Genomic DNA, 57671 nt, shown 5'->3' with positions numbered 1-57671 from the left:
GCTTCTTCTGAACGGCTACAAAGGTACATTTATGATTTTTGAATGACCAAATTTTAAATCATAAATTTTTGATTATCAAATAGTTAATAAATATAAATTGTACAAAACCTTGAAATTTTCTGGCGTTATTTTTGATGTATGAATAATCTATAACGATTATAGATAATAATTAAATACGGAATAATATTTGGTTTTAGGCGAAGAGAGTAGGTAACTAATCGGCTCCTTTCGCACTTATCCATAGAAACAAAAAGCGTCCGGAAAATGGCTTCCGGACGCTTCAGTGGCAGAAATTTGTACTTTTTAAGGTTTATCCCAGAAAACCCGCGTTTCCAGATTATCCGGACCTTGTCGGCTTACCGCTGCATTGTAATTTTCCGCGTTGACGGATTGCTCCAAAATAGGATAGGTGAGACGACGAATAAAGTCTCCCGTAATCGTTCGGCCGGGATACTTATTGGGGGACAGCACCGGAAAACCGCTACGCCGCCAGTTGGCAAAGGCTTCCGGACCATTCAGAAAGGAAGCCACCCAATACTGGCTATTGATTTGTTCGAGTCCCTGAGCTGCGTTATACGGCTGAGCCGCCAGATACGCATCAATGGCCGTCTGAGCGATGGTAGCCGAAGCATCGTAGTCTTTCATCTGGTTCATGTGAGCCGTTACACCCGCCTTGTACAGGTCCGCTGCCGAGGCCTGAATCCAGCCGCGTTGGGCGGCCTCAGCCAGTAACAACTGTGTTTGAGCGTAAGTCACATAGTACGTAGGGCCATCTACCTTACCGACCGTCCGACGATTGATCTGGGAATAATTCCAGCCGCCCGAGGCTACTTTTCCGGGGAAGTTAGGAGCCGTACCAATGGAGCCATCATCGTAACCGAAGGGCATACCGATCTGATTGGCAAACGTGCGATCTACGGTTGTTTGTTCAGGGTTTTTGGAAGGTTCACCATACCGAACAGCAATGACGGTAAGGCGGGGATCATTTGTCGATTTTAAATACGATACGAATGGAGCACCTACGTACAAATTCGCTTTTTCCGTATTGTTCCAAAGATTCCCGAGCGGATTGGTGTAAATGCTGGAATACTGAATTCTGACATTGTCGTCGTTCGATTGCAGTACACCACCCTGATAGGCTTTCTGAGCCAGAGCCTGGGCTTTAGCTGGATCCGTTTTCGAGTACCGCATCCCGATTCGCAGTAAAAGTGAATAGCCCAGCCGTTTCCATTTCGCTACGTTTCCCTGATAGAAGAGATCGCCCGCTTCAATGCGTTTGGCAGCATTAAGTCCGGCAATGGCTCCTTCGAGTTCTTTCGCCAAGTCCGTATAAATTTCCGCCTGCGGGTCGTACTTCGGTAGCTTATTTCCGGAGATATAGGCTTTACCCGCATCGAAATACGGAACATCGCCGTAGGTGTCTACTAAAACCTGAAACACATACGCCCGCCAGATGCGAGACATGTGGTAAAGGTTCGTCCGCGAACTGTCTGCCTTGGTTTGATCCAGTACCGCCGTGAGCAGTTTGATGGGACCATTGTTTCCGTTGTTGGTACCACTGTAGAGGTACAGCCAGTTGACCCGTGAATTGTCGCGGTAATCCTGATTCAGGTTTGCTCCCGTATTGACCCCTCCGAAAGGTGTATTGACCTGTTGGACAATCGCGGCTTCGTAAAACATCGTTTGGGAAGCGAGTGTCGTATTGAGCTGGGCGTTGGAAAACAGATACACCGGATCAATATTCGTGGATTGAGTCGGATTCGTATTAATGCTTTCGAAATCTTTATCGCAACTGCTCAGGCCCGCGGCCATCGCCAGAAGTATCAGTATCTTTTTCATGTGAATCAAAATTTCAGGTTCAAATTCATACCGTAACTGCGACTCGTCGGAAGTGTATGCGTTTCAATCCCCTGAATGTTATCAGACGCTCCGTTCACCGCTTCCGGATCTAAATTGGGCAGGTGTTTTTTGATGAGCAGTACGTTGTTACAAAGGGCGGAAACCGTCAGGTTCTTCACGAATGATTTACGAACGAAACGCGACAGATCGTAACTCACCGAGAGCGAACGCCAGCGAATGAAACTGGCATTATACACAAAACGCTCGGCGTTGTTCGTACTCCGATAGCTGGAGTAAAAATCTTCGGCTTCCACGCGGGTCGTGTTGGGAGCACCTTCGGCCGTTACGCCTTCGAAGAGTACGCCGCCTTCACGACCGACCAGTGATTCTTTCGCCAGCCCATGCCGCAGGAAGTTCAGGTTAGAATTGGAGATGATTTTATGGCCTCCCTTGAAATCCACCTGCGTAAAAATCCGGAAACCCGCCACGGTAAAGGTATTGATCCAGCCGCCCGTATACTTGGGAATCGCACTGCCGAAGGTTGTGATCGGGCCCGCTACGGGCTTGCCGCCGGCGGTAATGATCCGGCCCTGGTCGTCGCGTTTGTAGGCAATGCCGCGAAGCGAAGCCATGGGCATACCGACCTCGTGCCAGACTTCACCGAAGAAGTCACCCTGACCTACTTTTAAACGGGCCTGTCCGTCGGCCAAGGCGAGTACTTCACTTTCGTTGTAGGTAAAGTTGAAGGCGGTTTCCCAGCTAAACTTTTCTTTCCGAACGGGAACCAGCGTCAGTAAGGCTTCGATACCCTTGTTACGAAGTTGGCCTACGTTTACTTTCGATTTGTTGTAACCCGAAGCCGTCGAAATATCCACGTTCAGAATTTCATCGACCGTTTTTTTATTATAATAAGCCACGTCCAGATTGATACGGCTGTCCAGGGTACGGAACTCCAGCCCTAATTCAGCTTCTTTCACCTTTAATGGTTTCAGGTCTGGATTCGGGCTGACATCGCTGGTGATATAACCCAGGGCTTGGCCCTGTAAGGGGTTCGCATTCAGGTTATAGAACAAGGCATTCTGGTAAGGATCGGTATCGCCGCCGACTTCCGCGTACGCCGCCCGAATTTTCGCAAAATTCATCCAGGTCGGCCGTTCCTTGATCGCATCACTCAGGACAAAACTACCGCTAACGGAAGGATACAGGTAGCTATTGGATTTCGGATTCAGCGTGGAAAACCAGTCATTCCGGGCCGTTACGTTCAGGAATAAAAAGTTCTTGTAGGAAAGCTCCGCCACGCCATACAGCGAATTTACCCGTTTTTTGGTATAACCGTACTGCGGTTCCTTATTCTGTCCGTTCATGATGGTGTACAGATCCCGGATGTAGAAGTTCGTAGCCGACGCATTGTTACTGGTGAAAACTTGCTGGAGCGAGTTTCCACCTAGGGTTACGTCAAGACCGAAATTACCCATCTTATGACTGCCGCCAATCAGGAAATCCAGGTTTCGTTCTCGGAAGGTATTCACTTCCTGGTAGTAATAGCCATTGAATCCTGTCGCCGCTGCAGCTACTGAACGGGTACCCGTAGGACGGTTAAAATCGTACGGACGCGTGAAATAATCCTGTCCAATTCGGCCCTGTACGTAGAGCCAGTCGGTCAATTGGTACCGAACCGAAGCGTTACCGAAAATGCGGTCCCGGCGAACGTGCTCGAAACGGTCATACGCTACCCAGTACGGGTTGTTCCGATTGGTAAAACGTGAGGTAGCCCGTTCGTACCCATTCTCGTCGTAGCGGTTGTCTTCGAGCGTCTTCATTGCTACGGAAGTCGCCGTGGTGTAAACCGTCGTATTGGCATTAAGGTCCTGTAAGCCAATCTGTGGGGGATTGTGGTTGTACTCGTTTGAATAGTTAGCGTTTAACTGTACCGACAGCTTCGGTGTGAAGTTGTAATTCAGCCCCAGGTTTAAAATCTGTTTGTGGAAATCCGAATTTGGCATGATCGACGTAGCGTCCATATTGGAGAAGGACAAACGGAAGCCCCCTTTCTCATTGCCACCCGAAAGGGCTACGGAATTATTCCAGCTCGTACCCGTGCGGTAAAAATCCCGGATGCGGTGGCGTTGAGGCAGGTAGGGCCGCTGTACCCCATCAAACTGATACGTAGGCTTTCCATCAAACCGTTCCCCGAAACTGAATACACCCGAGCTCTGGGCATCGCCTACGCTTTGCGGACGTTTGCCGTATTCACCCTGACCGTAGTCGTACTGGAAATCAGTATAATCCAAAGCCTGGTCGCGATGAAGTTCGAGTTGACCTCCACGCCAATCCCCTGTCCCACTTGTCCGGTTTTGGTTGTAATGACAATCGCTCCATCCTTCGCCCGAAACCCGTACAAAGCTGCCGCCGTTGAGCCTTTCAGTACCGTAATGCTCTGAATATCGTCCTGATTAATACTCTGTAGACCGTCACCACCGTCGGAAGCCGAGCCGCTTCGGTTCGTCGTACCGTCCCCATCGCCCTGACGGCTGGAAAAGTTGGTATTGTTGATGGGTACACCGTTGACGATGATCAGGGGAGAGTTGTCGCCTTTAAATGAAGACTGGCCCCGAATCCGAATTTTTGAAGTACCGCCCGGTCCGCCCGCCGGAGCCGTAACGTTCACACCCGCCACTTTTCCCTGTAAACTATTACCGAGGTTAACCGTACGGTTGGTGGTAATCTGTTCGGTGTTTACCGTTGAGGTGGAATAGCCCAGTTTCTTTGCTTCCCGCTTGATACCGAGGGCCGTTACAACTACTTCCGAAAGGGCGGTTGTACCGGCTTTGAGCGTAATGTTAATGACGCTCTGATTGGCCAGCGGTACCTCGCTGCCCATATAACCTACGGAGCTAAAGACCAGAACACCCGTCGTATTGTCGGGAATATTGAGTGAATACTGACCTTCCGCATTGGTAGTGGTACCAATGGAAGGATTATCCTTGAGTCGAACGTTAGCCCCCGGAATGGGTTGGCCATTTTCATCACTCACTTTACCTGTAACCGTTACTTGTGGTACGGGTACCAGACTGGCTTCGGGAAGGGAGGTTTCACTGATCGTTCTTCGTTTGAGAATAATCTGATTTCCAACCACCTCGTAGCTCAATCGCAAGGGTTGGAGCAGGCGGTCCAGAACAACGGTAAGTTTTTCATCGACCACGGAAAGGCTGACTTTTCGTTTCGTTCCAACGAGTTGCGGACTATACGAAAACTTGACATCCGCTGTTTTTTCTAATTGGTTCAATACGGTACTGAAATCATCGTGATCGACCCGTAAGGTAACGCGGCGATCGAGTATTTCCTGTCTAGGGTACGCCAAGGCTCGACCCGGTAAAACCCAGCTCAGCAGCAGAGGAATGATAAGCAAGCTCATCAAAGACCAGCCTACGCCGCGAAAAAATAATGGTTTGTTCATAAATGATAGAAGTTAGAAGTAAAAGGAAGGCAATCCTTTCCCGGCATCCGCTTTGCCGGGGATGGGCCATCGAAAAAAGGTACTTACGCGTACTTTAGGTTTTGTTGGTACTATATATTAAAAGGCTGGCTTTCAGGGAAGTAATTCAGAGCTGATGAGGAAGAGTGGCCCAACCCCCTTCCCCGTACAAGGGAAGGGGAGTAGACCGGTACTTGTTCAGGGTGCTTACCTAGCGTAAGCGATTTAGAGGTTAAGCTAATGGACTATAAATCAGAGTAATTTCAGAGCTAAGGGTTGGCTGGACAGCCGTGGCCCGTTATAACAATCTGGGCGTCGAGGACCTGGTACTGAGCCTCGATACTTTTACAGATGATTTCGAGCTTGCGAAACAGGGGTTCATCCGTCAGATCCGCCGTCAGTTGGCAGTTTCGGAGCGTTTCTTCATCAAATACTACCTGTACCCCATAGGCTTTTTCCACGGCTTCGAACACCGTTTTTACGGATGTATTACGAAACGTAAAGGGTGGAATACTGGGCTTGGCGTGGGATAGAACGACCGGTTCGGTCACCAGTGATTTCGTCATGCGTACGTCCTGCCGGGAGTACGTGATTTGTTGATTGGGACTCAGTACAAGCCCTTCGAGCTCGCGGGAGCTGGCTTTCTCTTTGACATGGGCGTCTGACTGGGCAAATACGGACACTCGTCCCGTGCGTACCGTCACGATCACCTGCTGATCTTTAGGAAAAGCCCGTACTTTAAAACTGGTGCCTAATACTTTCGCAATCAATTCGTTCGCGTATACAAAAAAGGGCTGTTTCGGATTTTTAGCTACCTCAAACAAGGCTTCTCCCGAAAGATAAACCTCTCGCTTATCCGCTGCGAATTGGACTGGGTAACTTAACCGACTGCCCGGGTTGAGAATGATGGAACTGCCATCCTGTAAGGTAAGCGTCTGGGCATGATCGGTCGTATTGACCCATTCCTTGAGGGGAACTTCAGAAGTTGAACGTAAGCTCTGGTAGGGCTGACTGGAGCTGCGGTAACTGTACCAAAAGCCCCAACTCAGCAGAAAAGCGAGGCAGGCCGCCGTGGCCCAGGCCCAGCGTTGTCGGTACAGCGGCAGTTTTCGCACATACGAAGGATGGGTACGTCGGGTAATTTCTAACCAAGCTTGTTCTTGTTCAGCGGTGTTCGGGTCTGGGACTTTTTCCTTGGATAGTTCGGCTAAATCCAATACCAGCTCAGCAGCTTGGCGAATGGTTTCGGTTTGTTCGGGATAATCAGTCAGGAATTCGTACCAGAATTGCCGGGTGGCGGCATCGGGATTTTGCACCCACTTTCGGAAGTAGGAATCCGCTACAAAATCCTCACGTTTAAAATCCTGGTAGTTCATCTTCAATTGATTTAACACCAAGAGGAAACAAGGGGTGATTTTAACTCACCTCGTATGAAAAAAAGTGTAAAAAATTTAATTTTTAAGGGTTTTGTAATTTTAAATAGCTGATTATTAGATTTTTATATTTTTTATCTTTTGGGTGAAAACGTAATCTTTATAGAAAAAAAGCCGCTCAATGAGGAGCGGCTTTTCAGGCAATAAAAAAACGATCACTTAAAAACGTTTGAGAGCCATTTCCGAAACCGTCAGGCCAATGGAAAGGGAAGAAGTAGCCGCTGGCGAAGGAGCATTAAGTACGTTGATGACTTTTTCATCTTCCAGAATGGCAAAATCATCCAGCAAGCCCCCGGTTCGATCACAGGCTTGGGCCCGTACGCCCGCTCCGCCCGGAATCAGATCATGCTCCTGAATATCGGGAATCAATTCCTGCAGGGCTTTGGTAAAGGCCGCTTTGGAAAAGCTCCGGTACATTTCGCCCAGACCCGTTTGCCAGTATTTAGCGGCTACTTTCTGAAAGCCCGGCCAGGCAAAGGTTTCCCAGAGTTCTTTAAAATTAATGTCCAGTTTCTTATACCCTTCGCGGCGGAAAGCCAGTACAGCATTCGGCCCTGCTTCCACGCCTCCGCCAATCATGCGGGTAAAGTGTACGCCCAGGAACGGAAAGTTAGGGTCGGGTACGGGATAAATCAGGTTGCGTACCAGGTGCTGGCGTTCGGGCCGAAGTTCGTAGTACTCGCCGCGGAAAGGCGTAATGCGTACATTGACGGGCTGATCCTGCGAAAGCTGAGCCACTTTGTCCGAATACAAGCCCGCACAATTGATAACCAGCTTGGTTTCGTAGGTCCCCCGCGTCGTTTTGACGATGCTTAGGGACTGCCCCTTAGTAATGCCGATGACCTGTTCGCCCAGGTGGAGCAGGCCATCGAGGGCCTGTAACTTTTCGGCGTATTTTTCAGCGACGGCAGTATAGTCGATGATACCCGTATAGGGTACAAACAGGGCATCAACACCCGCTACGTACGGCTCAATTTCCCGCATTTCGCCGAGGCTAATGCGACGGATTTGGTTGAGTCCGTTTTGCTGGCCGCGTTGGTACAGGTTTTCAAGCAGGGGAATTTGTTCGTTCTTGGTGGCTACTACAATCTTGCCGCACAAATCGTAAGGAATTCCTTCTTTTCTAGCAAAATCAAGTAACATGTCGTAACCCCGAATGCAATTGATCGCCTTTAAGCTGCCCGGTTTATAGTACAGGCCGGAGTGAATCACGCCGGAATTATGACCCGTCTGGTGCATGGCGACCCGCCGTTCTTTTTCCAGCAGTAACACCTTCAGTTGCGGACGCTGCCGTTTGATTTGCAAAGCCGTAGCCAGCCCTACAATGCCACCGCCAATAAGAGTAATATCGTATACCATGGGAAGAGCATCCGGTGTTTAGGATTTTGAGTTTGGCGTTCGCTAGAAAAACCTGCTCGAACGCTAACCCCAAAACGCTAAACCCCAAACGCATTAAGAATTACTCACTTCAGGTTCTTTCGCCAGACCGGCCAGGTGGCGGGTATCGTTACCGATTTCGAGCGTGAAGTGATTGGTGTCGTAGTCGTAACGGATTTTATAGAGACACAAATTCGAGTGTTCCCAATGATCCATTTCCGAAAGGGGTTCCTTGAACAGATACGTCAACAGAATCCGAATCGCCCGACCATGCATACAAATCAGTACAACTTCTTCCTCGGGTCGACTTAGCACGTGGTCAATGACGGGAACCTGCCGTTGCAGTACGCTCAGCGGGCTATCGCCACCAATGGCCGGAACGTCCACATTACCGATTCGCCAGTTATAAATCATACTGCGATAATACTCATCTTCGGTATAGTGCGGCGTTTTGCCTTCCATGGCACCCCAGCCAAACTCATTCAGGCCCGCATGTTGTTCATAAGGAATGCCTGCATCAATAAAACCCTGAACCGATTGCACGGTACGTTTCAGAGCTGAGGTATAAATCCGATCGAAGGGGATCTGTTTATACGCTTCATAAAAGGCCTGAGCCTGAGCTTGGCCCATTTCGTTCAGGTCCGAATCAACGCCCGATCCCTGTACGATTCCTAATCGATTGTATTCGGTTTCACCGTGCCGAACCAGATAAATGATTTTCAAAGTGTGTTGGGGGGTGGGCGTTGGCCCACTGGTTTAAATATGTGGAAATCAAACTTTCGCTAATACACTTGAGATCAGAGTCATGGCTCGCGTAAAATTTCCGCAAAAGTACGGATTCCTGAGCGAGTCTGTCACGCTTGTATCAATAAAATGGTAGTTATTTTGCCAAAGACCCCGTATTTTACCGGGTAAGGCTCCGACAAAATCAGTGGGAACCTTCAAACACGCATTTTTAAAATATACGAAAATGATCATGCATACGGATATTACGCCTGAACGTTTAAATGAACTTAACCAGGGTTCGGCGGCTGGTCATCTGGGTATCGAATTCACCCAGATCGGTGAGGATTACCTGGAAGCCCGTATGCCCGTGGATGCTCGCACGCGACAGCCCTTTGGGGTGTTGCACGGCGGAGCGTCCGTACTATTGGCCGAAACGCTGGGGAGCGTAGCGGCTTATGCCTGTATCGGTGAAGGAAAAATAGCCGTCGGACTGGACATCAATGCCAATCACGTCAGAGGGGTGAAGGAAGGGTATGTATACGGACGGGCTACGCCCATCCATCTGGGAAAATCAACCCACGTCTGGGAGATTCGTATTACTAACGAAAATCAACAGTTAGTTTGTATAAGTCGGCTTACCATGGCGATTCTGGATAAGCATTAGCGGTGGGTTAATGGTTTTTCGTGGATAGTTGGGGCATTTGTTTTGGGTTAAACGCCCTCCCACTGGTACAGGTTAGAAAATGTGCACCAGTAGCCTTGTTCATTCCTGTTGGGTAACCCCGAAGGGGTTCAACGTAAATAGCCCCGTATGCAATGCGGGGCAACGTTAAACGTCAAAAGGACATAGCCTCCTGCCTGACAAGAGCCTACGTCCTTTCGACGATTAACTACAACCCATCAATCCACCTACAGCTTCTTCATCCGCTCTTCCAGCTGTGCTGCCGACATCTTCACTTTTTCGGGGTGAGCCTTGAGCCAGTCGCGAAACGTTTGTACAATGGCAGGCGACCATTTCATATCGATTTCGCCGGGCGTGTACTTGCCTTCGCGAAGCATCTGGTGGCCAAAGTCATCCGTTAGAGCAATCCATTCGGAAGAGGTAATCACCTTTTCAGCCAGGTGAGCGGGAATGAAAATGACCCCTTCCGTTTTTCCCAGAACCAGATCCCCCGGTAACACCGTTGCCCGGCCAATACGAATGGGATAGTTAATACCCGTCATGAGCATGTCTTTGATAAACGAAGGATCAAAGCCCCGAACGAAGCCCGTAAAGCCTTCAATTTCTTCGAGGCCTTCCAGATCGCGAACGCTGCCATCAAAGACGACACCGGTTTTGGATTTGGCGTAAATGGAATTACCAAGATTGTCGCCAATCAACGTACCGTCCACGAGTTTGCCGAAGCCGTCGGCTACGTATACGTCATTTTCCGTCAGCTGATCAATGGGCCAGGAGTTAGGTGCTCCTTTGCGGTTTTCGGCTTTGCCTTTTTCCTTGACCGGGTTTTCCATATCGGGCCGTGAGGGCATGTACTGAGCCGTGAGTACCCGACCGGCGAGTACTTTTCCCGGACTAATTCGCATCCATCCCGCCTCAAACTGATTCGTATACCCTTCATTGCGAAGCACACCCCAGGCTTCTTCCAGCGAAATATCCTTGAGTCGCTTGACCAGATCATCCGGCACTTTGGGCCGCCCGTCCGGGAAGCGTTCGCCCTTATACTGCGAAGTGTAGGTTTGAATCAGCTCTTTGGGAGCATTGATGTGCTGAGCCGAGGCACGCAACTGGGCCGCTAGCAACAGAGAAGCCACTACTACGAATGAAAAACGCATACTTGGATAGAGTTTAGAGGTATAAAAGAGTACTAAAAATTCATTGGACTAAGAAGACACGGGCGAGGGCTCGGCGGGTACTTCTTCGGATTGCGGTGGTTTACTCCGCCACCAGTTGGCCAGCATGGAACCGGTCGTGTTCATCAGCGGACCGAACACGGCCGGAGCCAGGCCCGTAGTGGCCAACTGCCCCATTTGTAAAGCCAGACCCGAAGCATCCCCGCATTCTGCATGCCCACTTCAAAGGCTACCGAGCGGCTTGACTGTTCATTTAAACCTACCAGTCGGCAACACCAGTAACCCAGAAAATAACCCAGCGTATTGTGCAGAAAGCAAGCCAGTACCAGCACCAACCCTACCTGCAATAAACTCTGCTGACCCGCCGCCGTAATCACGACGATAATGGTAGTAATCCCCACCATGGAAAGCGTGGATAAAATCGAATCCATAATTTCCCGGCGACCTCCGGCCCAGCGTTGAAAGAGCCAGCCACCGAGCAGGGGCATGCCAATAAACCAGAACGCATTCCAGCCGACCGTTTCAGCGAAATCCGTCGAGCCTTCGACTAACGCAATGGCATTTTTGAGCAGAATGATGCCGAAATACACCGCAATCTGAATCGCGATGCTCCGGCGGGATTGACCCGGATAAGCCAGGGCGTTAAAGAGCAGACCCGCCACAATGGGTAGAATGGTAATGTTAAAAATCTCCATGACCATTTTCCAGAAATCAACGGGTAAAAAGGCCCCCGCCAAAAGCTGTAGCAACGCCGGTGTCAGTAAGGGCGATAACAGCGTAGAAAAAGCCGTAACGGTTACCGATAAGGGTACGTTAGCCCGGGCAATGTAAGCCATCACATTGGAAGCCAGACCACTCGGCGAGCAACCCACCAGAATAATACCCGTAGCAATTTCCGGCGGAAGGGGAAAGGTGACTGCCAGCAGAAATCCGATACTGGGCATAATCAGGTAATGGCTCGTAATGCCCACAAGTACTCCTTTCGGATTTTTGGCAATGCCGGCAAAATCTTCCAGACTCGACTGCGAACCCATCCCGAACATGATGATTTGTAGGAGCGGGATGATCAGCCGTTTGAGTTCAAAGTTTCCCCAGCGGATAAACCACTGCGGTTGGTACATCGCCACCGATACGGCCGTCAGAATTAGTACCGTATAGGTCAGACTGGTGGTTGCCGGGGAGCGTCGAACGCCGATGGCTAATAGAAACAGCCCCCCAATCACGGGCAGAGCCGTATGCGAGCCGGACCCCGTTAGAAATAAGCCTAAGGCAAGCAATAGGCTTAGTCCGCTCAGGATCAGAGCGAAGGTGAAAACTTTTTTCATAGATATGTTTAGAGGTAGAAAAGTTACGCCTAATGACGCTTTTGCCAGACATTCATTAAGTCGTAGTGCAAAAAAAAGACAATTTATTCTTGGATACTCCGTATTGTGCGTAACTTTTCGCCGAAAAATTACCTCTAAACTCTATATAATACAATGAAAAAGTTTATCGACCGCTTCAAGCTGCCGACACAGGCGGCTGTACCTCCGCCCGAAAGTCAGCCCGGTTCGGATCGCCGAAATTTTATGCGGAAAGCCGCTTTAGGCGGCCTTGCGTTAGGCATGCGTTTTGATGGAAAGACCGAGCAGGAACTCGAATATGTTACGCAACGGGTAGGCCGGGCTTCCAAACCATCCGAACTGAAAATTACGGATCTCCGCATCGCCCATTTACAGGGTGTCCCCTTTACCAGCCCGGTGATTCGCATTGAAACGAATCAGGGAATTGTGGGCTGGGGTGAAGTACGCGATGGAGCCAGTCCGAAGTACGCGTTAATGCTCAAGAGCCGTCTACTCGGTAAAAATCCCTGTAACGTCGAGCAGCTTTTCAAGATGATTCGGCCCTTTGGCAATCACGGTCGGGCTGCCGGGGGCGTATGCGGCGTAGAGATGGCCTTGTGGGATCTGGCCGGTAAAGCATACAATGTACCCGTCTACCAACTGTTGGGGGGGAAGTACCGCGATGAAATCCGCCTGTACGCTGATACACCCGAAGTCGATGATCCGAAAGCGTTCGGAAAGAAACTCAAGGAAACGCGACTCGATAAAGGATATACCTGGTTAAAGATGGATTTCGGGATTGGTCTGCTGGCCGATAAACCGGACATGCTCATTGGAGCCGGCCTTTGGGATATTCGCAACCAGTACGGCAATAGCAAGATCGGACGCGTAGGTAGTTACGGCCTGACCAAACACCCCTTTACCCGCGTACAGGTGACGGAAAAAGGGATTCAGTATATCGCCGATTACGTAGAAAAAGTACGAAGTGTAGTGGGCTACGACATCCCAATTTCGGCGGATCACTTTGGCCATTTCGACGTCAATACGGCGATCCGGATTGGGAAAGCGGTGGAAAAATATCAGCTGGCCTGGTTGGAAGACCTGGTTCCCTGGTTTTACCACGACCAGTGGCGGCAGATTACCGAGGCCATCGAAACGCCTACGCTGACGGGCGAAGATATTTACGCCAAAGAAGAATTCATCAAGCTCATTAACGCCAAAGCGGTAGACATGATTCACCCGGATCTGGCTTCGTCGGGCGGGATCCTGGAAACGAAAAAAATCGGTGACTACGCCGAGGAACACGGCGTTCCCATGGCCATGCACTTTGCCGGGACCCCCATCTGCATGATGGCCAATGTTCATTGTGCGGCGGCTACGCAGAATTTTATTGCTCTGGAGCACCACGGCGTGGACATTGCCGGTTGGGAAGATCTGGTAACGGGTATTGATAAACCCTTTGCCAATGGCTTCGTGAAAGTACCCGACAAGCCGGGCTTAGGCGTGGAATTCAACGAAGAATTTGCCAAGAAGTTTCTGAAAAAAGGGGAACAGTGGTTTGCTCCGACTACGCAGTGGGATACACCGGATTCCTGGGATCGGGACTGGAGTTAAACGTGGAATTATTCGGTGTTTGGTAGGCAATCACACGCCCTGCCAAACACCACTTTTTAAAAACCTAAGCCTATGCATACCACCTGTACGTCTGATTTTGAACTTTGGAATGCCTTTCGTCGGGGCGATACCCAGGCGTACGAAGCTATCTATCGACGCTACGCTCCAGCCTTGTTTTCGTACGGAAAACGGCTGACTTCGGATTACGACCTGGTACGGGATACCATTCAGGATGTATTCGTTGAAATTTGGCAGCGGCGGGAACACCTAACCGACTTACAGACGATTAAATTCTATCTGTTTCGGGTATTACGTAATGCCTTGTCCAAAACCCGCAAACGCTCCGACGATAGCATCGACTGGCAGGAAATCTGGCCCGCGGAATTATTTATGCCTTCCGTTGAATCGGATATTCTGGAGGAAGAGAGTCGGCAGGATCGCGTACAGCGGTTACGGCAGGGCATTGATCGTTTGCCCGAACGGCAACGGGAAGCCGTGATGCTGGCGTTTTACGATAACTTGTCGAACGAAGAAATTGGCCTGATCATGGGCATTCAGGCTCAATCGGTAACCAATCACCTAAGCCGGGCTCTACATTTTTTACGGGATGTGATCGTAACCTGGGTACTGGTCTTTTCCGCCTGGATATAGAAGAGCCTCCCCACAAGGAGGAGGCCCCGGATTGAAGGTAGAAAGATGATGGCTACTTTAAAGCTTTCGGCAAAGAAATGAAATAGACGGCATTAAAATCAACTTTATTCACAGAAGGGAGAATTTTCTGGATCATCTTCCGATTAGCTGAGGAGCCTTCGGTCGCTAAACCAAAGTCGTCGTCATTGGCAACGGCAATCAGCGTGGGACTTAATACCACCAGACCTTCTACTTTATCGTGGGGATAATTCGGAATGGCCTGTATAACATCTACGACAAATTCCTTCTTCACGGATTTAATGCCGTAGTTCGACCATTCGGCCAGAGTCAATTCTTCCAGCGTTTTGCCCCCAAACAATTTTCCAGATGCCTTATTTTCAGAATCGGATACGTCCGTAGCTCCGGTAATGTCAATTTTGAAAATATTTTTTACAGGTGTATTGCCACCGCCCAGGGCGTCGTCGTTCCGTTCCAGCACCAGAAAAGTGGTGTTGGTAATGGCCGTAATTTCACTAACCCGGAAGGGATTGGGCTTATCCATGAGGTAAATGAACTGCTGCGTCACACCCGTTTCAATCTGATACGTCAGAATCCGTAGTACCGTAGCATTATCAGCCGTGGCCTTGTTGGGGTTACGAAGCGTATTCTGCATGATACCTACCAGCGTTTTACCATCGGGGGTAATTGTCAGCCCTTCCATCCCGCGATTGGGCCAGCGTTTGGCGAGTACCTTAGGCAGAGCATCCGCCCCGGTATTGAATGGATTCAGGCGACGCAGGGTACGGCCAGTACGATCGAAGTGAACGATGTGCGGACCGTATTCATCCGACACCCAGAATGAGCCATCGGCCATAGCGACGAGACCTTCTGAATCAAGTCCGTTGGGATCCATAGCCGGAGATAGGGGTTGAAGGTTAATATCCTGAGCCAGTTCACCCGCGTTGCCCAATCCGGCTGGATTGGGTAAACCCGTCAGTTTTTTGCCCGTAGCATCCTTGAGTTCAATCGTTTCGATGAGTTTCAATTCGCTTCCTTCTAAACGGAATTTTCCAATTTGCGGAGCGAAGGCTGGTACCGGGAAAACCTTGGCATCCGAACCAACCCCATCGGTATTGGGACCACGGTCGGTCAGCAGATAAAAAATCTTTGGATCATTCGGATCAACGGCCATTGCCGAGCCAAAACCACCGTTATAAGCCGTAATCGGTAGATTTTTAGTAAAGTCGTTGGTAAAGGTAGCCAAGACCTTCGGAGTCGAGACGGTTGCTTGGGACGGATACGAAGTGCCACCGGGCAATTCATGATCCGTACAGGAACTGAGCAGAGCCAATGAACCCAGAGCGAGGCCAAATGGTTTTAGCGAAAAAGTAAAGGTACGTGACATCGCAGCAATGGATTAAATGCAAGGAGTATTGGCTGCGAAACTAACGTTTGGTTATTATGGCAATGTGATGCAAATTTTACAAAATCATGAAGTGCTTTTTAATAATATGGCAATAGAATGCGGCAGGTATGAAAAAAGGCAAATTTTTTTGGAATTCAAAAATGGAAGCCTTTACCTTTGCGATATGCCGCCGGTAAAAACGGCAAAATTCAATTCCTGATGGCTCGATTCATTTTAAATATTTCTGTGATTATTCTTCTCGTGCTCATCCGAACATCGGTGTGAGATAGGTTGATATTCACCACGAAAGACCTTTCTCACATCCCGAGAAAGGTCTTTTTGTTATCAAACCATCAGTGTCTTAGAATAAGGCAAGATTTATTCGATTAGTGCAATTTTGTTTATCATTATACTGTAAGAATGCAAACGGAAGAGTCTGGCCCTGATGGACCTTCTTCGCTTCACTTTTCCGAGTCGTTCGCTTAACAACGAGCTCCTATGACCACCGAAAGTACCCCATTGAATAAGTACTCACGTACGCTTACTCAAGAAGTGACCAATCCGGCGGCTCAGGCCATGTTATACGGCGTGGGCCTCACCGAAGAAGATATGTCGAAAGCCCAGATTGGCATTGCCAGCACGGGTTACGAAGGAAATACCTGCAATATGCACCTGAATGGACTCGCCGTTCACGTGAAAAAAGGCGTGCAGGCGAATGGTCTGGTCGGACTTATTTTTAATACGATTGGTGTATCAGACGGGATGACGAACGGCAATGACGGAATGAGTTACTCCCTACCCAGCCGTGACATTATCGCCGATTCGATTGAGGACGTAGTGGCCGGCCAATGGTACGACGGCGTGATTACGGTCGTCGGTTGCGATAAAAATATGCCTGGAGCCATCATGGCTATGGCTCGTCTGAATCGTCCCGGAATTATGGTATACGGTGGTACCATTCGGACGGGTCAGTGGAAAGGTCAGAAACTTGACATCATTTCGGCCTTCGAAGCCTTAGGCAAAAAATTCGCGGGTACCATTGCCGACGAAGATTACAAAGGAGTCATCCAGAATGCCATTCCCGGAGCCGGAGCCTGCGGTGGGATGTATACGGCCAACACGATGGCTTCCAGCATTGAAGCCCTGGGCCTGAGCTTACCGAATTCCAGTTCGTACCCCGCTACGCACGAAGGCAAACAGGCGGAATGTCTGGCCGTAGGAGCAGCCATGAAAAAACTGCTCGAACTGGATTTGAAACCCCGCGATATCATCACTCGTAAATCACTTGAAAACGCTTTGACGCTAGTAATGGCCTTGGGGGGATCGACGAATGCGGTCCTGCACTATTTAGCCATTGGCCACGCAGCGGGTGTAGAATTTACGCTGAAAGACATTCAGGAAATCAGTGACCGGACGCCCCTGCTGGCGGATCTGAAGCCTTCCGGAAAGTACTTCATGGAAGATATGTTAGCCATTGGCGGCGTACCGGCCGTGATGAAATACCTGTTAAAAGTTGGATTACTGCACGGCGATTGTATGACCATTACGGGAAAAACCATCGCCGAAAATCTGGAAACAGAACCCGACCTGGAGTTTGAATCGCAGAAAATCATTTTCCCGATTGAAAATCCCATCAAAGCTACGGGTCACTTGCAGATTCTGTACGGAAACCTGGCACCCACGGGTGCCGTTGCCAAGATTACGGGTAAAGAAGGCGAACGGTTCGAAGGCGTTGCGAAAGTGTGCGATAAGGAAGAAACGCTCATGGCCGCTTTAGCCAATGGTGAAGTGAAACCCGGAATGGTGGTCGTGATCCGTTACGAAGGTCCTAAAGGTGGACCGGGTATGCCGGAGATGCTGAAGCCTACGTCGGCGGTAATCGGAGCCGGTCTGGGGAACTCAATTGCCATGATTACGGATGGCCGTTTCTCGGGTGGTACGCACGGATTCGTCGTTGGGCACGTAACCCCCGAAGCGTTTGACGGAGGCCCGATTGCTCTGGTACAGGACGGCGATCTAATCACCATCGATGCCGTGAATAACATTTTGCAGGTACACATTTCCGATGAAGAAATGGCCGCTCGTAAAGCCGCCTGGGTTGCTCCGGAAAATCCGTTCAAACAGGGTGTACTGCGGAAGTATATTAAAAACGTTTCGTCGGCTAGCTTGGGCTGCGTAACGGATTTGTAAAATAGATAGTACTGAACTTGGAGTAGTTAACAATCAACTGGTTAACGAGGCATCGTTAACACAAAGGAAGAATCCTATGGCACACCAGAAGCAAACTGTTGCCGAAGTTTTGGAAGAAGCCTCTCAACGTACCGTAACGGGCTCACATGCCCTGATGCTGGCGTTACTGGCCGAAGGAGTGGATACCATTTTCGGGTATCCCGGTGGAGCAATCATGCCTACCTACGACGCCCTATACGATTACCGGGACGTCCTTCATCATATCTTGGTTCGCCACGAACAGGGAGCCGGTCACGCCGCACAGGGCTATGCCCGGATGCAAAATCGGGCGGGTGTTTGTCTGGTAACCTCCGGCCCTGGAGCGACCAACCTGATGACACCCATCTGTGATGCTCTGCTCGATTCAACGCCGATGGTGTGTATCATTGGTCAGGTATACAATAAGCTGCTGGGAACGGATGCTTTCCAGGAAGCGGACGTAATTGGGATGACGATGCCCATTACGAAGTGGAATTATCAGATTACCAGTGCCGATGAAGTGCCGGAAATGATTGCCAAGGCCTTTTATATCGCCCAAACGGGTCGCCCCGGACCTGTAGTGCTGGACTTTACCCGGACGGCCCAAATGGAGTTGATGACCCGACCCTTTTCGTACCACAAATGCGAAACGATGGTGAGTTATAAACCCCGGATGGTACCCAAGGACGATCAGTTAAAGGCGGCAGCCGAGTTGATCAACCGGGCTAAGAAACCGTACATTCTGGCAGGCCACGGGATTACGCTCGCCAAGGCTGAAGCGGAACTAAAAGCCTTTACCGAAAAGACGGGTATTCCGGTAGCCGCAACGTTATTAGGCATGTCGGCCCTTGATGCGGACCATCCCAATTACGTAGGCTGGCTGGGTATGCACGGCAATTACGGGCCGAACGTCCTGACCAATCAATGTGACCTGTTGATCGCCATCGGTATGCGTTTCGACGACCGCGTAACGGGTGATTTGAGTAAGTACGCCACGCAGGCCAAGGTCGTTCACATCGAAATTGATCCGGCTGAAATTGATAAAAACATCAAGGCAACGGCTCCGGTCGTAGGGGATGCCAAAGAGGCTCTCAAAGCCCTGTTACCCCTGGTAGAAGAACGTACCCACCCCGAATGGCGGGATGAATTCCGCAAGTACGATGCCGTTGAAGACGAGAAAATCACGCGGGCTACGCTTTTCCACGAAGGCAACGAAATCAAAATGGGTGAAGTCGTACACCTGATTTCGGAAAAAACCAAAGGTGAAGCCGTCGTCGTGACCGACGTAGGACAACATCAAATGATTGCCAATCGGTACTACCGCTTCAAAAAGCATAATTCGGTGGTAACTTCCGGTGGTGCAGGTACCATGGGCTTTGCCCTGCCAGCGGCCATTGGAGCCAAACGCGGAGCACCCGATCGTGCGGTTGTAGCCTTCATCGGTGATGGTGGATTTCAGATGACGCTTCAGGAGCTGGCGACGATCTGGCAGGAAAATCTGAACATCAAAATCGTCATTCTCAACAACAACTTCCTGGGCATGGTACGCCAGTGGCAACAGTTGTTCTTTGACAATCGCTACAGCTTCGTAGACATCAAAAACCCGGATTTCGTAACCATCGCCAAAGGTTTCCATATTGAAGGCCATACCTGCCGCGACCGGTCAGCCCTGAGCGAATCGTTGGATACGATGCTGAATCACGATGGCCCTTACTTGCTGGAGGTGATTTGCGAGAAGGAGGAAAATGTATTCCCGATGGTTCCCGCCGGGCAGGCCGTTGATAAAATCCGCTTAGAGTAGGACTTCGTTGTTGTTGGTGATCAATTATTAGTTGATGGTAAAGAACTGATAACGATTAACCAACAACTATCAACCCAATACTACGATGACTAATTACACCATATCCATATTTACAACCAATACGGTAGGTTTGCTAAACCGTATTACGATTGTCTTCACGCGTCGTCGGTTGAATATCGAATCGCTGACGGTTTGTGAGACCGAGCGTAAAGGCGTATCCCGCTTTACCATTGTACTGAAATCTGAAAGTCGCGAATCCGTTGAAAAACTGGTACGCCAGATTCGGAAATTGGTCGATGTACTGGCGGTGTACGGGTATCTGGACGAAGACATCGTCTTTCAGGAGACAGCCCTGTTCAAAATCTCAACGCCCCTGGGTGGTCCCCAACTCGACATTGAGCGGGTGAATAAGGACTTCAACGCCTGGGTAGTGCAATGGGGAACGGATTCGGTCGTCATCGAAAAATCGGGTACGGAAGCCGAAATCATGGAGTTCTACCATTATATCAAACCCCAGGGTATTCTGGAGTTCGTCCGTTCTGGCCGAATCAGCGTATCCAAGGAAGAAAAAGGCCTGGTCGAATACTTGCCTTCGGAAGGAGTCTGGGAAATCGCCTAGGAGTTTACAGTTGTCAGTTTTCTGTGGTCAGTTATCATATTATATTCTCAACGAGTGCAAATAGTTTTGAGGCCCGTTTTAAATAGGAAATGATTCTGAGCAGAAGACTGCTAGCATTAATCATGGACACTGGTTTCTTCGGGCATATTACTGAAAACAGCAAACGGGAAACTGACAACTAAACAGAGTTTTTACAATTTTATTATCCTCAAAATTCAATCAAAATGGCAAAGTTGAACTTCGGCGGACTCGAAGAAGAAGTAGTAACCCGGGAAGAATTCCCCCTCGAAAAAGCCCGTGAAGTACTGAACGAAGAAGTAATTGCGGTCATTGGCTATGGTGTACAAGGACCTGGTCAGGGACTGAATATGAAAGATAACGGCTTTAACGTAATCGTAGGTCAGCGGAAAGATTCCAAGACTTGGGATAAAGCCGTAGCCGATGGATGGGTTCCCGGTGAAACCCTCTTCGAAATTGAAGAAGCTCTCGAGAAAGGTACCATCATTTGCTACCTGCTTTCTGACGCCGCTCAAATCGCCCTGTGGCCTACGGTGAAAGCTGCTCTGAAGCCTGGCAAATCTCTTTATTTCTCACACGGTTTCGGTGTAACGTACAAAGATCAGACGGGTATCGTTCCTCCCGCTGACGTAGACGTATTCCTGGTAGCCCCCAAAGGTTCCGGAACGTCCCTGCGTCGTTTGTTTGTAGAAGGAAAAGGTCTGAACTCCAGCTTCGCCATCTACCAGGATGCTACCGGTAAAGCCCGCGAAAAATGTATCGCTATGGGGATCGGCGTAGGTTCAGGTTACCTGTTCGAGACGGATTTCTACAAAGAAGTAACGTCCGACCTTACGGGTGAGCGTGGTACGCTGATGGGTGCTATTCAGGGGATCTTCGCTGCTCAGTACGAAGTACTCCGCGAAAACGGTCACTCGCCTTCAGAAGCTTTCAACGAAACAGTAGAAGAGCTGACCCAATCGCTGATGCCTTTAGTGGCTGAAAACGGTATGGACTGGATGTACGCCAACTGTTCGACGACGGCTCAACGTGGTGCTCTGGACTGGTGGAAACCCTTCAAAGAAGCAACCAAGCCCGTATTTGAGAAACTGTATAACTCGGTAAAATCAGGTGAGCAGGCTCAGATTTCAATCACCCGGAACTCACAGGCTGATTACCGCGAAAAACTGGAAGTAGAACTGGCCGAACTCCGCGAATCAGAAATGTGGAAAGCTGGTGCTACCGTACGTAGCCTGCGTCCCGAACGTAGCTAATTCTTCAGTTTAGCGTTTAGTGTTTTCAGTTTAGAGTTCAACCACTTATTCCCGTTCAGGCGGGCAAGAAAGAGTAAAAGATCAATCATCGGTAACGAATCAGTTGGTTACCGGTAGCAATCAAATCCTGGGATTGAACTCAAAACGAAAAACTCAAAACCCTAAACTACAAGGGTGAATGAGTGAATGATGCCATTCGTTCATTCACCCTTTTTCGTACCAGTGCCTTTTTAATAATACAAGCATTACTTCAAAAACAGCCCACAGAAAACCGCCAAGGCGGTTGCTGTATACTTCCCTATCCAACCTCCCCGTTATAAAACGTATTATCATACTATTGTGAATACCCCGGCACAGACGTTAGCACGTCGCATAGAAGAGAAGATGAAAGAAACCGTTGATTCCCCGACGCTATTCCCCCAGCTTGACGACATATTTCTTGCCGCCGAACGACTCCGCAAAGTAGTAACCCATACGCCGCTGACGGTGAATTTGAACCTGTCCGCGAAATTCGGAGCGAATGTATACCTCAAACGGGAAGACCAGCAGATTGTACGTTCCTACAAAATTCGTGGAGCCTATAACTGTATGGCCAAACTCCCTGCCGAAGCTCTGGCCAAGGGCGTAGCCTGTGCCAGTGCCGGAAATCACGCTCAGGGCGTGGCGTACGCCTGTCACAAAATGGGCGTGAAGGGGACGATTTTCATGCCCAGCACCACGCCCAACCAGAAAGTAAAACAGGTAAAACTCTTTGGGCGGGACGAAGTAGAAGTAGTACTCACGGGTGATACGTTTGATGATGCCTACGTAGCGGCCCGGGCCTTCGAACAGCAGCAGGGAGCAACGTTCGTGCACCCCTTCGACGACCTGGGGGTTATGGAAGGACAGGGAACGGTAGGACTGGAAATCTTCAAAGATGCCGACTTTAAAATTGATTATGTCCTCTTCGCCATCGGTGGCGGCGGACTGGCTTCGGGCGTGGCTACGGTCTTCAAACACCTTTCTCCGCATACGAAACTGATTGGTATTGAACCGGCGGGAGCGGCGTCCATGCGGGAGGCACTCAACCACGGGAAGATCGTAACGCTGGATGATATTGACAAATTCGTTGATGGAGCCGCCGTCAAACGGGTAGGGGAGATGACCTTCCAGATCTGTCAGGAACTACTTGATGATGTGATTACCATTCCGGAAGGCAAAGTGTGTACCACGATCATGCAGTTGTACAACGAAGAAGCCATCGTAGCCGAGCCCGCCGGAGCACTGAGTATCGCTGCTCTGGATTTTCTGAAAGATGAGATCAAAGGTAAGAACGTGGTCTGTCTGGTCAGTGGCGGTAACAACGACATCACCCGGATGGAAGAAATTAAAGAACGCTCGCTTTTGTACGAAGGATTGAAGCATTATTTCATCATCCGGTTCCCGCAACGGGCCGGAGCTTTCCGGGAGTTTTTGAATGTACTCGGTCCCAACGATGACATTACTCGCTTTGAATACGTCAAGAAAACCAATCGCGAACAGGGCCCCGCTATCGTCGGTATTGAATTGAAATCAAAAAGTGACTTTTCTTCACTGATTCACCGCATGAATGAGGCAAAAGTTACGTACGAATACCTGAATGATAAGCCAGATTTGTTTGGGATTTTAGTATAACTTATTTCAAAGGAAGGTATAATAGAATGGGAATTCTATATTTTTGTTTCCATTCTATTAGCCTAACCTTATATGTTTCGTCCATTTCTACTTACTGTAATTTTATTGTTGAATACTGGCTATGTATTCGCCCAAAGTGCTTTCCAAGAAGGGTATATCGTAAAAGCCGCCGGCGACACTTTAGCCTGTTATATCCAGTATCAAGACTGGTCTGATAGCCCCGCCGAAATTCGAATCAAACGGGATTTAACGCAGAAAGAAGAAATCATTAGTGCGGTTTCGTATAAGGCATTTTATATAGCGAAGGAAAATCAGTTGTATAAATCGTATACATTGAATCTTCTGTACGTAAGCGAAGATGTTTACGCGACTAAACCGGATACGTACTTTCAGCAAACGTTATTTCTACAACAGCTCTGGAGTGACCAGAAAATCAGCTTGTACTACGCTAGAAGTGATAAAGACGGAAGAATCCGTTTTTTTATTGAAGAAGGACCTTCGTTCTATGAACTGATCAACTATAGTTTTTACCGGCAAAAGGAAGGACAAAATTATCGCGTAGCGGTACAGGAGTACAAGCAACAGCTAGAACAATTGACGGCTGATGTTGCCAATTTTTCAATGACTTCTCCCATTTATGCGAGCCGTTATCTAATCAACTACTTACAGGCTTATCACGATAGAAAATATACGGCAGAGCCCGTTAAATTTCGGTTGAAAGATGAAAAGTCCACGTTCTATGTGGGCCTCAATGCCGGTCTCGAACGTTTGAATATTAGTGATTTAAGCCAAGGAAAAAATCAGGCTTCTGTAGGTGTATCGGCACGCGTAAATTTCCCCCGGAATCATCAACAAATGTACGCGAAGATAGCTTATCATAGAGCTTCAAAAATAATGGTACTGCAAGACGGAACACTTAGGCCCGTGGATAGTAATTTAAAAACGATCGAAATACTGGCTGGTCAATACTTAGGCGGGGGCAAAATTCAACCTTTTTATAACGTAGGATTAGTAATTTTTTCAAATAAAATTGCTACTACCGGCATTCTTACACCGGGTGTTGGGGTTAGCTTTAAAAAACGGCTCGAATTGGAAGTATCGCATTTTAGTCGCTTGTTTTTCAAGATGGGTCAGGAAGAAGCTCCATTTTTTATTCCTCCCCGAATTTCCCTTAACTACTACATTAAACTTAATGGTCCTAATAAACTATTTTAACTGATTTTGAATTGTATACTAGTAGTGAAGAACCCGAAAGGAGGCGATTTTTAATATGAATACTGTATCCGAATTACGGGAACTGGCGGTCCGTCTGACTGCTTTTCCCACCGAAGAAGAAAAATTAGAGTTTTTACATCGGCAGTTAGCTGCGTTTTCGAACCTTTCCCCCGAACAGCAAACCCGCCAGCTTCTGGAATGGGAAGCGTTCCACGAAAAAGAACATCAGGTCGTTGAGAAGCCTCTTCCCAACGCTGAAAATAAAAATGCGGCCTAGTTGGTTTGAGGATGTGTAAAGTTTGAAAAGTTGAAAGTAGGCCTGTATCGGCCCATTTAGGCTTTTTTTGAACTTTACACATCCTCAAATCTTTTCAAACCCAATCAAACTTTACGTCCAGTGCTTCGTGTCCCCACTTTCATGCATGTCAATGAATTTGAATCGCTCAAGATTCAGGACATGACTTTTGTGGCCTACCGTAACCAGGATCCGCCGCTCCGTAACGAGGTTTTCTTCGAAGAACATGCGGTGATTTTTGTACTGGAAGGCGAGAAGCGGTTTTTAGCTCCCGAGGGCGAGACGCGGGTACGCAAGGGCGATGTAGTGTTTATTCGTCGTGGCTATTACTTCATGCAGGAAGCACTCGACCGGGCCTATCGCAGCCTGGTCTTTTTCTTTCACGAGAAGCTGTTAAAATCCTTCGTTGAGCAGCATATCGAACTGGTTTCCGGTCCGCTTCAGGAACGGGAAATTGATAACCCCTTACTGGTGTTCGAAGGAAATCCCAGCTTAAATGCTTTTGCCGATTCCATCTTCCCGTATTTCCAGCGGCCTACGCCCTTTCTGAATCAGTACCTGCGGCTCAAATCGCACGAACTCTTACTCTTACTTTTCGAAAACGACGTTACGGGACAGTTAAAAGCCTTTTTGCACAGTTTGTACATTGGCGAAAAGCTGGATCTGGAGTGGTTACTACAAAGCTATTATCTCAAACCGTTGTCGGTGGCTGAACTGGCTCGTTTGTCCGGACGTAGTCTTTCCGTATTTAAACGGGATTTCGAGAAACAGTTTGGTACCAGCCCCGCCGCCTGGATTCGGAAGAAACGACTTGAACACGCCGTATTCTTACTGGAGAATACCAGCAAAAACGTTTCGGAAATCAGTTTTGAGATTGGATACGAGAGCGTATCCCACTTCATTAAGGCTTTCAAAGAGCAATACGGTTCAACGCCCAATTTGTATCATCGAACCAAAAACGCTATCGTTTGAACGTTTGCCGATACCCACTTGCTCAATAAATCTCCCAATTTTGTAGCGTATTAGTTAGCCTAATCCAACAATGAGCAATACCCCTCAAACATTATTCGATAAAATCTGGGACAACCACGTCGTGAAACGCCAGGAAGGTTATCCCGACGTCGTGTTTATTGATCGTCACTTCATTCACGAAGTGACAAGTCCTCAGGCTTTCGATGGTCTTCGCAAGCGTGGAGCGAAAGTCTTCAATGTGAATCGCACGACGGCAACCGCCGATCACAACGTTCCTACGAAAGATCAGCACCTGCCCATCCGTGAAGCCTTGTCTCGCCATCAGGTAGAGAAACTTCGCGAAAACTGTAAGGAATTCGGTATTGAACTCTACGACTTGTTACACCCGTTCCAAGGCATCGTACACGTCATCGGACCCGAACTGGGCATTACGCAACCCGGCATGACGATTGTGTGCGGTGATTCGCATACCTCTACGCACGGAGCGTTTGGAAACGTAGCGTTCGGGATTGGTACTTCGGAAGTAGAGCAGGTACTGACGACGCAGTGTATCATTCAGTCGAAGCCTAAAAAGATGCTGATCGAAGTCAACGGTACGCTCGAAAAAGGCGTAACGGCGAAAGACTTGATCCTGTATATCATCGCTAAAATCTCAGCTGCCGGAGCTACGGGCTATTTCGTGGAATACGCTGGAGAAGCCATTCGGAACCTGACGATGGAAGGCCGGATGACGGTCTGTAACATGAGTATCGAAATGGGTGCTCGTGGCGGTATGATTGCCCCCGATGAAGTAACCTTTGCCTATTTGAAAGGCCGTCGCTTTGCTCCCCAGGGTGAAGAGTTTGACCGCAAAGTAGAAGCGTGGAAGGAACTGAAAACCGACGAAGGAGCCCAGTTCGATAAAGTACTGACTTTCGACGCGGCGGACATCAAGCCCATGATTACGTACGGAACGAACCCGGGTATGGGGATCGGCGTAACGGATCACGTACCGACGCTGGAGGAAATTCCAACGACGGAACAGCCTTCGTTTGAAAAGTCGCTGAATTACATGGGCTTAAAACCGGGCGAAAGCCTGTTAGGGAAAGCCATTGATTATGTATTCATCGGCTCCTGTACCAATGCCCGTATTGAAGACCTTCGCGAGGTTGCGGAATTTGTCAAAGGAAAGCAAAAAGCCAGTGGTATAGAAGTCTGGATTGTTCCGGGTTCGAATCAGGTGGCGGAGCAGGCTCGGGCCGAAGGTCTCGACAAAGTATTTGAAGGAGCTGGTTTTGAATTACGCGGTCCCGGATGTTCGGCTTGCTTAGGCATGAACGAAGACAAAGTACCCGCCGGTAAATACGCCGTGAGTACCTCCAACCGAAACTTCGAAGGTCGCCAGGGACCGGGAGCCCGCACGTTACTGGTCTCTCCACTGACGGCTGCCGTAGCAGCGGTGACGGGTAAGGTAGGCGACGTTCGGGAACTGGTGTAAGTAAGCTTCCATTCATAATTCTGCTGACATGGCAAAAGAGACAATAACCACATTGACTTCACAGGCGGCTCCGCTGCCGATTGAAAATATTGATACGGACCAGATTATTCCGGCTCGTTTTTTAAAAGCTACCACTCGCGAAGGTTTTGGCGATAATCTTTTCCGGGACTGGCGATACAACGCAGATGATACGCCGAAAACGGATTTCGTATTAAACGATCCGACTTACAAGGCCGCCCGAATTTTGGTGGCGGGTAAGAATTTTGGCATGGGTTCCAGCCGGGAGCACGCCGCCTGGGCTATTCATGATTACGGCTTTAGCGTAGTCATTTCCAGCTTCTTTGCGGATATTTTCCGGAATAACTCGCTGAATAACTTTGTACTACCAGTGCAGGTTTCGGATGAATTTCTGGCTAAAACCTTTGCTGTGATTGAAGCCGACCCGTACGCTCAGATCACGGTCGATCTGGAAAACCAGCAGGTGACCTTACCTGACGGTACGGCTACTGCATTCGATATCAACCCGTACAAGAAGAACTGCCTGATGAATGGCTACGATGATATCGATTACCTGATCTCGTTGCGGCCGGAGATTGAGGCGTTCCAGGCAAGTCAAGTTTAACCACTGAGTAACACAAAGTATGGCACAGAGTCTCACGGAGTTAAATGTGATTTCACGCCAGATTCTGGCCTGTGCCTACCAAGTTCATACGGCTTTAGGCCCTGGCTTACTCGAGAGTGCCTACAAAGAATGTTTGGCTTACGCTCTTACAAAAAGTGGGCTTTTTGTGGAAAAGGAGAAAGCAATGCCTTTGGTGTACAAAGAGATCAGGCTTGAAGTTGGTTATCGAATTGATCTTTTGGTTAATCAGCAAATTGTTCTGGAATTAAAATCAGTTGAAGCTTTAACGGAAGTGCACCTCGCTCAGATTTTAACCTACATGCGACTGGGTAATTACAAACTGGGTCTGTTACTGAATTTTAACGTAGCGAGCCTAAAAAATGGAATCCGGCGAGTTGTACTTTAAGCAATTACTCAGCGTAACTCTGTGTAAAACTCTGAGGTACTCTGTGGTGAATCAAACCTTTACATGGCAAGTAAACATATTCTCGTAATTCCCGGTGATGGGATTGGTCAGGAAGTGACCGAAGTATCGAAACAAGTCGTCGAAGCCATTGGCCAGAAATTTGGTCATGCCTTTACCTTCGATTACGCCCTCATCGGTCACGCCGCTATCGAAGCAACCGGACAGCCGCTGCCCGAGGAAACCATCGAAAAATCCAAAGCTTCCGATGCCATCCTTTTTGGAGCCGTGGGACACCCCAAATACGATAACGATCCTTCTGCTAAGGTACGCCCTGAGCAGGGATTGCTGGGTATTCGCAAAGCCTTAGGCCTGTACGCGAACCTGCGACCCATCAAATTATTCGACGAATTACTGGAAGCGTCCAGCATCAAAGCCGAGATTCTTCGCGGAGCGGACATCCTGTTTTTCCGGGAACTGACGGGGGACATTTACTTCGGTGAAAAAGGTCGTCAGGATGAAGGCGATACGGCGTACGATATTGCCAAATACAGTAAGTACGAAGTCGAACGCATTGCCCGGAAGGCTTTCGAAGCAGCTCGTACCCGCAATAAAAAACTTTGCTCGGTAGATAAAGCCAACGTACTGGAAACCAGCCGCCTCTGGCGGGAAGTGGTTCAGGAAATTGCCAAAGAATATCCCGACGTAACGGTAGAGCATCAATTCGTCGATTCGGCGGCGATGTTGCTCATCAAAGATCCCCGCCGGTTCGACGTGGTACTAACGGCTAATTTGTTCGGCGATATTCTCACGGATGAAGCCAGTCAGATTGCGGGTTCCATGGGTATGCTGGCTTCGGCCTCCATCGGTGATACCGTAGGGTTATACGAGCCCATTCACGGTTCAGCCCACGATATTACGGGTAAAGGCGTGGCCAACCCGCTGGCTTCAGTACTGTCGGCGGCCCTGATGCTGGATATTTCGTTTGGGATGAAGGAAGAAAGCGAAGCCATCATTGCTGCCGTAGACGGTGTACTCAAAGATGGTTTCCGGACGGGCGACATCGCTGATGCTCAGACCGACCGGGCCAAAATCCTGGGTACGGAAGCTATGGGAGCCGAACTGCTCAAGCGAATCTAAACCGGGCAATCACCGATTACGGAAGCGAAAAGGCTTAAAAAGCACGGGTATCAAACACCAAATTATTTGCCTGAATCAAAATTCCGGCTATTTTTGTCCTCACAATGGAAACCGCCTGTGTTATGTTTGCCAAGACACTCAACCTTTCTCTTCTTATTCTCGGCCGTACGCTTTGAGAACGGGAGTTGGTTGTAACCATACTGAACCCTTTCTCAAGTGCTTGAGAAAGGGTTTTTTTGTTTGCGATTTCCAATCAGACTTTGCTAAGGAGTCCCCACTACTTAGTAAAGAATGCCTAACCAAGGAGTTCATTCACGATCACACTGTTTACTTATGAGCCAAAGAATTCAAATCTTCGACACCACGCTGCGTGACGGCGAGCAAGTGCCCGGATGCCAATTAACTACGGAAGAAAAAGTAGTAATTGCCAAGGAACTTGAGCTGCTCGGAGTGGATGTTATTGAGGCTGGTTTTCCCATTTCCAGCCCTGGGGACTTTCGGTCAGTGGAGGAAATCTGTAAGGCTGTAACCGAGCCTACGGTTTGTGGACTTACCCGGGCTGTAGAGAAAGATATTGAAGTAGCGGCTGAAGCTCTCCGGTACGCCAAACGTCCCCGGATTCACACCGGCATTGGTTCATCGGATGTACACATTCTTCATAAGTTTAACTCTACCCGTGATCAGATTCTCGAACGCGGTGTGCACGCAGTTAAATACGCGAAGAAGTTCGTGGAAGACGTGGAATTTTACGCCGAAGATGCAGGACGGGCCGATCTGGAATTCCTGGCTCGCCTGACCGAAGGCGTGATTGCGGCGGGAGCTACGGTTGTAAACTTGCCTGATACGACCGGTTATCTGTTGCCCGAACAGATGTACAACCGCATTTCCTACCTTTTTGAGAATGTGTCTAACATTCACAAAGCCACGATTTCTATGCACTGCCACAACGATCTGGGACTGGCAACGGCGAACACGCTGGCCGGAATCCGGGCGGGTGCTCGGCAGGTAGAGGTAACCATCAATGGCATTGGCGAACGGGCGGGTAATACGTCGCTCGAAGAAATCGCCATGGCCTTGAAAGTACATAAAGACCTGGGCTTTGAAACGGGAATTGATTCTTCGCATCTGTATCCTTTGTCGAAACTTGTATCTGGAATGATGCGGATGCCCGTTCAGGCAAACAAAGCGATTGTGGGACGCAACGCGTTTGCTCACTCGTCAGGTATTCACCAGGATGGACATTTAAAGAATTCGTCGAATTACGAAATTATCAATCCCGAAGACGTAGGTGTACCTAGCTCGGAAATCATTCTGACGGCTCGTAGCGGCCGGGCTGCCCTGCGTCACCGTCTGCAATTGCTTGGCTTTAAATTTGAAAAACTGGATTTGGATAAACTTTACGAACGCTTTTTGTTAATGGCAGATGAACGTAAAATGATCCACGATCAGGATTTAATGGAACTGGTAGGATAATCTACTGATTAAAGTATCTCTGATAAAAGGCCTATACTCTCCAGTATAGGCCTTTTTTAACTTTTAACGAGCCTAAATTATCCTTGGGTAGAGTTATTAAAAAATTTCAATAAGATTATCTGAATATAAAATTATACTATAGTGGCAAAAGCATATATTTGACTTTAATTACTTCTGAATTCTATGTATGAAACGTATAGCTACAAACTCTCCGGTAGAAGAATTATACTTGTGGAGAAAATTTATTACAGGTGATCCCTTAGCTTTTCAAGAACTTATTGTTTCTAACTATCGCTCGCTTGTTCAGTACGGAACCCGCTTTTGCCGGGACCAGCCTTTCATTGAAGATGTAATTCAGGACCTGTTCATCTACCTCTGGGAGCATAAACAGTACTTAAGCGACACCCCTGCGAACGTTCGTAATTATTTATTTAAAGCATTCCGTAACCGCATACTTTTCGAACTCAAGCAGCAACACCGTTTTACGGAATTGCCCGAAACGGATGACGAAGGAAGCGAGCTCTATGTGCCCTGCGTGCAGGACATGCTTCTGCACTTAGACTCTGATACGGAAGTAAAGCAGCAGATTTCGGGATTGATGGCTCAATTACCCGAACGCCAACGCGAGGCCCTGTTTTTAAAATACTACCAGGATTGTGAGATTCAGGAGATTGCTGACATCATGGGCATCAACCGCCAGTCCGTATCCAACCATTTACAGAAAGCCATGACTTTTTTACGGCATCACTGGAAAAGATCCTTCGTCACTTCCCTCATTACCAGCATTTTCACTGCCTTTTTATTGTAAGTACTCCTATCTACCCGGCCGTACCATCCTTCATAAAAAAAGAAGGAGAGGACTGGACATGCATTCTCCAATAAAAAAAATTAAAAAATTCCTATTCTGAGAGGGTATAACGCTATTCGTTTTTCCTAATCAGGATGGAGGCCTTCTCCTACTTTAATTATTCCATGGATAGCTATAATCATTTCAAGGCGGAAGATTTCTTAGAAAACCCCTCATTTCGAGCGTGGGTGTATGGTAAATCTTCCCCGGCAGAAACCGATTACTGGAACCAATTCTTACGTGAATACCCGCAGGCGGAAGAAGCCATCCTGGAAGCTAAAGAATTGTTATTGACACTGGTTGAGCCAGAAGTGATTTTGTCAGAAGAATATATACGCGAACGCTCGCGGCGTATTCTTGAGCATACGAAACCCTTACCAATAAAGCGTAGCTTTTGGCGGTGGGGTGGGAGCATGGCTGCCGTGCTAGTGTTGGCTGCCGGACTCGGAGGGTGGTTGATCTGGAAAAACCAGGCTACCCTGCATCAGCTTCCGGTGAGCCAGAGTAAATCCTTAATAAAAGATTCCAAACACTGGGATGAGGTTATCAATGAAAGTCAGCAAAGTCGTTTGGTTTTATTGCCCGATGGAAGTTCAGTCGTGTTACAAGCCCAAAGCCAAATTGCTTTTCCCAGAAAGTTCGAGGCTGATAAACGGGAAGTAGTATTAATGGGAGAGGCTTTCTTCGAGATCAGGAAGAATCCCAAACAACCCTTCTTCGTAGAAGCGAATGAAGTAATTACCCGGGTTACTGGAACAAGCTTTACCATACGGGCCTTCGAAGCCGCTGATCAGGTAAAAGTGACCGTAAAAACGGGGACAGTTGCCGTATTCAAGAAAGCTCAGCAGGAAGTAAGTGCTCAACTTGTGCGACCCAATCAGCAAGCCACGTTTGAACGTCAGAACCAAAAGCTGTCGGTTAGTGGAAGTCCATTGCCGGAACTGACCGTACTAGAAAAAGAGCCCTTTACCTTCGTTCGTACGCCTATTAGCAAAGTATTTCAGATACTGGAAAAAAATTACGGAGTAAAAATCAAGTATGATTCTGAATTGATGAGGCATTGTACCTTATCAGCGGAGCTGGGAGATAAGCCGGTGCTGGAGAAACTAACGCTGATCTGTGCCGGGATAGAATCTACCTACGAGTACCAGAATGGAGAAGTAACAATTCATAGTAAAGGTTGCCATTAATTCTACGTTATCCCTTGATCCGAACAAAGCCTATGTAGCACACTAACTCCTTTATGAAAAAAGCCCCCGATGTTCCCGCATCGGAGGCCCGTACCCTCCCCTTCAGTCTTGCAAAACAGTCATCCTCCCAAAAAGGATGAACAGGGGATTCTTTGTCTAATGGTTATTAAACCTTTCAAATTTATGCAAAAATTTTTCCACTCAAACAAACTGCTGTACGACCTTATGAAAGTCAGTCTTGTACAGTTTTTCATGGCAGTAGTGTTTGTAGGTGCAAGTCATGCTCACGAGAGCTCGGGGCAGGAAATCCTTAACCAACGGGTCACTATCGCTGTTAAAAATCAGGATCTGGAAAGCGTACTTTCCAGACTGGCCAAAATTGCAAAAGTTCACTTTCTGTACAGCCCGGAATTAGTTGAGGCAGACCGTAAAGTAAACCTCACCCTGCATAACCAGACGATTGGCTCAGCCTTGCAGGAGTTACTGAATCCGCTGGCACTGACCTATCAGGTGATGGGTGAACAAATCATCCTGAAACGCAAACCCGCTTTAGGACTCGTAGCCAGTGCATCAACGCCTGCTGAGAACAAAGCGGAAGAAACAGAAATGCCCGTTGCTCCGGTAGATGTTACCGTGAAAGGGGTTATTCTGGGTGACGACGGATTGCCGCTGGTAGGCGTAAGCGTCCAGGTAAAGGGGACTACGATTGGAACGACCAGTAAAGCGGACGGATCGTATCAGCTGACGGTACCAAACTCGGAATCGGTACTGATTTTCAGTTACGTAGGCTTTATCAAGCAGGAAATTCCAGTAGGCGATAAAACGACGATTGACGTACGCTTACAAAGCGATACGCAGGCACTTTCAGAAGTCGTTGTCGTTGGATACGGCGAGCAGAAAAAGGAGACGGTAACGGGTGCAGTAACGACTGTTAAAGGTACGGATCTGGTGAAATCACCTGCGGTCAACCTGACTAACTCCATTGCAGGTCGGATGCCTGGTGTAATTGCTGTACAACGAAGCGGCGAGCCTGGCTACGATGGAGCTGGAATCCGGATTCGGGGTACGAACACGCTGGGAAATAGCGACGCTCTGATTGTAGTCGATGGAATTCCGGCACGGGCGGGCGGTTTTGACCGGATCAACCCAGCCGATATCGAAACGATTTCCGTTTTGAAAGATGCTTCGGCTGCGATTTACGGAGCCCGGGCTGCGAACGGGGTTATCCTGATTACGACCAAACGCGGTAAATCAGGTAAGCCTGAGCTATCGTATTCGTTTAACCAGGGTTTCTCTCAGCCAACCGTTATTCCTAAACTGGCGAATGCTTCGCAATTTGCTGAGATGCGGAATGAACTGGAAGTGTTCAACTTGCCCGCCAACGAATGGCGTAACGCTACGGATGCCTTCCGTTCGACGGGAAGTTATACCCGTCCGGATGGATCTGTAAAAGCAGCTCCTTATAAGCCGGAAGATTTCCAGAAATTTGCCGATGGTTCGGATCCCTGGTTTCACCCCAACACGGATTGGTTCGGAGATGCATTGAAGACCTGGTCTCCACAATCTCGCCACAATGTTCAGTTGAGCGGAGGAACCGAAAACGTGAAGTATCTGACTTCGATCGGGTATCAAAACCAGGATGCGTACTACAAAAATTCAGCGACGGGTTACAAGCAGTACGATCTGCGTCTGAATCTGGATGCCAACATTAACAAGTACGTACACGTCAACCTGGGTAGCATTGCTCGTCAGGAAAGCCGTCGTTTCCCAACCAAATCAGCCGGTACCGTTTTCCGGATGCTGATGCGGGGTCTGCCTACGCAACCGGCTTTCTGGCCGAATGGCATGCCTGGTCCAGATATTGAGAATGGTGAAAACCCCGTGGTAATCACTACGAATCAGACGGGTTATGACCGGGATACGCGTTACTACTGGCAAACCAATGGTTCGATCGATATTAAAATCCCTGGTGTAGAAGGCCTGAAATTTACGGGAACGGCTGCCATTGACAAGTATATCCGTCAAACCAAACGCTGGGAAACGCCCTGGTATCTGTACACGCATCAGGGAGCCTTCGAAAGCGATGGAGTAACGCCAGTCTTAGTACGTGGAAAACGCGGTCCTGCCGAACCTCGTCTGTCGCAGGGCAATGAAGATCAGCTGAACATTCTGTTAGGCGGAATCGGAACCTACGAACGCAAATTTGGGGATCATGCCGTGACCGTACTGGCCGGGGTGAACAAGGAAACCATCCGCAACGACAACTTCAGTGCATACCGTCGTTACTTCATCTCTACGGCGATTGATCAGCTTTTTGCTGGCGGTGATCTGGAGCGTACCAACAACGGGGGTGCCTGGGAACGGGCTCGTTTGAACTACTTCGGACGGGTTGCCTACAACTATAAAGAGAAGTATCTGGCCGAGTTCCTATGGCGGTATGATGGTTCGTACATGTTCCCCGAACAAACCCGTTACGGATTCTTCCCGGGTATCATGGCAGGCTGGCAGATTTCAGAAGAAAACTTCTTCAAGAACAACGTCAACTTCGTGAATTACCTGAAGCTGCGAGCTTCTTATGGTCAGATGGGTAACGATCAGATCTACTACAATGGTTCTCTTCAGGAGTATCAGTATTTCTCAACGGCAGGTTTTGGTACGTACGTAGTGAACAACCAGTTACAGAAAACGCTGTATGAGTCCCGCGTTCCGAACCCGAACATTACCTGGGAGGTTGCCAATAACTCAAACATCGGTCTGGAAGGTCAGTTATTCAACGGAAAAATCAACTTTGAGTTCGAGTACTTCTATAACAAACGGACAAGTATCCTGTGGCGGAAAAACGCTTCGGTTCCCCAAACGACCGGTATGAACCTGCCTGCCGAAAACATCGGTAAAATGCAGAACACCGGTTTCGAATTCAAGGTGGGACACGTCGGACAGAAAGGTGACTTCCGCTATAACATCAGCTTCAATGGAGGTTATGCGAAAAACAAAGTCCTCTTCTGGGATGAAGCTCCGGGAGCTCCTGCCTGGCAGCGTACGACGGGCAAACCGTTGAATGCCTTCCTCTTCTACGAATACGATGGCGTATTCAAAGATCAGGCGGATATCGACGCTACGCTGGCTAAAGTAGATTACTCGGCTATTACGAATACGGTACGTCCCGGAGACATGAAGTACAAAGACTTCGACGGTAATGGAAAAATTAATCCGGATGACCGCGTACGGGGTAATAAGAACACCATTCCTACGTTGCAAGGAGGCTTAAACGGATCATTTAGCTACAAAAACTTTGATCTGACGGTATTATTCCAGTATGCTACGGGTGCTCAGCTCTACGTAAGTACGGGTGAATCCGGAAGTATCGGTAACTACCTGCTGGACGTATACCAACACCGTTGGACGGTAGATAATCCGAGTGACAAACACCCCCGGATTGCCGATCGTAGCAACCAGTATTACTCGTATGACAATACGTACTGGCTGCGTAGCTCCGATTACATCCGTCTGAAAAACCTGGAGTTAGGATATACCCTGCCTTCAACGATCAGCAAGCAGATTGGAATGAATGCTGTACGCTTCTACGTAAACGGACTGAACCTCTTTACGGTCGACAAGCTGAAAGTATATGATCCAGAAGCGGAGAATACGACGGGTCAGTACTACCCACCGGCTCGTATCATCAATACGGGCTTATCCATCACATTCTAAGTAAGCTAGGGTACTGGTGCTTCAACGGAGCACCAGTACCTGGCATCGAAACGAAATAAGACTATGAGAAAATCGATTCAAACCCTGGGTTTCGTTGCAGTGCTGGCTATGATGGCTTCCTGTAATGGAGACTTTGTCAATAAACAGCCGCTGGGAGAGGTAGTTTTGTCAACAGTTTGGCAGGATGGTCCGCTGGCCGAAGCATTCGTTACGGAAATTTATAACGGCCTTGGGCAGGGAGGTCTTGATGAACAGATGCTGGCTTCACTTACGGATGAAGCTCTGTTTACCCACCCCGGTCGCGGCATTAATACGTTCACGGAATCCCGTTCCAATCCGGCTGATATTGGCTGGGTGAATAATACCTACGAATGGGGGGCCATGTATACCCGTATTCGGGCCTGTAACCTGGCGATTGAAAACCTGACTACGCCTCAGTTTAACGATGCTACCCTGGCAACCCGATTACTGGGTGAAGCCAAGTTTATGCGGGCGTATTATTATCAGCAACTAACCCGTTACTACGGGGGTGTACCGATCATTGATCGTGCTTACAAATTAGGAGAAGCCGACTATACCGTAACCCGGAACACGTACGAAGAGTGTATCAACTTCATTACGAAGGATCTCGACGATGCAGCGACGGCTCTGAAAGGAAAGTCAATGCTTCCCGGTCGTGCAAACGAAGCCGCTGCCCTGGCTTTAAAATCTCGGGTACTGCTTTACGCCGCCAGTGATTTACATGATGTACCTACGGCGAAAGCGAAATCGGCTACCATCGCCGGTTTTTCTAACCCTGAAATCCTGGGTTATGCTAGTGGCAGCCGGACCGATCGCTGGCAGAAAGCTAAAGCAGCCGCGAAAGCAGTGTTGAATCTGACTTCGTATGGTTATGAACTGAATCTATCAGCTCCCGCCTCCAAAGATCAGGCACTACCAACTACATCAACGTATCAACGGCCAAGAATGGAGGAGAGAAGGATCTGATTATGGGTCGTTATTTCATTGACCTTAAAGAAGAAACGGGTGCCTGGGTTGGTCGTAACAATGGCCCGAATGGCTATCACAACTGGGCTGGTAACGCTCCGCTTCAGAATTTGGTCGATGATTACGAAATGATGGATGGTAGCAAATTTGACTGGAGCGATCCTTCGAAAGCGACTACTCCTTATCAAAACCGTGATCCCCGTTTCTATGGTACGATCCTGTATGATGGAGCAACCTGGAAGCCCCGGCCTTCGGATGTGGCGGGTAAAGATCCCAACAACCAGATTCAGACCGGACAATATCAGGTAACCAACGCCAGCGGAGCTGTAGTATCTGCGGCTGGCTTGGATACACGTCAAAGCTCTGTGGAAGACTGGAACGGATCACGTACGGGCTACTACATGCGGAAGTTCATCGACCCGAATCCGGCAATCGTAGATCAGAACACGCGTCAGCAAATTCCCTGGCCGTTGATCCGTTATACGGAGTCGCTGCTCAACTACGTCGAGGCTTGTATTGAATTAGGCGAAGACGCGGAAGCCAAGACGTATCTCAATAAAGTACGTTTCCGGGCGGGTATGCCTGCCATTACCGAAACAGGTAGTGCCCTGCGGGAGCGTTACCGCAACGAGCGTCGCATAGAAATGGCTTACGAAGAACAACGCTACCACGATGCCCGTCGCTGGATGATTGCTCCGGCAACTTTAGGCGAGCAGGCTCAGATCATTCAGATTACGGGTACGCTCAAGGCTGGCAAAACCGTGAGCGTCTATAAGTATGATCCGAACAATTACAACTACAAATACCAGGTAACGAACGTAGATCCAGGTATTGAAAACCGGAAGTGGCTCGACAAGATGTACTTCATCCCCATTAGCCGAGATGAGATTAATCGGAACAGTAAGCTAGTCCAAAATCCTGGTTATTAGTAATTTACCAGGATAAAGGAGTATTTCGAAAATAATCTACGTCTCAACAGGCGTAGATTATTTTCATAAAATAGGCTCTGTATAAACTCGGAAAGCGGTCCATCCCCGGACGTTTTTTGTATGGCCCCCAAACCATAAATCCCCTCATGAATCGAATTATACCGCTTAGCCTTTTGATGTTTCTGCTGGCTTGTCAGCAGAAAAGCGAAAAGGAAGTAACTCAGACCGATACAGGCCCTACTTTATTTAAAGAATTGACCCCCGATCAAACCCACGTTGATTTCAGTAATACCTTAACCGAAGGACTGAATACCAATATTTTAATGTATGAATACTTCTACAATGGCGGGGGGGTAGCTGTTGGCGATTTGAACAACGATGGCTTGGACGATATTTACTTCACGGCCAACATGACGCCCAACAAACTGTACCTGAATCAGGGGAAACTACAGTTTAAAGACATTACGGACGCTTCCGGAGCCGCCGGCCGTCCAGGCCCCTGGAAAACCGGGGTCACCATGGCCGATGTCAACGGCGATGGCAAACTTGATATTTATGTATGCTATTCGGGCAGCGTCGCTCCCGAGAATCGTACCAATCAGCTGTTCATCAATCAGGGTGTGGACGGCAATGGAATACCGCAGTTCAAGGAATCAGCCCGTGAATATGGACTGGATAGCCCCGCCACGAGTACGCAGGGCGTATTTTTCGATTACGACAGGGACGGTGACCTGGATCTGTTTCTGCTTAATCACAACCCCAAATCCTTGCCCGTACTCGACGAAGCAGCTACGACTGATTTACTGAAAAAAGAAGACACGTCGGCGGGTTCACGGCTGTACCGCAACGATACCAATCATTTTGTCGATATAACCGCCAAAGCGGGTATCCAGAGTACGGCCCTGTCTTATGGATTAGGAGCGGGCGTTGCCGACATTAACGGCGATGGCTGGCTCGATCTGTACATTGGCAATGACTATACCATTCCCGATTTTCTGTATATCAACAATCACAACGGCACCTTTACCAATCAGATTCAGAAGCAGCTGCAACATACGTCCCATTTTTCGATGGGTAATGATATTGCCGACATCAACAATGACGGTTTCCCGGACATTTATACCTTGGACATGCTGCCCGAAGACAACAAACGGCAAAAGCTACTGATGGCTCCGGATAACTACGAGAAATTCGACCTGAATCTGCGTTCCGGTTTTTACTATCAGTACATGCGGAACATGCTTCAGCTTAACAACGGAAACGGGACCTTTAGCGAAATTGGTCAGCTTTCGGGACTGTCGAATACCGACTGGAGCTGGGCTTCCCTCTTTGCCGATTACGATAATGATGGCTGGAAAGATCTGTTCGTGACCAACGGCTTTCCCCGCGACTATACCAACCTGGATTTTTCGAAATACATGGGTGATTTCATGAAGAATCGTCAGGGGAACATTCACCGTCAGGACGTACTGAATCTGGTCCAGCAAATTCCGGCTTCTAACGTAAGCAATTACCTGTTTAAAAATAATGGCAACCTGACGTTCTCAAACGTCAGTGCGACCTGGGGTGTCAATCAGCCACTGAACAGTAACGGAGCCGCTTTTTCGGATCTCGACAATGACGGTGATCTGGACTTAGTCATTAACAACATCAACCATACGGCGAGTCTGTACGAAAACCAGTCGGATCGGAAGCACCATTTTCTGAACGTAAAACTTGAAGGCAAGCCCGGCAATACCCAGGGAATTGGAGCGAAGGTCATGATTACTGCGAAGGGACAACGACAGTACCTCGATCAAATGCCCACGCGGGGGTATCAGTCGAGCGTATCTCCCGTACTGCACTTTGGTCTGCAAACAGCTACTCAGATTGATTCGCTGACGATTACCTGGCCCGATGGTTCGCAGGAAACCAAAACGGCTCTAAAAGCCGACCAGCTACTAACGCTCAAACAGAAGGATGCTGCAGCGGCTAAAATCCGTACTACAGCTCCCGGTTGGTATCAATCCGTACCCGCACCCGTAGCGTTTCAATCGGCATCTACGTCACTAAATGATTTCAAACGACAGCCTTTATTGGTTAATCCCCTGTCTTTTTCCGGGCCTTGTCTGGCAAAAGCTGACGTAAACGGAGACGGTAAGGAAGATCTGTTTGTCGGCGGCGGTAATGGGCAGGCGGGCGCACTATTTCTGCAACAGGCCAATGGGAAACTTAGTAAGAAACAAAGCTTCGATCTAGTGGGTGAAGACGCCGATGCCCTGTTTTTCGATGCCAACCGCGATGGCTTTCCCGATTTATACCTCGCTAGCGGTGGATACGGTGACCTGATGCCGGAAGATCCACGGTTACAGGACCGACTGTATCTGAACGACAGCAAAGGGAATTTCACGAAGGTGACGGGAGCTTTACCTAGCCTTCCGGGCAGTAAAAGCTGCGTACGGGCGGCCGATCTCAATGGCGATGGAGCTTTGGATTTATTCGTAGGTGGTCGGGTGATTCCCGGCCGATACCCCGAAACGCCGCCGAGTTTCCTGCTCATCAACGATGGTAAAGGGCACTTTAGCGATCAAACCGCGAAGCTGGCTCCGGCACTGGCTCGTATCGGTATGGTGAGCGATGCGGCCTGGCTGGATTTAAATCAGGACCAGAAACCGGATTTGATTTTGGTAGGTGAGTGGATGCCCGTCACGGCTTTTGTAAGTAATGGTAATACCTGGACGGATCAGACGAGTACCTACTTCCCGAAGACGTACCGGGGTTGGTGGAATAAACTACTGGTAGAAGATCTCAACGGTGATGGACGAATGGATCTACTCGTTGGGAATCAGGGGCTCAATACGCAATGTAAAGTTTCCGATCGTGAGCCTGCCGAACTGGTCTACAAGGATTTTGACGACAACGGATCCATCGATCCGATCCTTAGTTTTTACATTCAGGGCAAAAGCTATCCCTACGTAACCCGCGATGAACTCCTCGACCAAATCAGTATGATGCGGACGCGTTTTCCGGATTATAAAAGCTACGCCGAAACTACACTCACGGATATTTTCACACCGGAAGAATTAGAAGGAAGTACGAAACTATCGGCTAATACGCTGAAAACAACCCTCTTTGTTCGGACCGCTAAAGGCAATTTCCAGGAACAAGCCTTGCCCATTCAGACTCAAATGGCTCCCGTATTCACGATTACTAGTTTGGACTTTGATCAGGATGGTAAAAAGGATTTGCTGCTCTGTGGAAATGTGAACAAAGCCCGGCTGCGTTTTGGCAACTGCGATGCCAATTATGGCGTCTTGCTGAAAGGAAATGGAAAGGGACAATTTCAGTACGTTCCGCAGCAACAATCCGGTTTTGCCTTACGCGGCGACGTACGAAGTGTATTGCCTTGGGGCAATCAACTACTCATTGGAATCAATCAAAAAGGCTTGCAAGCGTACCAACGGCGATGAAATACTGGTTTATACTTTGCTTCCTGGTGGGCTGGTCCTGTACGAAAAAAAAGGAAGCGGAACTAGCCCCGGCCCAGATTACCCACGTCATCGAGGAAATGACGGAGACCATGATTCACGATGTGACGAATCCACCGCTGGCGGCTCGTTTTTTCTCGTATGCCTGCCTGTCGGGATACGAGGTACTGGCTCAGCATGATTCGTCGATGCGTAGTATGCACGGCGTTTTGAACGGCTTTCCCGTTATTCAGAAACCCAGCGAGATCCCCGAACATTCCGTATCTCTGACGGCCTTACTAGCATGATGGAGACGGCTCAGAAAATGCAGCCTTCGGGGAAACGACTGGCCCAGTACGAAACCCATTTTCTGGATTCCTGCCGGACGGCTGGTTATTCGGAAGAAGTACTAAACGGGTCGAAAGCCTACGCTCAGGCCATTAGCAAACAAATCCTGGCCTACGCTAAAGCCGATCGCTACAACCGGATCAGCAATTATCCCCGGTATCAGACTCGCACAGGCGACGGTTTCTGGTATCCCACACCGCCGGGCTATTTCGCTCCGGTCGAGCCGTACTTTGCGACCGTCCGTTCGTTTACCCTGGATACCTGTTCGCAGTTCAAGCCTGCTCCGCCAACACCGTATTCGACCGACCCGAAGTCGGCGTTTTATCGGATGATGCAGATCAATTATGCGGATAAGCTACCCGACGAACACAAGCAAATCGCGGCTTTCTGGGATTGCAACCCCTTTGCACTGGAAGACAACGGCCATTTGATGGTGGGTATGAAGAAAATATCGCCGGGGGCTCATTGGCTGGGTATTACGGGTATCGCCTGTCAGAAGGCCAAGGTGAGTTTTGCTCAGGCGTTGAAGATTCATACCGTCGTGGCGATTACGCTAACGGACGGATTCATCTGTTGCTGGGATGAAAAGTACCGCAGCAACCGGATTCGCCCCGAAACGGCCATTCGCAAGCTTATGGACCCGCACTGGCGACCTTTCCTGCAAACGCCGCCTTTTCCTGAATATCTCAGTGGTCACTCGACGATTTCTTCGGCGGCGGCTGTGGTCCTAACCCATTATTTCGGTGATCACTTTGCGTACACCGATACCGTGGAAGAACCCTTTGGTTTGAAGGCCCGCTCGTTTCAATCCTTCCAGCAGGCCGCTGATGAAGCAGGCATGTCTCGTCTGTACGGAGGCATTCATTTCATGGATGCTATTACGGAAGGCCGGGAGCAGGGATTGAAAGTAGGTACCTGGGTTATTCAAAGAGTCGAAGGAAAACGCGGACTAGTCGCAAGTAATTAGCCATTTAACCCGAATTGCGTAAGTTAGTCCGTTATACGAAACCAATACACCTATAATCCGGCATCGTCCGTTATTACTTTTTTCTCACTCCATCTCATGCGTTATTCATCGCTTCAACCCCTAGCCCTAGGCTTACTGTTGACAGCCGGAGGTTTTTATGGTTGTAAAACCAGTCAGAAACCAGCCCAGACCACCCAGGCTGCGGCTCCCGCTACTACCTCTGCCTCTGCACCGGTCGGTGTCGAAAAGCCTAAACCTCGCATTCTGGTTTTCTCCAAGACGGCGGCTTTTTATCACACCTCCATTCCAAGCGGTATTGCGGCCCTGCAAAAGTTAGGGCAGGAGAATGGCTTCGAAGTCGACACGACGAAAAATGCCACTCTGTTTACGGAAGACAACCTGAAAAAGTATCAGGCTGTCATCTTCCTGAGCACCACGGGCAACGTACTCGATCCTGATCAGCAAGTCGCTTTTGAGCGATACATTCAGGCGGGCGGCGGTTACGTGGGCATCCACGCCGCAACGGACACCGAATACAACTGGCCCTGGTACAACAAGCTGGCCGGAGCGTACTTCGCCAGTCACCCGCGTCAGCAGAATGCAGGTATTGATGTACTCGACAAAAAGCACCCTTCGACGAGCTTCCTGCCCGATCGTTGGGAGCGTTATGACGAGTTATACAACTTCAAGAATATCAATCCAGACGTGAAGGTTCTGATGAATCTGGATGAGGATAGCTACGAAGGCGGCACGAATGGCAGCAATCACCCCTTTGCCTGGTACCACGATTACGACGGTGGACGGGCATTTTATACGGCGGGTGGCCATACCAACGAAAGCTTCAGCGAACCGCTGTTTCTGAAGCATTTGCTCGGCGGCATTCAGTACGCCATGGGCGATGGAAAGCTGGACTTCGCAAAAGCGTATTCTGTGAAAACCCCCGAGGAAAATCGCTTCGTCAAGACGGTACTTTCCAACGATTTGAACGAACCCATGGAGCTGGCGGTAGCTCCCGATGGACGCGTATTTTTTGTGGAACGGGCGGGTAAGTTTTACCAATACGATCCAAAAACGCAGCAAACCCGTCTGGTCTACGACTTCCCGGTGAAGGCGGTGGAAAAGTATCTGAATGGTCTGCTGGGGATGACGATTGATCCCAACTTCAAGCAAAACCACTACCTGTACTTCTTCTATACCATTCAGGATGGTGAACAAACCAAGCAACGCATTGCCCGCTTCGTGATGGGGGATGATGGCGTACTAGACGTAGCTTCCGAGAAACCCATTATCGAATTCCCAATTGATCTGGAAGTAAGTGCCCACACGGGTGGTTCGATGGCCTGGGATGCCAAAGGCAATCTGTTCATTTCAACGGGTGACAATACCGTACCTTTTGAGTCCAGCGGTTTTGCTCCGATTGATCAGCGACCGAATCGCCTGACGTTCGACGCCGAACGATCGGCCGGTAACCCGAACGACTTACGCGGGAAAATTCTTCGTATTCACGTAGAAGCCGATGGATCGTATACGATTCCCGAAGGCAACCTGTTTGCCAAAGGAACGCCCGGCACACGTCCGGAGATTTACGTGATGGGTTGCCGCAACCCGTACCGGATCTCCGTTGATCCGCTGACGGGTTACGTATACTGGGGTGAAATCGGTCCGGATTCCGGCGTGGATGGTCCCCAAGGCCCTCGCGGTTACGATGAGTTCAATCAGGCCAAGAAACCCGGTAACTTCGGCTGGCCGTATTTCGTAGGCGATAACAAACCTTATAAAGAGTATAACTTCGAAACGAAAGCCGTCGGGAAGGACTTTGATGTCAACGGACCGACCAACAATTCGCCGTACAATACGGGAGCGAAAACCTTACCTCCGGCTCAGAAAGCATGATCTGGTATCCCTATAACCGTTCGGCAGAGTTTCCTGAACTCGGTGAAAGTGGACGTTGTGCAATGGGTGGACCGGTTTACCATTTCGATCCGAACCTGGCTTCGGACGTAAAATTGCCCGCGTACTACGATAAGGCAATCTTCTTCTACGACTGGATGCGGAACTGGGTATTTGCCGTTCGTCTGGATGAAAATTATAACTACAAACGTCTGGAAGCATTTATGCCGACGCGGGGAGATTTCCGCCGTCCGGTAGACATGGAAATAGGCCCCGAAGGAGCGATTTACATGCTGGAATACGGTTCTGTATACGGAATCGATAACGAAGATGCCCGTCTGGTGAAAATCGAGTACAACGCCGGGAACCGGGCTCCGGTTGCTAAAATTACGGCGAAGGATACGATTGGACTGGCTCCGTTGAAAGTCGCCTTCAGTAGTGCAAAGAGCTACGACTTCGACGAGGAAGACAAACTGACCTACGAATGGCAGTTTGAAGGCAAATCGGTAGCTTCCCGGGAAGCCAATCCGACGCATATTTTTGAAAAAGACGGCATCTATCAGACCATTCTGAAGGTAACCGATCCAACGGGTCTTAGTAGCTACGATACGCTGGAAGTGAAGGTCGGCAATACATTACCACAGGTAGCTATTGCCACGCCGGGCGGAAACAGCAGCTTCTTCTTCCCCACGCAAACGCCCCTCAAGTATGAGGTGAATGTGAAGGACAACGAAGACAAAGTTATTGATAAGAAAAAAGTGAAAGTATCGCTCAACTACATCCCGAAAGTAGCGGGCGGTAACGAATCTCAAATGGGTCACCAGCAGATTACGGGTACGTTTAACCTGGGTAAATCACTCATGGAAGGAAGCGACTGCAAAGCTTGTCACCAGATTAACAAGAAGTCAGTAGGTCCAGCCTTTATGGAAGTTTCCAAGCGGTACCGGGGTGATAAAGGTGCCCTGACCCGACTGGCAAACAAAGTCATTACGGGTGGCGGTGGCGTATGGGGCGAGCATGCCATGAACGCCCACCCGCAGCTGGCCCGCGAAGAAGCTACGGAAATTGTGAAGTACGTACTGTCGCTGTCGAATCAGCAACCCGACGTGCGTTTACCGGAAAAGGGTACCGCAACGTTGAAAGAACACGTAGGCAAGCCCCAGGAAGGTCGCTATATTCTGACGGCTTCGTATACCGACAAAGGAGGCACCATCAAGCCGCTGACGTCGAGCGAAACGCTGGTACTACGGCCGAACCGGGTAGATGCGACTAGCGTGGATATGGTCAGCAACATCAACCGTCAGGGTAAGCGACTGGGTTCAATTCATAATCGTTCGTACTTCGTACTGAAGAATATCGATCTGACGGGAATCAAGCAATTGACCTACCGCTATGCATCCAAGGATAAAGATGCCATGATTGAAGTACACGTGGATTCGCCGAAAGGACAGGTGATCAGCACGCTCAATTATAAGGCTACGGGGAACTGGAATACCTTCCAGGAAGTCGTAAGTCCCATCCTGAATCCGGGCGGTAAACACGATCTGTACTTTGTATTTGTGAAGAAAGACAAACCGAACGATAATCTGTTCTCGCTGGACTGGGTGGAGTTTGGAAAATAAGGACATAACCAAAGGTTGAGAAACCTGGTTATAAGATAGATCGAGCCTATAGTTCCGGGTAGGAACTATAGGCTCGATTTGCATACGGGGATGCATGGGTCCGTTTTAGGGCTGGAATGCACGTACTTTTTCCTCCTTCGATGCAATATGCTTCGGCTGATAAATCCCACCAATCACCCGTTCAATCCACCGCATCGGCACCACTTTTGGTAACCAGGCACCCACCCAGTTAACGAAACCCGGAATCACTTCGGCCTTTCCGGCGAACAACGCCCGAACCGCAAGCTCAGCCACTGCCTGAGGGGTCATATGGACCTTTGTTGCCGTTTTTTTAAGCGATTCACCCATCCGGGCCCGATCCACAAAGCCCGTATCCGTGCTGCCTGGACTAAGCATCGTAACCTGTACCGAAGAACCTCGTAGTTCATGACGTAAACCCCGGGTGAACGAAAGAATGAACGCTTTGGATGCGGCGTATACCGTTAAGTACGGAACCGTCTGATAAGCCGTGGTGCTACAGACATTCAGCAGATACGCCTTTGGTTGTTTTTTCAGAAGCGGTAAGAACGCATGGGTAATTTCCATTACTGCCCGAATGTTGACATTCATAATATCCAATTGCTCCTGAATCGATAACTCTTCAAAGCTTCCGTTGAGGCCAAAGCCCGCATTGTTCACCAGGATTTCCAGGGTAGAACCCACCTGTTGCTGCCAGACACGAAGCACCCGCAGAAAACCGGGCAGGGCCAAATCCAGGGTTAGTACATGGATGTTTACTCCATACGTCTTTCGTAAGGCCTCAGCGGTTCGGTACAGTTTTTCTTCCTGCTGATCTACCAGTAGTAAATCGTAGTGCCGCTGAGCTAGCTGCTCGGCGATGGCCCGCCCAATCCCCTGAGCGGCTCCGGTAATCAATGCGTAGGGCATAGTTTCTTTTCCTAAGAATGTCGAAGAGAAAGCAGTCCTCCGGTGGGAGGACTGTTGGAACTAACTCAGAAAACGAGCGAGGCCGGGTTGCCAGTTCTTCCATAAAGATCCACCCGGAAACGTAGGTTTAGGGAACTTCAGACTTCCCAGCGTATGGTAAAAAGGCGTAGGACTTTCGGCGTGTTTGGGGCTGTAGGCTCCAGTAATGATGGGAATGTACATCACACGGCGGCGACTCCGCTCGCCGATGAACGGTGACTGCTGAACACGGTGCCAGAGCCGGCCGTCGTGGATGGTTAAATCACCGGCTTCGATGTCAAAGCCGACTTCTTTGGGGTCGGGTTGGTTGTCGATGAAGTATTTTTTGCGAAACAGGAGCTTCCAGATGCTTTGCTCATGCGTACCAGCCAGTACTCGCAAGCCTCCGTTGGATTGCGGGCAGTCGTCAAGGTGCAGGCCTACATTCAGCATGGGCTGGATGCGGGTTCCCAGAAACAAATCCCGTGGGCTGTCGGTATGCCAGCCTAGTTGTTTAAACTGACTCGTGGGTGTATTGACGTAGTGGTTGACGACCAGACCGTCTTTCTCATGTTCGCCGATACGGCCCTCGTAGGGTCCCAGTAATTCGAGCAGAAGTTGCAGGCGGGGATCTTTTAGAAAATCACGCAGGGTCTGGCTGTAATGGGAAGTAAAGGCCAGCCGTTGAATCATCCGTTCGCCGCGTTCGTTTTCACCAAATTTCAGGGGTATCCCATTGACCTTTTCCGTCTGGGTTTTCAGCAAACGATGCTCGACGCGGTTGACTTCCCGAATAAATTCCTGAACGGTAGCCCGATCAATGAACTGCTTGAACTGAATGATTCCGTAGTGTTGAAAATAGCGACGCTGCTCGTCGGTAAGGGCGTTATTGAAAACGAATGTCTGATGCATGAGTCCTTGCTTTTGTGTGGAATAAGAGACAATACTTTCCTGACTCCTTCGGGGTGAAAGAGTAGGCATGAAGATTGGAAAGCAGGCTTACTTACAACACAAAGAGGAGCGGAGGCGGAGGTTAATGAAAACCAGTTCGTAGTTCGCTAACATAACGGGGCCTTTGATTGAATTACTGAGTCAAAGGAAAAGCAAGAATTGGATAAAGTCAATAGTATACTTAATATATATATTTAGTAGAGTAATAAAAAATTTTAAGGGACTGATTTTCAGAGGGTCATGTCCTTGGATTTTTTTCAACAGGCTTAAAGCTTTAGGTTATTGTATAGAAAACTGCTTCCAGAAGAATCATTTGTCTTCAAAAGTTTCATAAAACGATTAGATCAGGTGCTGAAGCAGGGACCTATATTAGAGCCTTCAGCCTCATTACTTTTAAAAGGTGTAGTTCTGCCTTCATTTTTGGTAAAACTCCATTTTCGATACGGGTTGCACATCCTATAGGAGTGTTAAGGCTGATTCTTATCCTTTTCCGCTTTCTTCTATGAAAAACTGAGTTGAAACCGCCAACTTGCTACTTTTCTTGGTAACGATAACCTTTTAAACATTTCAGTAATGATACGCTCTTGTCTGCTTGGTCTGATGGGCCTGTCGATGCTTACGGCAACGGCCCAGGAAGTGACCAAGGTAGCCGAACCCGTAGAATGGGTGAATACGCTCATGGGCACCCAGTCCAAATACAGCCTGTCCACCGGAAATACGTATCCCGCCATTGCTCTGCCCTGGGGGATGAATTTCTGGATGCCACAAACCGGCAAAATGGGCGATGGCTGGGCCTATACCTACGATTCGGATAAAATTCGCGGCTTCAAGCAAACGCACCAGCCGAGTCCCTGGATCAATGATTACGGTCAGTTTGCCATCATGCCTACGACGGGTAAGCTGCGTTTCGATCAGGACGAGCGGGCGAGCTGGTTTTCGCATAAGTCAGAGGTTGCTAAGCCCTATTATTATAAAGTCTACTTGGCAGACCACGACGTAACGACTGAAATTGCTCCCACCGAACGGGCCGCCGCTTTACAGTTTACGTTCCCCAAAAGCGAAGAATCCCGCGTAGTGATTGACGCCCTTGACAAAGGTTCATACGTGAAAATCATTCCCGGTGAGAACAAGATCATCGGTTACACGACGAAGAACAGTGGGGGCGTACCTGCCAATTTTAAAAACTACTTCGTAATTCAATTCGACCGTCCCTTCGCCAATACAGTCGTTTGGAGTGGCAAGAACGTAGTCAATAATCAGCTCGAAGTAAAAGATAATCACGTTGGAGCGGTGGTTGGTTTTATGACCAAAAAGGGTGAAAAAGTATACGCCCGCGTGGCTTCTTCGTTCATCAGTCCTGAACAAGCCGAACTGAACCTGAAAGAAATCGGTAAGGATGATTTCACGACGGTAAAGGAAAAAGCCCGCAAAATCTGGAATCAGGAAATGAGCCGACTAACCGTAGAAGGCGGATCTGTGGATCAAACGCGTACATTCTATTCCTGTCTGTACCGTTCGATGCTGTTCCCCCGCAAGTTCTACGAACTTGATGCGTCGGGTAAAGTCATGCACTACAGTCCCTATAACGGTCAGGTATTGCCGGGTTACATGTTCACGGACAATGGTTTCTGGGATACCTTCCGGGCCCAGTTTCCTTTCTTTAACCTGATGTACCCGACGATGAACGGTCACATCATGGAAGGGCTGGCCAATGCCTACAAAGAAAGCGGCTTCCTGCCCGAGTGGGCCAGTCCCGGTCACCGCGACTGTATGATTGGCTCGAATTCCGCTTCACTCATTGCCGATGCGTACCTGAAAGGAGCCCGTGGTTTCGACATTAATACGCTGTACGAAGGGATCCTGAAAAATACTCAGAATGAAGGCCCGCTCAGCTCAGTAGGACGGAAGGGTGTGAAGTACTACAACGAATTAGGCTACGTTCCTTACGACGTAAAAATCAACGAAAATGCGGCCCGTACGCTCGAGTACGCCTACGACGACTTTACCATCTATCAGTTGGCGAAAGCCCTGAAACGTCCCCAGACCGAGATTGATCTGTTTGCCAAACGCAGTCAGAACTACCGGAACCTGTTTGATCCTGAAACCAAACTGATGCGGGGTAAAAACAAGGACGGTAAATTCCAGTCGCCGTTTAATCCCTTCAAATGGGGTGATGCCTTTACGGAAGGCAATAGCTGGCACTATACCTGGTCCGTCTTCCATGATGTACAGGGATTGGCCGATCTGATGGGCGGTAAGAAAGCGTTCGTCAATATGCTGGATTCCGTATTCGTGGTACCCCCGATTTTTGACGATTCGTATTACGGACAGGTGATCCACGAAATTCGCGAGATGCAGATTATGAACATGGGGAATTACGCTCACGGTAACCAGCCTATTCAGCACATGATTTACCTGTACAACTACGCGGGCGAACCCTGGAAAGCTCAGTACTGGCTCCGCGAAGTAATGGAACGCATGTACAAGCCTACGCCCGACGGATACTGCGGCGATGAAGACAACGGTCAGACATCGGCCTGGTACGTATTCTCTTCACTGGGCTTTTATCCCGTATGCCCCGGTACGGATCAATACGTGGTAGGAACGCCGCTGTTCAAGAAAGCAACGATTCAGTTGGAAAATGGCAAGAAAGTCCTGATTACGGCTCCGAATAACACGGACGAAACCCGATACATTCAGTCCTTGAACGTGAACGGAAAAGCGTACAGCAAAAACTGGCTGAGCCACGACGAACTCATGAAAGGGGCTACGCTGAACTTCCAGATGTCAACCAAACCGAACCAGAAACGCGGTACGGCGGATGCGGATGCTCCGTATTCGTTCTCGACGGCGAAGAAGTAGTGCTTCGTTGAAAGTATCTTACTACTACAATTGATTTTAACCACAGCATTCCCTGCGTTTTCACCGGGTATGCTGTGGTTATTGTTTTAGAGAGGAGCTTGAAAAAGATTGAAACTTAAAATCCTTTCAAACCTGCTCCAACTAATCCTCCGCCTTCTCCCGGCCATCCGCCATCCGGACGATTTTCGGGGAAAACTTCGCCAGTACTTCTACTAATTCCGACTGAGCCGCCATCACCTGTTCCAGGTTTTTGTAGGCCATGGGAGCCTCATCAAGGTCACCGCCCAAGAGCGTAACGCCCGCCATTTCCAGAGCTTTCTGTACGTCTTTTTTCTGAATCGTCTGGAATGCTTTCGTACGGGACATGAGTCGTCCGGCCCCGTGCGAAGCCGAGTTCAACGATTCCGGAAATCCCTTGCCTCGTACTACGTAACCCGGTTGCGTCATCGAACCCGGAATAATACCCAGGTCGTTTAGACCCGCGGGCGTAGCTCCCTTACGGTGTACGATCACCTCCCGACCATTGGCCAGTTTTTCCTTCCAGGCGAAGTTGTGGTGGTTTTCCACCATCAACAACGGTGATTGATCCAAAGCCCTGGCAATTTTATTATGAATCTCATGGTGATTCGCTGATGCGTAATCGCCCGCCAGATTCATGGCAATCCAGTATTCCTGTCCTTCCTCCGAATCCAGATCCAACCAGGCCAGGTGTTGGGCTTCTTTAGGTAACTTGGTTTTCTGCATCGCCAGTTTCGAGTAATAGTTAGCGATGTTGCCCCCAAATCCCCGCGAACCTGAGTGCGACAGCAGAGCCAGATAGCGACCCGCCGGTAAGAGGTCGTCAGACAATACCTCCAGTTCGCCCCATTCCACGAAGTGATTGCCCGTACCCGAGGTACCCAACTGGCGGTACGCTTTATCGCGTAATTCCCGAATAGGTTTGGTCGCGTTCCATTCCGGACGTTCAAACAGCGTATCGTCAAACTTCTTCCGCGATTCCGAGCCCATTCCAAAGTGCGTATGGTCACCCAGCAGTGTTTTCAGGACTTTCGGCTGGTTTTGTATCATACTAGCCGGTAGATCGAATACACTCAGGCACATCCGGCAGGCAATATCTACCCCAACAGCGTAGGGAATCACCGTATTTGCCGTTGTTGCCAGTACGCCACCAATGGGCAAACCGTAACCCTGGTGAGCATCGGGCATTAAGGCTCCCGCCTGAGCAATGGGCAGTTGCATCGCCGTCTGCATCTGGTTGAGGGCACCCTGCTCGATTTGACTGGCCCCGTAAATGTGATAGGGCAGAGGCTCGTCCCGTAGGATAAACTCCCGGGTGGTTTGTCCCGGCAGAGCGGGAAGTTCGTATACGGGTGTACGGGCGGCTTCAGCGGTAATCAGGCCCTGAGCGTATTCCGTCAGTGGAATCGCCGTACCTGCATCGACCAGCTTCTTGACGGCTACGCCCAGATTAGTCAGTTTATTTCGGGAAAACGCAAACTTCTTTGGATTCTCCAGCAGTTGAGCCAGCAGGGTCAGTACTTTATCTCTGGAATAAACGCCGTTCGAAATCAAGCCGTTGCCAACGCGAAGAAACTGCTTTTGCAGCTCCTCCTGAGTAATCCCCAGGGCTTGTAAATCGGCCTGGGTTAAGAGAGTTTCCATGGTTGTAAGGATTGGTGGAAAATAAAAAAGCCCGGAACACGCGGTTCCGGGCTATATAGGGATACTTAGGCCTAAGTCATCCGTTGAGTTGCTAGCTCATTCGCCCGGAACCGTCACGATCCTTCCGTCCAAAATCTGGGGCCAGACTTTGACGTTGGGACATTTCGAAACGGTATGCTTGAGCGATTTTTTGCATTGCGGAGGCAAAGATTGCTGTTTTTTTACATTTCCAAAAAACTCAGTTTTAATTTTTTGTGAAGACTTCTGATCGCCGTATGTTCTTGCTAACCAAGGTTTACTTTTGAAGATCAGCCTTTAATTTATGGGGTGTGGAATTTTCAGGAGCAGCCATCCGGAAACTATTGGTTTTCGCGGCCAGTCCATCGCCATCTTTAATAATACGCCCCGAACCCACCGGAATAAGCACATCATTAGGGTCCGTTTTGGCTTTCATGATCAGGGCAGTTTGTAGATTTTTAATACCTTTATCCGTTAATTCACCCGAAAAAATCCGGATTTGCGTAGCCGTATACGGATCTTCGTCGCCGTCCTCTGAGTGGCTAACGATTTCAGAAAAGAGCGTAAACTTATTTCCGGAACCCGCCAGAAAAGCCCCTTGCCCCGAGCCATTCGTACTGCCTTTCAGGTCAACTTTTACGCTGAGATTTTCCTGATCCTGGTTTGAAAACCGGATTTTCAGGTCTTCAAATTCGTACCCGGTTTCGTAGGAATCCTCCTCCCCGTACGGACTTACCAATTCGTGCGGGGAGGAAAGGTAAATTCCTTCAATAACGGGAGGGGTGGTACCCTCGTTGAGATTCAGGCCCCGGCTTCGAAGCTCATCGATCATTTCTTTTGAAACCAGATTCTGGATGTTTTCGGAGAAACCCTTCCCGACTTCCTCTTCTTTTTTACAGCTTAGCGTCAGACTGAGTAGAGCAGCGATTACGGCGTAATGCAGTTTTTTCATGATAAAACGGAAATTAAGGATTGAAGGTTAAACTGACCGATTAGTCGCACAATCGAAGGCTAGGGAAACAGGAGGGCGTAGTTTTTGCGGAAAGAATTCGGTTGAATCCATATCCAATGATCCGGTACTGAAGACGTTAATGAAATGTTAAGGTTCAAAAGCCTGACGGATTCCGTGTTACTTTTGTCCTATGTCTAGTCGTACGCTTCGCATATTCACCCTGTTATCCGTGCTATTGCTGCTCGGACTGGCTCTGGTGCAGTTTTACTGGTTTCGGAAGGCGTATCAGCTGGAAGACCGTGACTTTGACCAGCGGGTGACGACAGCTTTACGCGTGGTGTGTCGCCGGATGATCGACTATAACAATCGACCGAATGCTCTGCCGATTCGCCCAGTGGAACGGGTAACGGCTAACTATTACACCGTACAGATCAACGATCAGATGGACCCTTCCGCTCTGGAGGTCTTTCTGCGACAGGAGTTTTCCCGGCACGATCTGAAAGCCAACTTTGAATACGGCATCTACGACTGCGAACAAAGCCAGATTCAGTATGGCGGATTTGTGTGCCATACCCCCAATTGCGACGCTACGAAAGCGGCTAAGTTTTCCTTTCCTAAAGTATCCGGTCAGAATTACTACTTCGGCGTTTACTTTCCCGAGAAGCGGGGATATGTACTGGATGAGCTTAAACTCTGGACGATTTCATCCATCGCCGTTCTGCTGGTTATTCTCTTTTTCAGTTATGCTTTATACGTTATTTTCAAACAGAAGAGACTATCGGAATTACAGACCGATTTTGTCAATAACCTGACGCACGAATTCAAAACGCCCCTTTCGACGATCTTGATTTCGACCGATGTATTGTCCCGGCCCAACCAGACCAGCGAGCGGCTGGCCAGTTACGCGGGCATCATTCGAAAGGAAGCACTGCGTTTGAAACAGCAGGTAGATACGGTGTTACAGACGGCTCAGAGTCAGCAACAAAGCCTGCATCTGGAAAGGGTAGAAGTTCACACCACCTTACACGAGTTACTGGAACGATTGGAACCCCGTATTCAGGCTGAACAGGGGACGCTTACTGTGGCTCTGGAAGCCACGCAAACGCAAATTCGGGTGGATGTGCTTCATTTTACCAATACCCTGCATAATTTGCTCGACAACGCGATTAAATACTCCGCTCAGGCTCCGGCATTGCTGATTCGTACCCGCAACGAAAAGCAACACCTGTACATTGAAATTGAAGACCAGGGGATTGGTATTCCCAAAGAATACCAGACCCGCCTGTTCGACAAATTCTTTCGCGTGCCTACCGGCAACGTACACAACGTCAAAGGCTTCGGCCTGGGTCTGTATTATGTAAAAACCATGACGGAAGCCATGGACGGAAAGGTACGGGTAGACAGCGAAGCCGGGCAGGGAAGTCGCTTTACTTTAATCTATCCGCTGATTGGATAGGGAATCAATGGCAGCAACGAATGGTACGGGTGTTACTGGTAGAAGATGATGAAACACTGGGCTTTGTGGTACAGGACAATCTGGTTCAGGAAGGCTACGAAGTAGACCTGCAAACGGATGGCAAAGCCGGACTCGCAGCTTTTACGGCGGGTACGTACGACGTTTGCCTACTGGATGTCATGCTTCCCGAGCTGGATGGCTTTTCCCTGGCCGAACAGATTCGAGCCAGTGGGAGTCAGGTTCCCATTATTTTCCTGACGGCCCGTTCATTGAAAGAAGATCGCATTCGTGGGTTTAAACTGGGCGGTGATGATTACCTGACCAAGCCTTTCAGTATGGAAGAGCTGGTCTTACGAATGGAGGCTATTCTACGGCGGATGGAAGTGCGAACCCCCGAAAGCTACCTGCTGAACTTTGGGGCCTATCAGCTCGATACCCGAAACCGACGCCTGTCCTGCGGCGACTTTTCCATCAATCTGACCGCTCGCGAAACGGATTTGCTAAAGATGCTGGCTGGACGAGCCAATGAAATTATTCCCCGGGATGAAATTCTGGTTCGGCTCTGGGGTAAGAGTGATTACTTCCTGGGTCGCAGTCTCGACGTTTTCGTGAGCCGCTTACGTAAATACCTGAGTCAGGATAAACCCTACGCCTGGTAAGTGTGCACGGCGTAGGGTTTCGGCTGGAAGTTTAAGTATTAGCGATTCAACTTTCGCTTGATATTTCGCACCAGCCCTTCAATGGAATTTTTGTAATCGGTGAAAGGGCTCAATCCGGTGCGGCCTACCAGAGTGTCTCCTAAATAACGATTTTCTACAATCTGCCCCGTCAGAATATTGGTAGGTCTTCGCATATACATTTTATCGATGGCTACGTCCGACCAGATGGGCGAATAATAGATGCAGTCATTAAAGTAGTAGTGGGTAACCTGACTGTGGCGGGAAGCTCCTTCTCTTAAAATAGGTTCACCGCCGTGTAATAAGGTAGCCGCCCAAATAAGTGCCTGGCCTTTCTTTACTTTAAAAACTTCTTTTTTATGGCCGGTAGCAGCAATCAACTTATGGATAAACTTTTCATATTCTAAATATTGATCGTATTGATTCACGTCTTTAGAACCTTGTAAGCCTACATCCGCCATGTCATAATAGGGAAGTTTCTGGCTACCCGGATAGTAATGAAGCGGCCCGTTTGTTTCATCAATATCTTCTAAAGCTACCCAAACGCCACACATGAAACGTTCGGGTATGGAATGGAAATGAATGGCATCACTGTGCGTCTTTTGCTGAGATCCTACCCGAAAATTTAGGGTTTGAAAAGGGAAAGGCTCCCGACGATACAAGATTCGCAACATATCCAGAATCTTCGGACAGCCCGCTATATCTTTCACCAACGGTGTGATATTCCAAGCATCCTGTAGGCGGGGAGAAGTATAGTGCGGTTGCAGTAATTCAATGATGCGATCAAAGGTGCTTTCAGGTAAATCTGTATCCAGAATAAGATAGCCCTTTTCGGCGAAATGCCTGACCTGTGCTTTTGTTGTTTCGTCCAGATTCGATTGCTCAAGATCCAATTCAAAAAAAGGAGAATCAATCCAAGGAAGATTCATTGGGTAAACTTCTTGATTCATAGAGAGTGATATTAAGGTGTAGGTATTTAAATGGACTGGTCAATTCGGTTCATCAGGGGTACACTGGCAGGGAATTCAAACTTGCGGGCAAACAATAATTCAGATTGAATCAACGCTTCGAAATCACGCTCATCCAGTGGATGTCCGTACTTTTCAAGGGGTCGATTCCAATGTGTATAAGTTAGGTTTGTATTACTAATGGGGTCAATTAAATCAGCCGGAGCATTAACTAGGATAGTTTGGTAAAATGCCTCGTCTGGACATAAAGCATAGGAAAAGTATTTTTCCATAGCCGGATTTTTTTACAAAAATCAATCAGATAAAGGCAGGTTTTACGAGTTAAGCGAACCCAATTTGAGCCAAAATAGAGAGGATAGCCTAAGGGATTGCTATTCGGTAATGGAAATTGACCGCTGGCTTTTAAAACAGTATCTTTTACT

Annotated in this window: 42 protein-coding genes and 1 pseudogene (1 of these 43 only partly in view); 28 read left to right on the top strand and 15 right to left on the bottom strand. The window is 48.9% G+C overall.

All coding sequences use genetic code 11. From position 1 onward, the window contains the following. Positions 1 to 303 precede the first annotated feature (303 nt). From BWI93_RS21795 to BWI93_RS21775, 6 genes are all read right to left on the bottom strand, one after another. On the bottom strand, positions 304 to 1839 hold the full coding sequence (locus BWI93_RS21795; RefSeq protein ID WP_094815286.1) for a SusD/RagB family nutrient-binding outer membrane lipoprotein: 1536 nt from the start codon (positions 1837 to 1839) through the stop codon (positions 304 to 306). A 5-nt stretch (positions 1840 to 1844) separates the two neighbouring features. After that, positions 1845 to 4130, bottom strand: coding sequence for a TonB-dependent receptor (locus BWI93_RS21790; protein ID WP_255157994.1), 2286 nt, complete (start codon positions 4128 to 4130; stop codon positions 1845 to 1847). Beyond that, positions 4064 to 5296 (bottom strand): SusC/RagA family TonB-linked outer membrane protein, encoded by a 1233-nt coding sequence (locus tag BWI93_RS29085; RefSeq protein WP_255157993.1) that lies wholly within the window; start codon positions 5294 to 5296, stop codon positions 4064 to 4066. The genes BWI93_RS21790 and BWI93_RS29085 overlap by 67 nt, the downstream gene beginning before the upstream one ends. Before the next feature lie 287 nt (positions 5297 to 5583). After that, entirely contained in the window at positions 5584 to 6690 is a 1107-nt protein-coding gene (locus BWI93_RS21785) for a FecR family protein (RefSeq protein WP_094815183.1), read from the bottom strand. A gap of 216 nt (positions 6691 to 6906) precedes the next feature. After that, a complete protein-coding gene (gene lhgO / locus BWI93_RS21780; RefSeq protein WP_094815181.1) occupies positions 6907 to 8106 on the bottom strand; it encodes an L-2-hydroxyglutarate oxidase in 1200 nt (399 codons plus the stop codon). Positions 8107 to 8199: 93 nt separating this feature from the next. Beyond that, positions 8200 to 8847 carry a histidine phosphatase family protein gene (locus BWI93_RS21775; protein WP_094815179.1) on the bottom strand — a complete coding sequence of 216 codons (648 nt, stop codon included), beginning with the start codon at positions 8845 to 8847 and terminating at the stop codon, positions 8200 to 8202. 247 nt (positions 8848 to 9094) lie between these two features. Between BWI93_RS21775 and BWI93_RS21770 the strand changes: the two genes are divergently transcribed. Next, positions 9095 to 9514 carry a hotdog fold thioesterase gene (locus BWI93_RS21770; RefSeq protein WP_094815177.1) on the top strand — a complete coding sequence of 140 codons (420 nt, stop codon included), beginning with the start codon at positions 9095 to 9097 and terminating at the stop codon, positions 9512 to 9514. 245 nt (positions 9515 to 9759) lie between these two features. Here BWI93_RS21770 and BWI93_RS21765 read toward each other — a convergent pair whose 3' ends face one another. Beyond that, positions 9760 to 10683: an RraA family protein gene (locus tag BWI93_RS21765; protein WP_094815175.1), complete on the bottom strand. Its 924-nt coding sequence runs from the start codon at positions 10681 to 10683 to the stop codon at positions 9760 to 9762. A 143-nt stretch (positions 10684 to 10826) separates the two neighbouring features. After that, positions 10827 to 12026 carry a bile acid:sodium symporter family protein gene (locus BWI93_RS21760; RefSeq protein ID WP_094815173.1) on the bottom strand — a complete coding sequence of 400 codons (1200 nt, stop codon included), beginning with the start codon at positions 12024 to 12026 and terminating at the stop codon, positions 10827 to 10829. Between the two features lie 243 nt (positions 12027 to 12269). Here BWI93_RS21760 and BWI93_RS21755 point away from each other — a divergent pair, with 243 nt between their 5' ends. Continuing rightward, positions 12270 to 13637, top strand: coding sequence for a mandelate racemase/muconate lactonizing enzyme family protein (locus BWI93_RS21755; RefSeq protein WP_233207889.1), 1368 nt, complete (start codon positions 12270 to 12272; stop codon positions 13635 to 13637). Between the two features lie 72 nt (positions 13638 to 13709). Beyond that, on the top strand, positions 13710 to 14288 hold the full coding sequence (locus BWI93_RS21750; protein ID WP_094815169.1) for an RNA polymerase sigma factor: 579 nt from the start codon (positions 13710 to 13712) through the stop codon (positions 14286 to 14288). A 52-nt stretch (positions 14289 to 14340) separates the two neighbouring features. Here the strand turns inward: BWI93_RS21750 and BWI93_RS21745 are convergent, their stop codons facing one another. Then, positions 14341 to 15672: an esterase-like activity of phytase family protein gene (locus BWI93_RS21745; protein WP_094815167.1), complete on the bottom strand. Its 1332-nt coding sequence runs from the start codon at positions 15670 to 15672 to the stop codon at positions 14341 to 14343. Between the two features lie 498 nt (positions 15673 to 16170). On the opposite strand from BWI93_RS21745, the gene ilvD reads away from it, so the two are divergent. From ilvD to BWI93_RS29070, 22 genes and pseudogenes are all read left to right on the top strand, one after another. After that, positions 16171 to 17862, top strand: coding sequence for a dihydroxy-acid dehydratase (gene ilvD / locus BWI93_RS21735; RefSeq protein ID WP_094815163.1), 1692 nt, complete (start codon positions 16171 to 16173; stop codon positions 17860 to 17862). 76 nt (positions 17863 to 17938) lie between these two features. Next, entirely contained in the window at positions 17939 to 19681 is a 1743-nt protein-coding gene (gene ilvB / locus BWI93_RS21730; RefSeq protein WP_094815161.1) for a biosynthetic-type acetolactate synthase large subunit, read from the top strand. Positions 19682 to 19766: 85 nt separating this feature from the next. Continuing rightward, entirely contained in the window at positions 19767 to 20300 is a 534-nt protein-coding gene (gene ilvN, locus BWI93_RS21725) for an acetolactate synthase small subunit (protein WP_094815159.1), read from the top strand. Positions 20301 to 20524: 224 nt separating this feature from the next. Next, on the top strand, positions 20525 to 21571 hold the full coding sequence (gene ilvC / locus BWI93_RS21720) for a ketol-acid reductoisomerase (protein WP_094815157.1): 1047 nt from the start codon (positions 20525 to 20527) through the stop codon (positions 21569 to 21571). 384 nt (positions 21572 to 21955) lie between these two features. Next, positions 21956 to 23224 carry a threonine ammonia-lyase IlvA gene (gene ilvA, locus BWI93_RS21715; RefSeq protein WP_094815155.1) on the top strand — a complete coding sequence of 423 codons (1269 nt, stop codon included), beginning with the start codon at positions 21956 to 21958 and terminating at the stop codon, positions 23222 to 23224. A 72-nt stretch (positions 23225 to 23296) separates the two neighbouring features. Next, positions 23297 to 24439, top strand: a complete 1143-nt coding sequence (locus BWI93_RS21710) for a hypothetical protein (protein ID WP_094815153.1) — start codon at positions 23297 to 23299, stop codon at positions 24437 to 24439. A gap of 55 nt (positions 24440 to 24494) precedes the next feature. After that, positions 24495 to 24716 carry a hypothetical protein gene (locus tag BWI93_RS21705; protein WP_094815151.1) on the top strand — a complete coding sequence of 74 codons (222 nt, stop codon included), beginning with the start codon at positions 24495 to 24497 and terminating at the stop codon, positions 24714 to 24716. A gap of 120 nt (positions 24717 to 24836) precedes the next feature. Beyond that, positions 24837 to 25706, top strand: coding sequence for an AraC family transcriptional regulator (locus BWI93_RS21700; RefSeq protein ID WP_094815148.1), 870 nt, complete (start codon positions 24837 to 24839; stop codon positions 25704 to 25706). A gap of 70 nt (positions 25707 to 25776) precedes the next feature. Further along, positions 25777 to 27183 (top strand): 3-isopropylmalate dehydratase large subunit, encoded by a 1407-nt coding sequence (leuC, locus tag BWI93_RS21695; RefSeq protein ID WP_094815146.1) that lies wholly within the window; start codon positions 25777 to 25779, stop codon positions 27181 to 27183. A gap of 28 nt (positions 27184 to 27211) precedes the next feature. After that, complete coding sequence (gene leuD / locus BWI93_RS21690; RefSeq protein ID WP_094815145.1) at positions 27212 to 27805, top strand: 3-isopropylmalate dehydratase small subunit; 594 nt, start codon at positions 27212 to 27214, stop codon at positions 27803 to 27805. A 19-nt stretch (positions 27806 to 27824) separates the two neighbouring features. Further along, positions 27825 to 28211, top strand: coding sequence for a GxxExxY protein (locus tag BWI93_RS21685; RefSeq protein ID WP_094815144.1), 387 nt, complete (start codon positions 27825 to 27827; stop codon positions 28209 to 28211). A gap of 63 nt (positions 28212 to 28274) precedes the next feature. After that, the gene (gene leuB, locus BWI93_RS21680; protein ID WP_094815143.1) at positions 28275 to 29348 is read left to right on the top strand and encodes a 3-isopropylmalate dehydrogenase; all 1074 of its coding nucleotides are present in this window, start codon (positions 28275 to 28277) and stop codon (positions 29346 to 29348) included. Between the two features lie 333 nt (positions 29349 to 29681). Continuing rightward, positions 29682 to 30821 (top strand): 2-isopropylmalate synthase, encoded by a 1140-nt coding sequence (locus BWI93_RS21675; protein WP_094815142.1) that lies wholly within the window; start codon positions 29682 to 29684, stop codon positions 30819 to 30821. A 187-nt stretch (positions 30822 to 31008) separates the two neighbouring features. Then, positions 31009 to 31629 (top strand): RNA polymerase sigma factor, encoded by a 621-nt coding sequence (locus BWI93_RS21670; protein ID WP_094815141.1) that lies wholly within the window; start codon positions 31009 to 31011, stop codon positions 31627 to 31629. Between the two features lie 164 nt (positions 31630 to 31793). Further along, complete coding sequence (locus BWI93_RS21665; RefSeq protein WP_176454295.1) at positions 31794 to 32858, top strand: FecR family protein; 1065 nt, start codon at positions 31794 to 31796, stop codon at positions 32856 to 32858. 183 nt (positions 32859 to 33041) lie between these two features. Then, positions 33042 to 36569, top strand: coding sequence for a TonB-dependent receptor (locus BWI93_RS21660; protein ID WP_369679200.1), 3528 nt, complete (start codon positions 33042 to 33044; stop codon positions 36567 to 36569). A 63-nt stretch (positions 36570 to 36632) separates the two neighbouring features. After that, a pseudogene (locus BWI93_RS21655) lies at positions 36633 to 38485 on the top strand (RagB/SusD family nutrient uptake outer membrane protein). A gap of 176 nt (positions 38486 to 38661) precedes the next feature. Next, positions 38662 to 41934: a VCBS repeat-containing protein gene (locus BWI93_RS21650; protein WP_255158005.1), complete on the top strand. Its 3273-nt coding sequence runs from the start codon at positions 38662 to 38664 to the stop codon at positions 41932 to 41934. Then, positions 41931 to 42239: a hypothetical protein gene (locus BWI93_RS29080; protein ID WP_255157992.1), complete on the top strand. Its 309-nt coding sequence runs from the start codon at positions 41931 to 41933 to the stop codon at positions 42237 to 42239. The genes BWI93_RS21650 and BWI93_RS29080 overlap by 4 nt, the downstream gene beginning before the upstream one ends. Then, positions 42236 to 43246 (top strand): vanadium-dependent haloperoxidase, encoded by a 1011-nt coding sequence (locus BWI93_RS21645; protein ID WP_255157991.1) that lies wholly within the window; start codon positions 42236 to 42238, stop codon positions 43244 to 43246. The genes BWI93_RS29080 and BWI93_RS21645 overlap by 4 nt, the downstream gene beginning before the upstream one ends. A 96-nt stretch (positions 43247 to 43342) precedes the next feature. Then, on the top strand, positions 43343 to 45139 hold the full coding sequence (locus BWI93_RS29075) for a ThuA domain-containing protein (protein WP_255157990.1): 1797 nt from the start codon (positions 43343 to 43345) through the stop codon (positions 45137 to 45139). After that, positions 45136 to 46758 (top strand): carbohydrate-binding protein, encoded by a 1623-nt coding sequence (locus tag BWI93_RS29070; RefSeq protein ID WP_255157989.1) that lies wholly within the window; start codon positions 45136 to 45138, stop codon positions 46756 to 46758. The genes BWI93_RS29075 and BWI93_RS29070 overlap by 4 nt, the downstream gene beginning before the upstream one ends. Before the next feature lie 105 nt (positions 46759 to 46863). Here BWI93_RS29070 and BWI93_RS21635 read toward each other — a convergent pair whose 3' ends face one another. Then, the gene (locus BWI93_RS21635; RefSeq protein WP_094815138.1) at positions 46864 to 47685 is read right to left on the bottom strand and encodes an SDR family oxidoreductase; all 822 of its coding nucleotides are present in this window, start codon (positions 47683 to 47685) and stop codon (positions 46864 to 46866) included. Between the two features lie 60 nt (positions 47686 to 47745). Further along, a complete protein-coding gene (locus BWI93_RS21630; protein WP_094815137.1) occupies positions 47746 to 48615 on the bottom strand; it encodes a phytanoyl-CoA dioxygenase family protein in 870 nt (289 codons plus the stop codon). 612 nt (positions 48616 to 49227) lie between these two features. Here BWI93_RS21630 and BWI93_RS21625 point away from each other — a divergent pair. Further along, positions 49228 to 51516, top strand: coding sequence for a GH92 family glycosyl hydrolase (locus tag BWI93_RS21625; protein WP_094815136.1), 2289 nt, complete (start codon positions 49228 to 49230; stop codon positions 51514 to 51516). 141 nt (positions 51517 to 51657) lie between these two features. On the opposite strand, the gene BWI93_RS21620 is transcribed toward BWI93_RS21625, so the two are convergent. Further along, complete coding sequence (locus tag BWI93_RS21620) at positions 51658 to 53178, bottom strand: RtcB family protein (protein WP_094815135.1); 1521 nt, start codon at positions 53176 to 53178, stop codon at positions 51658 to 51660. A gap of 295 nt (positions 53179 to 53473) precedes the next feature. After that, the gene (locus BWI93_RS21615; protein WP_094815134.1) at positions 53474 to 54148 is read right to left on the bottom strand and encodes a hypothetical protein; all 675 of its coding nucleotides are present in this window, start codon (positions 54146 to 54148) and stop codon (positions 53474 to 53476) included. 190 nt (positions 54149 to 54338) lie between these two features. Here BWI93_RS21615 and BWI93_RS21610 point away from each other — a divergent pair, with 190 nt between their 5' ends. Both BWI93_RS21610 and BWI93_RS21605 read left to right on the top strand, forming a co-directional pair. Then, positions 54339 to 55604 (top strand): sensor histidine kinase KdpD, encoded by a 1266-nt coding sequence (locus BWI93_RS21610; RefSeq protein WP_094815133.1) that lies wholly within the window; start codon positions 54339 to 54341, stop codon positions 55602 to 55604. A 20-nt stretch (positions 55605 to 55624) separates the two neighbouring features. Beyond that, complete coding sequence (locus BWI93_RS21605) at positions 55625 to 56263, top strand: response regulator transcription factor (protein WP_255157988.1); 639 nt, start codon at positions 55625 to 55627, stop codon at positions 56261 to 56263. 38 nt (positions 56264 to 56301) lie between these two features. On the opposite strand, the gene BWI93_RS21600 is transcribed toward BWI93_RS21605, so the two are convergent. Together BWI93_RS21600 and BWI93_RS21595 are read right to left on the bottom strand one after the other, a co-directional pair. Then, positions 56302 to 57231: a phytanoyl-CoA dioxygenase family protein gene (locus tag BWI93_RS21600; protein WP_094815132.1), complete on the bottom strand. Its 930-nt coding sequence runs from the start codon at positions 57229 to 57231 to the stop codon at positions 56302 to 56304. Positions 57232 to 57460: 229 nt separating this feature from the next. Then, positions 57461 to 57671 carry the 3' end of a beta-1,6-N-acetylglucosaminyltransferase gene (locus tag BWI93_RS21595; protein ID WP_094815131.1) on the bottom strand. Its footprint extends 563 nt past the window's final position, so the window shows 211 of its 774 coding nt (coding positions 564-774); the start codon falls outside the window, past its right edge; it ends in the stop codon at positions 57461 to 57463.

This window comes from Siphonobacter sp. BAB-5385 (genome assembly GCF_002261125.1).
Lineage (GTDB): Bacteria > Bacteroidota > Bacteroidia > Cytophagales > Spirosomataceae > Siphonobacter.
The sequence above is the reverse complement of the archived record's forward strand: the minus strand, read 5'-3'. Positions and strand labels throughout refer to the sequence as shown.

What these genes read in the sequence shown, in the direction of transcription:
- BWI93_RS21705 (WP_094815151.1), top strand. Translation starts at nt 24,495, where the DNA reads ATGAATACTGTATCCGAATTACGGGAACTGGCGGTCCGTCTGACTGCT.
- BWI93_RS21710 (WP_094815153.1), top strand. Translation starts at nt 23,297, where the DNA reads ATGTTTCGTCCATTTCTACTTACTGTAATTTTATTGTTGAATACTGGC.
- BWI93_RS21660 (WP_369679200.1), top strand. Translation starts at nt 33,042, where the DNA reads ATGCAAAAATTTTTCCACTCAAACAAACTGCTGTACGACCTTATGAAA.
- BWI93_RS21620 (WP_094815135.1), bottom strand. Translation starts at nt 53,178, where the DNA reads ATGGAAACTCTCTTAACCCAGGCCGATTTACAAGCCCTGGGGATTACT.
- BWI93_RS21665 (WP_176454295.1), top strand. Translation starts at nt 31,794, where the DNA reads ATGGATAGCTATAATCATTTCAAGGCGGAAGATTTCTTAGAAAACCCC.
- BWI93_RS21770 (WP_094815177.1), top strand. Translation starts at nt 9,095, where the DNA reads ATGATCATGCATACGGATATTACGCCTGAACGTTTAAATGAACTTAAC.
- BWI93_RS21785 (WP_094815183.1), bottom strand. Translation starts at nt 6,690, where the DNA reads ATGAACTACCAGGATTTTAAACGTGAGGATTTTGTAGCGGATTCCTAC.
- BWI93_RS29075 (WP_255157990.1), top strand. Translation starts at nt 43,343, where the DNA reads ATGCGTTATTCATCGCTTCAACCCCTAGCCCTAGGCTTACTGTTGACA.
- BWI93_RS21685 (WP_094815144.1), top strand. Translation starts at nt 27,825, where the DNA reads ATGGCACAGAGTCTCACGGAGTTAAATGTGATTTCACGCCAGATTCTG.
- BWI93_RS21755 (WP_233207889.1), top strand. Translation starts at nt 12,270, where the DNA reads ATGCGGAAAGCCGCTTTAGGCGGCCTTGCGTTAGGCATGCGTTTTGAT.
- ilvD (WP_094815163.1), top strand. Translation starts at nt 16,171, where the DNA reads ATGACCACCGAAAGTACCCCATTGAATAAGTACTCACGTACGCTTACT.
- BWI93_RS21760 (WP_094815173.1), bottom strand. Translation starts at nt 12,026, where the DNA reads ATGAAAAAAGTTTTCACCTTCGCTCTGATCCTGAGCGGACTAAGCCTA.
- ilvB (WP_094815161.1), top strand. Translation starts at nt 17,939, where the DNA reads ATGGCACACCAGAAGCAAACTGTTGCCGAAGTTTTGGAAGAAGCCTCT.
- BWI93_RS29085 (WP_255157993.1), bottom strand. Translation starts at nt 5,296, where the DNA reads ATGAACAAACCATTATTTTTTCGCGGCGTAGGCTGGTCTTTGATGAGC.
- BWI93_RS21750 (WP_094815169.1), top strand. Translation starts at nt 13,710, where the DNA reads ATGCATACCACCTGTACGTCTGATTTTGAACTTTGGAATGCCTTTCGT.
- ilvA (WP_094815155.1), top strand. Translation starts at nt 21,956, where the DNA reads ATGAAAGAAACCGTTGATTCCCCGACGCTATTCCCCCAGCTTGACGAC.
- BWI93_RS21610 (WP_094815133.1), top strand. Translation starts at nt 54,339, where the DNA reads ATGTCTAGTCGTACGCTTCGCATATTCACCCTGTTATCCGTGCTATTG.
- BWI93_RS21630 (WP_094815137.1), bottom strand. Translation starts at nt 48,615, where the DNA reads ATGCATCAGACATTCGTTTTCAATAACGCCCTTACCGACGAGCAGCGT.
- ilvC (WP_094815157.1), top strand. Translation starts at nt 20,525, where the DNA reads ATGGCAAAGTTGAACTTCGGCGGACTCGAAGAAGAAGTAGTAACCCGG.
- leuC (WP_094815146.1), top strand. Translation starts at nt 25,777, where the DNA reads ATGAGCAATACCCCTCAAACATTATTCGATAAAATCTGGGACAACCAC.
- BWI93_RS21670 (WP_094815141.1), top strand. Translation starts at nt 31,009, where the DNA reads ATGAAACGTATAGCTACAAACTCTCCGGTAGAAGAATTATACTTGTGG.
- BWI93_RS29080 (WP_255157992.1), top strand. Translation starts at nt 41,931, where the DNA reads ATGAAATACTGGTTTATACTTTGCTTCCTGGTGGGCTGGTCCTGTACG.
- BWI93_RS21645 (WP_255157991.1), top strand. Translation starts at nt 42,236, where the DNA reads ATGATGGAGACGGCTCAGAAAATGCAGCCTTCGGGGAAACGACTGGCC.
- ilvN (WP_094815159.1), top strand. Translation starts at nt 19,767, where the DNA reads ATGACTAATTACACCATATCCATATTTACAACCAATACGGTAGGTTTG.
- BWI93_RS21795 (WP_094815286.1), bottom strand. Translation starts at nt 1,839, where the DNA reads ATGAAAAAGATACTGATACTTCTGGCGATGGCCGCGGGCCTGAGCAGT.
- BWI93_RS29070 (WP_255157989.1), top strand. Translation starts at nt 45,136, where the DNA reads ATGATCTGGTATCCCTATAACCGTTCGGCAGAGTTTCCTGAACTCGGT.
- BWI93_RS21765 (WP_094815175.1), bottom strand. Translation starts at nt 10,683, where the DNA reads ATGCGTTTTTCATTCGTAGTAGTGGCTTCTCTGTTGCTAGCGGCCCAG.
- BWI93_RS21675 (WP_094815142.1), top strand. Translation starts at nt 29,682, where the DNA reads ATGAGCCAAAGAATTCAAATCTTCGACACCACGCTGCGTGACGGCGAG.
- BWI93_RS21635 (WP_094815138.1), bottom strand. Translation starts at nt 47,685, where the DNA reads ATGCCCTACGCATTGATTACCGGAGCCGCTCAGGGGATTGGGCGGGCC.
- BWI93_RS21745 (WP_094815167.1), bottom strand. Translation starts at nt 15,672, where the DNA reads ATGTCACGTACCTTTACTTTTTCGCTAAAACCATTTGGCCTCGCTCTG.
- leuD (WP_094815145.1), top strand. Translation starts at nt 27,212, where the DNA reads ATGGCAAAAGAGACAATAACCACATTGACTTCACAGGCGGCTCCGCTG.
- BWI93_RS21650 (WP_255158005.1), top strand. Translation starts at nt 38,662, where the DNA reads ATGTTTCTGCTGGCTTGTCAGCAGAAAAGCGAAAAGGAAGTAACTCAG.
- leuB (WP_094815143.1), top strand. Translation starts at nt 28,275, where the DNA reads ATGGCAAGTAAACATATTCTCGTAATTCCCGGTGATGGGATTGGTCAG.
- BWI93_RS21615 (WP_094815134.1), bottom strand. Translation starts at nt 54,148, where the DNA reads ATGAAAAAACTGCATTACGCCGTAATCGCTGCTCTACTCAGTCTGACG.
- BWI93_RS21625 (WP_094815136.1), top strand. Translation starts at nt 49,228, where the DNA reads ATGATACGCTCTTGTCTGCTTGGTCTGATGGGCCTGTCGATGCTTACG.
- BWI93_RS21600 (WP_094815132.1), bottom strand. Translation starts at nt 57,231, where the DNA reads ATGAATCAAGAAGTTTACCCAATGAATCTTCCTTGGATTGATTCTCCT.
- BWI93_RS21605 (WP_255157988.1), top strand. Translation starts at nt 55,625, where the DNA reads ATGGTACGGGTGTTACTGGTAGAAGATGATGAAACACTGGGCTTTGTG.
- lhgO (WP_094815181.1), bottom strand. Translation starts at nt 8,106, where the DNA reads ATGGTATACGATATTACTCTTATTGGCGGTGGCATTGTAGGGCTGGCT.